Source organism: Halobacillus sp. B23F22_1 (assembly GCF_043497005.1).
GTDB lineage: Bacteria > Bacillota > Bacilli > Bacillales > Halobacillaceae > Halobacillus_A.
In genome coordinates, this window is sequence record NZ_JBIEKE010000003.1 from 686,275 (window position 1) to 743,945 (window position 57,671).

Below are 57,671 nucleotides of genomic sequence, written 5' to 3' on the forward strand. Positions count from 1 at the left end.
CCTGCGGAAGAACGAGTGAGCCGAGATCGCCGAGTGTGGGTTTCGTGAGGAAGCTCGGGCGCTCGGGAAGGGGCTTTCGCTCCTGGCGGCAAAAAAAGCTTGCGGAAAAAACAAAGGTTTCTCCACAAGCTGAATAGAAATCACCTCTTAAAAGAGGGGTTTCTTTCTGTATTGATTATTTCTGCCTTAACAATCTCATGCTATTTAGTATGACTAAAAGAGCTGCCCCGGTGTCACTTAAAACCGCCATCCATAACGTTAAAAACCCTGGGAATATTAAGAGCAGCGCGGCCAGTTTTGTAAGCAGAGAAAACCAAACATTCTGCTTAATGACGTTTATAGCTCTACGACTCAAACTAATCGTATGCGGGAGTTTTTCCAAATTATCGGCCATGAGTACAATATCAGCAGTCTCCATGGCAGTATCCGTTCCCGCACCCCCCATGGCAATTCCAAGATCAGCCGTCGCAAGGGCTGGAGCATCATTAATTCCATCCCCCACCATAGCCACTCGCTTTCCTTCATTCTGTAATTTCTTCACAGCGGTCACTTTGTCTTCTGGCAATAACTCAGCAAAGTAGCGGTCGACGCCTGTTTCGTCCGCAATTTTCTTCGCTGTTCCTTCATTATCACCTGTCAACATGACCATTTCATCCATTCCAACTAGCTTGAGCTTTTTAATGGATTGAACCGTAATGTCACGAATGGTATCCGCAACAGCGATGAGACCTAAAACCTCGTTTCGAGTACCTACGACTACAAGCGTATTTCCGTCTCTTTGCAATGGATCAATACGTTCTTCAACTTCATGAAGAGGAACTTCCATGTCTTTAAACAATTTAGGATTTCCTGCAAAGTATTCCGTACCATTAATTGTTGCTTGCGCACCTTTACCCGCTATGGCTTTGAAGCCTTCACCTTTCCTGACACCAATGTTTCGCTCGCCAGCATAAGAGGTGATGGCTTGAGCAATGGGGTGAGTGGAATGTTCCTCAATAGTTCGGGCAATTCCAATTAACTCTTCTGTATTGTTTTGAAGAGAGATAACTTCGGCAACTTTTGGTTTACCTTCTGTAAGGGTTCCTGTCTTATCAAAAGCAATTGCTTGAATGGCTCCAGCCTTCTCCAAGAAAGTTCCCCCTTTGATGAGGACGCCATTTTTAGCTGCATTTCCAATGGCTGACACAATCGCCACTGGTGTAGAAATGACCAATGCACAAGGGCAGGCAACAACTAATAATGCAAGGCCTTTATAGAGCCACTCTCCCCAGGTTCCGAACCCAAACACGGGCGGTACGACCATGACAAGAAGAGCAAGGATAAAAACAATAGGGGTGTAGACACTTGCAAAACGATCCACAAATGCCTGGGTCGGGGCTCTTTTCCCTTGAGCTTCTTCAACAAGATGAATGATTTTTGAAATGGTTGTATCTTCCACTAACCTCGTTACCTTAACTTCTAAGGATCCACTTTCATTCACTGTACCTGCATAAACCGTATCTCCCTGCTTTTTATCTACGGGCAAGGATTCTCCGGTAATGGGTGCCTGGTTAATGCTTGATGCCCCTGATAAAATTTCTCCATCAAGCGGCATCTTCTCACCAGGTTTAATAACAATAATATCATTGATTTCCACTTCTTCGACTGGTTTCCGAATCAGTTGATCCCCCGATTTAACGGTAGCTTCGGAAGGAGTCAGCTTCATCAAACTTCGAATGGATTCTCTAGTACGCTCAATCGAACTACTTTGTAATGTGTTCCCTAATGCGAAAAGCCATACGACCGTCGCCCCTTCAAACCATTCACCAATGAGGGCTGCGCCAATGGCTGCCGAGGCCATAAGCACATTCATGTCTAAGGACCCACTTTTAATGGCGTAAAATGCGCTTTTCGCTGGTTTAAATCCACCGATAAGGATTGATGCCGCATATAAGGCCGTTATTAACTCAGGAGTTACGGTTGTAAAAGAACCCATAAAACCAAGGGCAAGTAAGATCCCGGATATAGTGGTGGTTGAGATTCCTTTTTTCTTTTTATCAGAGGGTTTTTCTCCCCGGTTACTGATCGAATCTACGGAAGCATCAAAACCAGCTCTTTGAACCTCTTTTATAATTTCTTTTTGATTCGTCGTATGATCCACTTGCATTTTTCCTGTAGAAAAATTCACCTTAACCTCTTGAACATTCGGATTTTTACTTAAATGCTTTTCAATCGTCACCGCACAGGAGCCGCAATCCATTCCTTCAATTTTATACGTTTGTATCGTATTGTTTTTATTCAAAGGTTCAGCTTCAAAACCTAATTTACGAACCTGCTTAGGAATTTCATCGTATACAGACTGCCCATCGGCCCCTACAGACATTTTCCCGGTACCATAATTCACTTGAACCGACTGAATTCCTTTAGTCTTTTTCAGCCCTTTTTCAATGGTGGCCGCACAGGAAGGACAATCCATTCCATTAATTTTGTATTCAAAGGTTTTTTGCCCTTCTGGTTTATTATTCAATGGAGATGCTTGTTCGTTTCTACTATCTCCCGTACTACAACAGGATGAAGTGGTTCCTGTAGGTTCTTCATTCGAATTTGCATCACTTTTACAGCAAGAAGCAGCAGGTTCTTTCGCTCCTTCTTCAGAGCAGCAGGAACTTGTTTTTTCCGTGTCATCTCGTGCTGCCTCTTCATGATTAGAGCAGCAACTTGATTGTATTTCTTTTTCTATGCGATTCATCGATGTGCCTCCAATCTATTCCCATCAAGCCTCTCTTGAGTGTAATAAAGCTATTGAAACTAACTGATGCATATGTTCATCAGCTAATGAATAAAAAACAAGTTTTCCTTCTTTACGATATTTGGCTAACCTCATGTTACGCAGCAGCCTTAAATGATGCGAAGCCGTGGCCGTGGTTGAACCAATAATATTTGCCACATCGCATACACAAAGTTCTTTCTCAAGCGTTAAGGCATATGCAATTTTCATCCGTGTTGCATCCGATAAAGCTTTAAAGATCAACTCCACGCCTTCCACTTTCTTGATTTCCGGCTGTACTCGATTAACCATTTCCTCATCGTAACAAAATGTATCACACGTATCGGGTGAATTTTTCTTCAAAGAACCGCTCATATTCGCACCTCATTCAAATATTGATTTGATTATTTGTTTATAGTGTATGCTTCTATAACAAACATGTCAATATATATCCAAACAATCATTTGAATATTAAAGTGATATTAACCATCTAAATGCAGCGTAGTACCAGGACTTAGAATAAAGGCATAGACAAAAACGAATATGCGTATAAACGCTGATTTTCAGCGTACTCAAGATGCGAAGACTCCTGTGGGAACAGCACGATTCGAAGCTCCCGAAGGAAAGCGAATGATTTTGATGGAGCGGCCTCCATTCGATTTACCATAAATAACCCGAACGGATTTCAATAAAACCGTTCGGATTATTATATGCTTTATTCAGTTTTGTCCCAGCCTTGACCAAGGGGTCAAGACACCTTCTCCAATATCTCTTCCACTTTCTCATTTATTGGTTGGAAATCAGGATCTGGTGTCTTATCATCAGATAGCTGGTATTTTTCTTTCAAATGTATGATTCGTTCCACACTTTCGTTAATTCTTTCCTCACTTATTTCTCCACTATCTACAGCAGCTTTCAATTCTTCAAAAACAGTAACAACCAGAGCTGGATTATGAGCAACAAGCAATAAATCTCCGCCCGCTTTCACGGACTGGACAGCTGCATCAGCGACACTATAATGCTCGGTAATGGCACCCATCGTCAAGTCGTCAGTGATGATAACACCATCAAAATTATAGTCGTCCCGCAACATACCCGTGATTACCTCTTTCGACATAGAGGCAGGTGATTTTTTGTCAATTTGGGGAAGCAGAATATGGGCGATCATGCTCACGTCGGCTCCCTCTGAAATAGCTTTCTTAAATGGCACAAGTTCCAGTTCACTTAACTCCTCATAGCTTTTGTTGACCATCGGGAGTTCCAAGTGAGAATCGACGCCGGTATCCCCGTGGCCAGGAAAATGTTTAATAACGGAAATAACTCCCTTATTCTGAATCCCTTTCATTGTCTGGATGCCTAGAGGGGTGACAATCTCTGGGCTGCCGCCAAACGAACGGTCCCCGATAACGGGATTATTTGGATTGCTGTTCACATCAAGAACCGGCGCAAAGTCCAAATTAAACCCGAGTGCCTGCATCTGTTCACCAAGAATAGTGCCGGCTTGGAAGGCCACTTCCGGATCGTTCAATTCCCCAATCGAACGGCTCGTCGGCAGACTTTTCACCTCGTCAGGCATGCGTGTTACACTGCCGCCTTCTTCATCGACTCCCAGCAATAATGGGTAAGGGTTCTCAGCATTAGTTGTTTTCATCTCATTTAAAAAGTTGACAGTTTGCGCTGCACTTTCGATGTTATGCCCAAATAAAATAAGTCCCCCAACGTGATAATTCTTAATCATCTCCCTTGTGTCGGCGTTCATTCCCGTTCCTTCCACCCCGCCGAAAATCATTTGTCCGATCTTTTCATCAAGACTCATATCGGCAGTACTTATATCAGCAGAATTCTCCCCTCCACTTATTTTTTTAGATAATGAAATATGGTCCACCTTTGGGTTATCCGCATCATCGTCAGGTTTCGGCATCACCCATTTCAAAACATAATCATCAGAAAGGTCATAAACAAGAATGATGTGATCATAATCTTCGTCTTGATAGTATCGCGTGTCATCTGGCTTTTGATATGATTTAATCGCATCCAGATCGAACGATGTCATTGTTTCCTGTGACGAACGCAGCTCAGCTACAATACCCTCTTCAGTGCCAACATCGATTTCATGCGATGGATATTTCAAAAAAAGACCAGCATCCGTGTTTTCGTCCTTCTCCGGTGCTCCCCATTTTTCCTTGACCTCCTCAGCACTCGTTTCTCCGACCACAATAGTGCTGTCGGGAATTTCCCCTTGTTTAGCCAAGCTGAATATAGTGTCCAAAGATGGTTCGGACTCCCCACTCTCTTCATTTTCATTATCTTGTGAAGAGTTGTTTGATTGTTCACCTGCTTGATTTTCATTTCCATCCCGATCCGAAAAGTTAATAAATATGCAAGCCGCCAAAAGAGCAATGAATCCAACGATAATTATTATGGTTATACGCTTGAACATCGTAATTCCTCCGCATTTAAATTTCATTCTTATAGTTGAAAATATCTTTTCCAATATTTTGTATCACCGGCTATCTTTTAATATAGTATACATTCTTTAAATATCGGGGGTAAGTGATAGCAGCACTCTATATGAGGTCATGAAACAGAAAAACCCCGACTAATGACACTTTTTTAGCGTGTCCATTAGTCGGGGGATGGTTCAGATCAAAATATACCAGACGAGCTGTTACTTCTTGTCTTCATTAAAGTGAACTGTATCTTTCAAATCATTGTTTTCTTCTAGTGAGTTACTGCTGGTCATTTTTTTCACAAATTCCTTAACGGTCTTGACGCTTATACCGGACTCCCAGTATTCAGCGATTTCAGGAGTTACTTTGACGAGTACAACATTCGAATCATCCGCGGAAATATTCAGCAGTCTTCCAAGGATCTTGTTCCAATACTCTTTCTTCTTATCTTCATCTTGGACAAATTCAGCAGTTCCGCTGATCGATACATAAGATTTGCCTGCGTATGCCAGGTTAACGGCAGAATTACGGTTGATATCCCTAAATTTCTCTGTATCCTTTTCTGTAATGAACCAGATCGCTTCCCTATCCATTTCTACTTCTTGCGTATGCATAGGTCGTGACAGCAGTCTGCCCTCCGGGGATACAGTGGTCAACATTGCTACCTTCTCATCTTTAATCAAATCTTTAATTTTCTTAAGGGTTTCTTGATTTTCTGTTGATTGATCAGCCATTTGTGTTTCCCTCCTTCTGGTCCTCAGCAGTTGCTTGTCTTCTTTTCCAAAGGTTTAAGCAGACTACCTTAGAACAAATCTTCTATTTCCTTTTCCCAGAAAGACACAAAAGTACACTTTCACACCATCAGTCATTGGAAAGGTTTATATTTTTTGTGAATATGAGTGTAGACATATCTTTAACATTTCCTTTATTTCCTACTGTTTATGCGCTGCCCACCTTCCATATTCCCCTTGCACTTTTCAGTTAATACCATTAAAGTATATACTGGTTGAAATCTATCCTAACTGGATATAGATAAGAAACAGGCATATTTTACTTTTAAATTTTGGAACTACAGCGTTCCTTAAGGAAAGGTTCAGATATATTATGAAAGATAACTTTTGGCATGAGCTGCCGCGACCATTTTTTGTGCTGGCGCCTATGGAAGCAGTAACGGACGTCGTTTTTCGTCATGTCGTTAGTGAAGCAGCAAGACCTGACGTGTTTTTTACGGAATTTGCGAATACGGAGAGCTACTGCCATCCGCAAGGAAAAGACAGCCTCCGGGGACGTCTTACGTTTACGGAAGATGAACAACCGATCGTTGCGCACATATGGGGAGATAAGCCGGAATACTTTCGTCAAATGAGTATCGGTATTGCAGAAATGGGATATCGAGGCCTTGATATCAATATGGGGTGTCCTGCACCTAATGTCGCAACAAAAGGAAAAGGCTGCGGGCTTATCCGCCGTCCGGATGTTGCAGCCGAAATCATCCAGGCCTCCAAAGCGGGTGGACTGCCCGTCAGCGTGAAGACCCGTCTCGGTTATACGGAAGTAGATGAGTGGCGTGACTGGCTGAAGCATCTACTGGAACAAGATATCGTAAATCTTTCCATTCACCTTCGTACAAAAAAAGAAATGAGCAAAGTTCCTGCTCACTGGGAGCTGATTCCCGAGATCAAGAAACTGAGGGATGAAGTGGCCCCTCATACACTTCTTACAATTAACGGGGATATTCCTGACCGCCAAAAAGGACTTGAACTCGTGGAAAAATACGGCGTGGACGGCGTAATGATCGGCCGTGGTATCTTCCATAACCCGTTTGCTTTTGAAAAAGAGAAGAAAGAGCATACAAGCGAAGAACTCCTCGACCTTCTTCGTCTGCAGCTCGATCTTCATGATAAATATTCAGAAGAACTCGAGCCGCGTCTTTTCAAACCACTTCTCCGCTTTTTTAAGATATATGTACGCGGATTCCGAGGAGCAAGTGAGTTAAGGAATCAGCTGATGAGCACGAAATCAACTGATGAAGTGCGCGATCTTCTTGATGAGTTCAAGGAGGAGCATGGTGGAGTGACAGAAGAGAAAAGTTTTTCTGTCTCGAGGTAAATCTTTTATAGGAGCAGGACGGATCAAAACTGAATAAAGCATAAAATAATCCGAACGATTCTAAAGAAATCAGTTCGGATTATTTATGTGAATGAGAATTAACCCATCGCTCCCTCAAAATCTGTCTGTATTTTTATCGTTTTTGCACATCACTTCTTTTTCTTGACACCATTCTTAATAAAGGAAATAAGTAACATGGCCAGAGGGATGAACAGCATCAATGACGGATAAATTACATTTTGCACTGTGTTTTGTCCTTCTTCTATATGTTCTACAAAATTAGAGGCGATAATCATTGACAATAGGAGAAGAATAACCCCGGCAGGAAAAACAATTTGTCGGTGATTTTGTAGATTGAATAAATCAACCATTCCAATTACGGCACCATAAAAAAGAATAGATGTTTTGAAAAACGTATTGATAAGAAGAGTAAAAACTACAAAAGCATCAAGTCTTTGAATAAACTCCAAAATATTAACTCTGCCTATGGTTGTTAACAAAGGAAAATTAGACTTCTCCACTTCTTCAAGACCAAGAACAGCAATATTTAAACTGGTGGTATAACTTAAAACAAGCCCGCTTAAAATTATCGCAGTCAGCCAAACATTTTTCGCTGATTTGGGCCGATTTAGATAAGGAAGCAGCATACTGAAAACAATCATTTCCCCAAAAGGAAAGTTAGTAATTAAAGGAAATGAGGTTGTTAATATTGGTTTCCATCCATACTCAAGAACCGGACGCAGATGATCAATATCGACACGCCCTGTCAAATAAACAAAAAAACTCCCTGCAATTCCTATAAAGAGCAAAATAAAAAAAAACACTTCCGTTGTCCTCGCTAATACTTCAATACCCAGATAAAGAACATAGCAAATGGCAAGCACCATCAAGATATTCACTGCCAATAGTGGGGTTCTTGGCATAGTTGAGGTAATTAACAAATCACCGAAGTCTCGTAAATCACGAGCCGCAATGTATAAAAGGAATACAACGTATAATAGACCAATCCCCCATCCAAGATGTTTTCCAAATATCTTTCTCGCATACCCGGTAAGAGGCAGATTGGGGTATTGACGAAATAAAAAATAGTAAATGAAAAATAAAACTATCCCCCCGCTCATCCCTAATAGAATAGCAATCCAGGCATCTTTTTTGGCACTAATTCCATAGCTTACGACTAATGCAGTTCCCATGTTAAATATAAACATCATTGCAAATAGTTGAAGGACATTAATTTTTGCTTTTTCCATAGTATAAGGAACCCTCTTTTATCCATATATAATTACATACGTACGCTTGGTTATTGAGTCTACGTTTGAAAGTCTTATCTAGTTGCTCATTCTATCTTAATTTTGTACTTTTAAACGTTGACTATTTTTCCAAGACAGATGTATGAACAAAATAAAAACAAGGAATCCTAGTAATGTAAATAAAAGCTGGAGTGTATAACAATGAAAAGTGCCTGGAATCGATTAATAAAAAGAAAGAAAACAAAAAAGCACAATGGGCAGGAACAAACCTCCACATTGCCGGTGAAAAACCGCGGTATTTATACAAGTCTTGATGAGAACATCAAATACATAAAACAAGATTTCGGAAGCAGCAGTGATCTTGTGATACGCGAATTTACAATGGGCCGGCCCTTTGCAATAAAAGCTGCGTCTATTTATATTAAGGGGTTATCAGATACAAAATCCTTAAGCAGATTCATTATAGAAAAACTAATGAATGAAATGCATGCCGAAAGTAATCCAAACCCATGGAGCCCAAGTCAAATCGGAAATTATATAAAAGAAAACCTATTACCGATTTCGAATGTGGATGAAATTGAAGAGTGGAATCAACTTCTTTCCACTCTTTTAGCTGGACAAACCATTCTTTTAGTTGATGGCTGGGACCATGCCCTTGGCTGTGATTCCTCTGATAAAAAAGAGCGTTCTGTCTCAGAACCTACAACAGAGGTAACCATTCGCGGAGCAAAAGACAGTTTTACAGAGTCTTTAGATACTAATACAGCATTGGTTCGCAGTAGAATACAAAGCCCAAATCTATGGTTGGAAACAATGAAGATAGGCAGAATTAGTCAAACAGAAGTTTCTATTATGTATGTGAACGGAATTGTAAATAAAAAGCTCATTCGTGAGGTAAAAAATCGTCTGAAAAAAATTGAAGTCGACGAGTTACTTTCTTCCAATACGGTTGAAGAATGGATTTCTGATGAAGTTATGACGCCTTTTCCGACAGTTCTTGTTACAGAACGACCGGATGTAGTAGCAGGAAACTTAATGGAGGGCCGCATAACGATTTTTGTAAACGGAACCCCCTTTCCTCTCATTGTGCCTGCAACATGGAACCAATTTTTTCAATCCGCTGAAGATTATTATTTAAATTGGATCATCGTTAGTTTTTTAAGGTGTATACGAATTGTTTCTTTTTTCGTCACTTTGTTTGGTACCTCCCTTTTCATTGCATTTGTATCCTTTCATCCAGAACTTATACCAACACCGTTACTCATAAATATTGCCGCCCAGAGACAAACCACTCCATTTCCAATTATTTTTGAAGCTTTATTAATGGAAATTACTTTTGAAATATTACGAGAAGCAGGAATTCGGATGCCGCGTCAAGTTGGACAGGCGGTTTCAATTGTAGGCGCCATTGTTTTAGGAGAAGCAGCGGTCATGGCGGGGATTGTTTCGAGTTCTATGGTTATTGTAGTAGCTGCCACGGCCATTGCGAGTTTTACCATCTCCCATTCCTCTATGACCGATTCCATACGCTTACTCCGATTTGGCATGATGATTTCCGCCAGTTTATTTGGATTGTACGGCGTTGGATTGGGAGCTATTGTATTGGTTGCTCACTTAACCAGCTTACGATCATTTGGCATTCCTTATTTAACACCCTATGCTCCTTTTATCTTTGCTGATCAAAAAGATGCAATTCTGCGTTTACCAAAGCCATTCTTAAAAAAGCGGCCGCGTTTGATCAGTCAAAATAATACAAAAAGGACCGGGGACGACCTATCCCTTCAAGAGGGAGATTCAAAGGACTAATGAAGCAAAGCGGGGTGTCTATGATGCTAAAAATATGGTTTCTATTTATGTCATTTGTTACCCTGTTTTTTCTATCCGGGTGCTGGGATAGCGATGAATTGAAAGATATTGGCATTACTACTGCCATTGGCATTGATAAAGGCGGGAATAATGTGGAAGACAGATATCGTGTTACGGTCCAAGTAGTAAATCCATCCCAGATCTCCGGGGGACAACAAGGTGAAAAAGTTCAATCTTCTCCAGTTAGGAATTATTCCACTACTGGAAGTACATTAAGTGAAGCATTACAAAAAATGCGGAAAAAATCGGGAACACTTTTTCTGCCACACCTTCAGTTAATGGTCATCGGTGAAGAGATGGCCAAAGAGGGAATTGATGAATTATTCGATGTTACCGAACGAGATGCTGAACTTCGAGCACATTTTCCGGTGTTAATCATTTCTGGGAATACAGCAGAAGAGGCTCTTAAAATCACAACTTCGTTAGAAAGTATTCCATCTGAAAGTATCATTAAGAGCTTGAAATCTGTTGAAAAAGAATGGGGAGAGTACACCACTATTACCGCCCATGAGGTTATAAAACAATTAAACGAAGGTAATTTAGTAATCCCGGGTATTCAGATTATCGGAGACATCGAAAAAGGCAATCAATCCGAAAACATGCAGCAAATCTCCCCAAATGCAAGGGTTAATATAGAAGGAATGGCTCTTATTAAACGCGGAAAACTTACAACATGGATCGAAAAAGATGCTGCCCGCGGTGTAAATTGGATAGTAAACAAAATAAATCGAACCGTTACAAACCTTGATTGTAAAGAGAAAGAGAAAGCAATCTCCATTGAGGTCGTACGTGCTCAATCAAACATTGAAGTAAACGTGGAGAACCAGAAACCAATTATTCATGTGAATGTCCATGCTGAAGGAAATGTTATGGAAGCCCAATGCAACGTAGATTTAGAAAATTATGCGGCTATTGAAAGGTTACAAACAAAACTCAATGAAGAAATTAAAAATGAAATCCTGGCTGCCATAACCGTGGCTAATGAAGAACAAAGTGACTATTTTGGCTTTAATGAAAAAGTAAATATTGCAGATAAAAAATTGTGGAAAAAGATTAAAAACGAGTGGGACGAGGAAATCTTTCCCGAGACAGAGGTCAAAGTAAATGTAGAAGCTTTTATCCGTCGGACTGGAATGAGGACTAAACCATAAACAGCTTATTAAAAATTAACCACTACTCGAATATAAAATTAGTTCTTGTTTTTTTTAATATACAAAATTTGTTGACCTATCGTGATGAATAGGAAAAAAGCAAGCATCACATATTCTCCCGGCTCTATTACCCAGAAAGGGTTGAGCAGGCGATGCATTGCTTGAGAAAGTGTTAATCCTAACAGAATATCTATAACTAGATTAAAGGAAATGGCTACAAAAAGAAGAAATATAAATATCCCTAATACTTTCATGTTTTTTCTCCTTACTTCGGGAGGATCATTTTATCGTAGTATTCTCAACAAGCAGGTGTTTTCATTCTGAAAAGCCACAGAATTGACGTAAGCTACACCAAGATATGATCATTATTTGGGACACCACTAGTTACAATTGCTTTATGTATTGTAAAATCGAATAAAAGCTTTTACCTTAATTAAGGTAAAAGCTTTTATTCAATGTAATTTTATAGTCTATCCTATTAAAAATACAGTTTTGATAGTGGTGAAAAATTCTTTTGCTGCCTCTCCCTGCTCCCATGAATAAAAATAGCCGGCTCTAAATAATAGCCATTTGTATCATTTTGAACGGGAGGACCCTCATATATGAGTTCGGCACCTTCTATTGTGTCTCTTAAAATTAAACAGATATATTTTTCCACTTTTTTTGAATTGAAGATTGTTCCACTGCTTCCATCACTCTTTGATTGATAACTCCATCATAAAAATTTGGAACCGGGACTTCGTTCTTAGATATCGCTTCCATAAACGCATGCATTAAATTAATAAATGTGTGTTCATAGCCAATAATGTGTCCCGGCGGCCAGTAGGCTCCAGCATAAGGATGTTCCTCTTCTGTGCAGTTAATTGTGCGAAATCCTTGCAATCCAGGTGGTGAATCCGCAAAGTAAACATCTAAATTATTCATATTTTCCATATCCCAGCGTACAGAACCTTTTGATCCGTTAATTTCAAATTTGTTTTTGTTCCGGTTGCCTCCTGCGAAACGAGTGGCTTCAAAGGTGCCCATTGCTCCATTTTCAAAACGAGCTAGAAAGGCGGCAGCATCATCGACCGTCACTTCACCATATTCGCTGTTTTCAGATTGAGCTGTCAGTCCTTCTTCTGCGTCCGGGAGAGGTCTTTCTTTTATAAACGTTTCCATCATACCGCTTACTTCTGTTATTTCCCCTACTAAAAACCTTGCTAAATCTAAACTGTGCGCTCCAATATCTCCTAAGGTTCCTGATCCCGATACCTCTTTCTTTAAGCGCCAGATAAGAGGAAAGGATGGGTCCATTATGAAATCCTGAAGATAATTTGCCCGAAGATGATAGATCTTCCCTAACTTTCCTTCTTTAATTAGCTTTTTAGCATATTGCACAGCAGGAGCGAAACGGTAATTGTGACAGATCATATGAATGACTTGATTCTTTTGCACGGCTTCGTACATTTGCTCTGCTTCCTCCACGGTTAACGCCAGCGGCTTTTCAGAAATAATGTGTTTTCCTGCTTCCGCAGCTGCAATCGCTATTTCAGCATGGGTATGATTAGGGGTTACTATATCAATTACATCAATATCTTTACGGTCAATTAAACGCCGCCAGTCTGTTTCGTAACTTTCCCACCCCATAATTTCCGCTGCCTGTTTAACCGCTTCTTCATCTCGTCCTGAAATTGCTTTAAGTGAAGGTTTTAAAGCTGGGTCAAAAAAGAAAGGCAAGTCCCGATAAGCATGACTGTGCATTTTCCCCATAAATTGGTACCCAATCATTCCAATATTAATTTCTTTTTTTCCTTCTGCAGACACTTTTCCTCCACCCTTTCCATTTAATTTGCAGCGGTTAACAGCTGTTCAAAGTTTTTTTCATCGATACCTCCTGGAAAAGCTTCAGGCTGTTCGCATACGGTAGACATTTCATAATGCCGCTGCTGATCAGAGGCCTCGTGAATGCCTTGCATTATTTCCAGTACATGAAAAGCTAGTTCCCCGTCTGCTCTAGGATGACGCCCGTTCAAAATTGCATGAGCAAATTCTGCTATTCCTATCCCCCTTTTATTACTTGTAAAACCATGGGATAAAGGCTGTTCAGTCCACTGCTTTTCATCGAAGCGTCTCATATATACAGGTCCGCTGAATTCATTAGGATCAGGTACAGAGAGGCTTCCCTCAGTTCCGTAAATCTCAATATGGGGGAGTCGATGGTGCCAAGTATCAAAGCTCGTTATGATTGATGCCACTGCCCCATTTTTAAAGTCGAGAACTCCATTGATTTGAGTAGGGGTAGCGACTTTAATTTTTTGCCCGAATTTGGGTTTACTGGATATCGTGCGCACTGGATAAGTTATCTTCGTCGATCCTGTCACACGCTCCACTGGACCCATTAACGCTACAAGTGCTGTTAAATAGTACGGGCCCATATCAAACATCGGTCCTCCTCCTTTTTGATAATAAAATTCTGGGCTTGGATGCCAGTTTTCATGACCGGGAATCATCATAAAGGCCGTGGCTGATACAGGTTTTCCAATCATTCCGTCATCAATTAACTTTCGGCAGGTTTGCAGTCCTCCTCCTAAAAAAGTATCGGGGGCGTTACCAACCATCAATCCTTTGCTCTTCGCTGTATCGAGAATGATCCCTGCCTCCTCTCTTGAAATCGCCAAAGGTTTTTCACCATACACATGCTTTCCCGCATGTAACGCTTCCAATGCTACTTCAGCATGAGATGAAGGAGGGGTCAAATTCAAGATGAGATCAATTGATTCGTCCTTCATAATTGCGTCTTTCCCGCATACTTTAGGAATATTGTATTGAGCAGCCTTTTGTTGAGCCGAATCGATATTTAAATCGGTACATGCGACAATATCAAACGTGTTAAAGCAAGCTGAATTTTTTATGTAAATATCACTGATGTTCCCACAGCCAACTAAGCCCGCTTTTAATTTATTCATCAGCTCAACCTACCCCCTTTTCATTTTCTTTTCTAGCTGCCCAAGTAAAACCTTTTCTCATTAGCGAAACGACCTCCGGCATACGGACAATTTCTGCCACGTGTCCTAATGAACAGTAATACACCCTTCCTTTTCCCCATTTCTTACTCCATACTACTGGCATATCCACTTCCCCATTAGACTGGTGAGGACCATCAGCTATCGGAAATCTGGTAGTAGCATGTACATAAACTGCGGGGTCAACGTGCATGTAGTATTGCTCTGATTTCACTTGAAAATCTGCTAATCCTTTGGTTAACGGATGATCTTGATCTTTAATTTTTACAGTATAGGTCACATCATTATCACCTGGATGAGCAACCCACTGGCCTCCTGCCATAAACTGATATTCTGTAGCCATTCTGAACGAGTCCCCTAGCCCGCCATGTAAACCGGCCAACCCTGTACCAGCAGACACGGCTTTCAATAAGGGCTCTAACTGTTCGTCAGTTATTGTCCCTTGCGTCCAATTGGGAACAATTAAATCATAAGCTGTTAAGTCTTCTTTTTCTAACGTTTCCAGTGTGTCGGTCACGTTCACTATAAAATTCTCTTCTTTTAATATACCTGCTAAAATGTCGGCTACTTTTTCTGGCTCATGGCCTACCCAGCCACCTTGAAAAATTAGAGCATTTTTGATAATTTACAACTCCTTTCTAGAATTTAAAGTTTTTTATAGGAAAAATATTTGAAATCTGCGTATTTGAGCTGCCCGCTTAAGTCTTGCACAGTCATTCCAACAAATGTACCGGTGAAGCGAATTAAATCTGCATCATCATCCGATAAATGAGTATAATCAATTTCACTTACCACTGTTTCCCACTGCTCCCCGTCCAGTGAATAATAGAACGTGAGCCGCTCCTCTTCTATACTGGCCCTTAAATAATAGTAATTCTGTATCGGGAGTGATATGTCCTGCTTTAGCAGTTCATCGTACTGTCCGTGTTTCGATTGAATGATTCCTAAAACGCTCCCGTTGTTTTCATCATGGGTTATTCTTAAATAAACGTAATCAGTCGTATCATAATAAATGATCAAACCAGCCATCTGCTGAAAGTTATCAGGCCGAAAGTCCAAACATGTTTCCAGTTCTACATGTATGCTTTCAAGGCGTCTAGCGACCATGCTTTGTTTATGAAGAGAACTCATTGATTCCTGTCCCTTTAAACGAAGGTGGCCGGGCCTCTCATGTAAAGACATCCATTCCTCGCTAAAAGGTCTTCGGAGAGAATTCCAATAGTGTTTCAATGAAGTGGTTGAGAAGTCATCCTGCTCCCCTTGTTCAGGCACCGGTGCCGGCTTTAAATCCGGAGCTTTAATTTTCACTTGAGGACTAGGTCCATTTTCTACACGTATCCAGTCATCATCCGTCCAGTAACATTTTTGCAGGGCCGTTTCTCTTCCAAGGACACATTTTTTCTCTTTAACAGGTCGCCCGCATAAATGGGCCATGTACCATTCTCCCTCCTGCGTTTCAACAAGACTGGCGTGACCAGCTTTTTGCAGTTCATCATCATCATTCGATGTAAGAATTGGATTAGTTGGATCAACTTCATAGGGACCAGCCAGATTTCTGGAACGGGCGATAGTTACGGCATGATTATAGCCTGTACCTCCTTCAGCAGTAACCAAGTAATAGTAACCACGCTGTTTATAAATGTGAGGAGCTTCAGTCAATCCTAATTTTGTCCCTTTAAAGATATTTTTGATGGGACCTACTAATTGATTATCTTTCACCGAAAACTCCTGCAGTGCAATACCTGCAAAAGAATTTGTACCTTTGCGGTGATCCCAAATCATATTTAACAGCCACTTCGATCCATCTTCTTCATGGAAAAGTGATGGATCAAAACCACTGCTGTTTAAATAAACAGGATCAGACCATGGTCCATTGATGTCCTCGGCTGTTACGAGGTAATTATGTGTGTCCTTAAACGCACCTCTCCTACTTTTCACATCAGTATAGATTAAATAAAACTTACCTTCTGAGTAACTTAAACAAGGTGCCCAAACACCGCCTGAATCAATGTTTCCTACCATATCTAGTTGAGAGGTTTCCGTAAGCGGGTATCCTAACAGTTCCCAGTTTCTTAAATCCTTAGATTGATAGATTTGTACTCCTGGAAACCATTCGAATGTAGAAACAGCTATATAATAATTATCCTCTACTCTTAGAATGGACGGATCTGGATGATAACCGGGCAACACAGGATTCTCAATGCTATTCATACAGACTATTTTCCTCCTTTATTTGAGTTTTAACCTTTAACTGAACCTGCCGCGATCCCTTTAACTATTTTCTCCTGGGCGATAAAGTAAATTAATAGCAGCGGAAGACTGGCAAGAGTTAAGGCTGCCATAATTCCTGGCACATTTACAGAAAACTGGCCATAAAATTCCCTTAAGCCCAGCGGCAGCGTAGCGTTTGCTTCCGAATTCGTTAACACAAGCGCGAAAATGAATTCGTTCCAAATTTGTATAAAGTTATAAATGGCTACTGTAGCAACGGCAGGTGTTAGTAGAGGGAATAGAATTTTCCAAAATAATCGAAACTGCCCGCATCCATCCATTTTAGCTGACTCCTCCAATTCTTTCGGCAGTTCCTTAAGAAACTGCGTAAAAATTATAATTGAGACGGGAAGAGCAAACGCAATGTATGGTCCCGGGAGCGCCCAAATCGAATCATATAATCCTAGATTTCTTGTTAATAAGAAGATGGGTATCAATGTCGTATGAATGGGGATCATCATTCCTACTAAAAACAAAATAAACAACGGTTTGTTTAACTTAAAACGCATTCTCGCAAGTGGATAGCTCGCCATAGCTGCCAGGATGATTACAGCAACTACTGAAATCACTGATACGACGACGCTATTGAAAAAGAAACGAAAAAATTCGGATTCAAACAGAAGTCTGTAATTTTCAAATGAAAAACTTTCGGGCAAGGACCAGGGAGAATTCATAAACTCAAACTGAGTTTTAAAAGAGGTGTTAACCATTATGAAAAAAGGAACACCTGTAAACAAAAACAGTAGAATCGCCACCACATAAAGAGGCAGTTGTTTTAATTTTTTAATCATTTAATTCTCCCCTTTCCTTCTTTGTTCTAAAGTGATGATAATAATGGTAACGATTAGAGCAATAACGAACATTGTAAATGAAATACTGCTCCCATATCCCATATTAAAATTAGTAAAAGTCTGTTCATACATATATGTCGCCATCAACTCTGTAGAATTATTCGGACCGCCATCTGTCATAACATAAATCAAGTCAAAATACTTTAAAGCCCCGATGATCGAGAGGATGGAAGAAGTAACTATAGTGGGTATTAATAAAGGAAGCGTAATACTGATAAATTTCCTTCTGGGGTTCGCCCCATCAATCTCAGCAGCTTCATATAATTCCTCAGGAATCCCTACAATCGCCGCTCTAAATAAGATCATGTAAAATGGAGCAAACTGCCAGCAAACTGTGGCAATAACAGCCCAAATTGCTGTTTCTTCATTTCCAAGCCAGCCCCTCTGCCAGGATTCTAACCCTATTTGTCCAAGGAATTGATTAATAATGCCAAAATTTCCATCGTAAATATAAATAAACAGGATACCAATGGCCACAGTGGACATTAGGAACGGCATAAAGTAAACAGAACGAAAAAACCTCATTCCTAAAATTGGACTGAATAGAAGAAGAGCCATAATTAATCCTAAAGGTAATTGAGTCAATAAAGAAGCTGCGACTAACAAGAAGTTATTTTGTAAAGAAGTCCAAAATACCCCATCGCTGAACAGGGTGATGTAATTCTGAAAACCTGTAAATAACATGTTGTCATCTATTCCTGACCATTCAAATAAACTATAATAAAAAGTCATCACAATTGAGTAAATAACATATATTCCATAGATCAGCAGGGCAGGGGCCATAAAACCAATAATCACCCAGAGATCTTCCTGTTTTTTTGACTTCTTTGGTTTTTCAACACGTACAGGCCTTGGTGGATGATAAACGTTATCGTTTATTTCTCCTTGTTCGTTTTCATTAATTTTATCAGCATGATTACGCAAGCTTTTTCACCTCGCTATGATAAGAAAACTACACCAAAGTATGAATATACATTGATGTAGTTTTCAATTTATTATTCCAGTACTTCTTTTGCTTTTTCTTCCACTTCAGTTGCCGCTTCTTCAGGGGTGATTGATTCTCCAAAAAGTGCCTGCGTAGTATCTAAGTGCACTTCAGCTAATTCAGGTGGAAGGGTTTGATCGTAGAAAGTCTGCATATATTCTGCCCCTTCTAAAACGTCGCTGATTTCCTGAACATACTCATCTTCATACTCAACGTCTTGGACTGCTGAAATGGCTCCATCCTTGTTGGCCAGCTGCTGGGCTGTTTCTTTACTAGTCAGTTCATTAACAAGTTCCGTTGCAAGATCAGGGTTTTCACTTTTTTCAGAAACGGAGAAAACAGGGCTGACCCCGCCTACAATATCTTTATTTGATCCCTGGCCACCTTCTATTGAAGGAAATAAGAAGAACCCTAGTTTTTCTTCAAATTCAGGCATATCATCTCTCGTAGTTCCAAGCATCCAGTTCCCCTGAATGATCATGCCTGCCTGCTCTGCATATATAAGCTGGCGTGATTGTCCTGTATCAAAGTTCATGCCATTAAACCCATCTGGGAAGGCATCCATGGCTACAAGTTCTTGCAGCTTTTCCCCTGCTTCTACATAAGCTTCATCATCAAACCCACGCCCTTCACGATTGTATGCTTCGTTAAATAGCTCAGGGCCTCCTATTCTTTCAGCTAAATACATGTAATAGAAAGAACCCGGCCATTTCGATTGATTGGCAATAGAGAAAGGAGTAATGTCGTTTGATTTAAGGGTCTCAATAATTGTAAGTAAGTCTTCATAAGTTTCCGGCTCTTCCAGCCCGTACTCCTCAAACATCTCGGTATTGTACCAAACCGGGACGATGTCCATTGCTAAAGGTGCACCATAATTTTTATCTTCAAAAGTAGCTGGAGTGAGCGCTGCAGGTAAAAATTGATCAGGGTCGATATCTTCAGAGATATCTTTAACTTGCCCTGCATTCACAAATTCTTCAAGCCAGCCCCCTCCCCATGAATGAAACACATCAGGTGGAGTGCCCCCGCCCATTGCTACGCTTAACTTAGTTTTATATGGATCGTTCTCTTGTCTTACGACGTCCACGGTGACGCCTTCATGGGACTCTTCAAAACGTTCTACCGCATCTTGTAAAGCTTTTTCTGATTCACCTGTTTCAATGTGCCAAAGAGTAATTGTATCTGAATCACCTGAACCTCCAGACTCCCCATTGGTCGAACTGTTTCCACCACCCTGACAGCCTGCTGCAAATATCAACACGAAGATGGCTGTAAGAAACATTTTTCTTTTTAACATAGATACCTCTCCTTTTTTGTTAACGCTTTCACAGTGAAGTAAAAATAAAAGCAAATATTATTCATATGTGCTCCTCCTTAACTCACCTCCCTAACCAAAACTAAGTTCGTTCATCGAATTAACTAATTAATGTCATATTAACCCATCGTTTTTAGAATAGCAAGTCAATTTTTAGATTTTTAAATCATTTTATAGTATAAAACTATATTTCACTTAGTACATGGCGTGGCAGTGTCTATGATGTAGATCGAATCATTAACGTCTTGAAGAACGGAGAGAAGGCATTACAGCTAAAAACTTATAAATTCAGCTTCTACTTAATGATAGAATCCGAACAATTTTATAGAAATCAGTTCGGATTATTGTATGTTGAATCGAATATACACGATCGCTTCGTCAACATACTCTGCTTTCCACAGGCACAAACCTCATCTTATTAGAAAGCAAAGAGCGCTTTTCTGCAGTGTTTTCGGCTCAACCCTACTTACGTAAATTCTAAAATCTGTTTCACATCACCGAAGAGGCTGCCTAATATAAGGCAGCCCCTCACTATTTTCGATAATGCGCTAGTTGTTCGTTTAGACTCGCAGTTTGTGTATATACCTGTTGGTAAATTTTGAACAATTGGATGTATTCTTCTACCTTTTCTTTCTCAGGTTCAAATGTTCGGTCCACCTTAATGAATGCTTCTGCACAACTTTGAAGAGAGGCAAACCAGCCGCATCCATATGCCGCTAACATTGCTGCTCCGATCCCAGGTCCTTGCTCACTCGATAACTTAACAATATTCGCATTAAAGACATTAGCCTGCATTTGCAGCCAATATTCATTTTTTGCGCCTCCCCCGGTGGAAATGATGGTATCGATTTGCTTGCCGTTGTTACGAAAGATCTCAATCGATTCATTTAATGAAAAAGTAATTCCTTCCATTACGGCGTGTACGAATTCTATTCTACTATGCATACGGTCCATACCTATAAAACTTCCACGGATTCCGGCATCAGCGTGAGGGGTTCTTTCACCGGCTACATAAGGGGTGAATAATAACCCGTTCGACCCCGCCGGGACATTTTCAACACCGTAAGCAAACTGTTCAAATGATTCATTACTTGCGAAAACATCTTTGAACCAATTTAAACTATAGCCTGCTGCTAACGTGACGCCCATTGTATAATACGCCTCTGGAGCTGCATGATTGAAATAATGCACCCTGCCGCCAAAGTCTTTATGATTACTGGATTCATAGGATAGAACGACTCCTGAAGTCCCTACACTGCATAACGTTTTTCCATCTTCTAATATACCGGAACCGACGGCACCACATGCGTTATCAGCGCCACCCGCAAAAACCTTAGTATGTGGAGATAGCCCACTTAAGTCAGCTGCTTCCTGAAGCAATGTACCCGTTTGATCCGTTGAAGCGACTAAAGGCGGGCATATTGATGCGTCGATATCTAGAATCTGGCACAGTTCTCGGCTCCATTCTCCTGCATTCATATCCAGCAAAAGCGTACCTGCTGCATCAGAATATTCCATCGCTAACTCGCCGGTTAACCGATATCTTACATAGTCTTTTGGCAATACGAACGATTTTGCTTGTTTGAAAAGATGAGGTTCATTCTGCTTTACCCACAGTAACTTAGGGAGAGTGAACCCCTCAAGAGCAGGGTTTTTCGTAATGCCCAGCAGTCGTTGTTCGCCAACTTTTTCATAAATTTCATTACATTGTGCCGTTGTACGCGTGTCATTCCATAAAATCGCATGTCGTAACGGATTGTTTTTTTCATCCAGTAATACGAGTCCATGCATCTGACCGGAAAAGCTGATACCCTCAATCTCATTGTCTAAAGCTGGACCTTGCTTTACTAGTTCTTTTAAGCCGGAAAGTGTCTCTTTCACCCACTCTTCGGGATTCTGCTCACTATACCCATTTTTCTCTTGAATAAGTGGGTAAGATTTTGAGACTTCGTACTGTATACTTCCTAATTCATCCACGAGTAATAGTTTGACAGCACTCGTTCCGAGATCAACTCCGATTACATATTTCATGTCTATCATTTCCCAGCATAAGCTTTTAATAGATATTGATTAAGTGTAGATTTGATTCTCTCTAATTGGCCGGACTGCTGTTTAATATCATTCAGCTGGAGCGCATGGTTTTCTAACTTATGGAAATTAGTTTTTCCTTCTATGATTTCTTTTCCAATGCCCTCGCTGAAACTGCTGTATCTTTCTTCAATGATACTTTCTAACGCTCTGTCTTCAAGGAGATTATGTGCCACTTTTAAACCGACTGCAAAGCTGTCCATTCCAGCAATATGGGCGTGGAACAAATCTTCTGGAGCAAATGATCCACGGCGTACTTTCGCATCAAAGTTCAACCCGCCTCGGCCCAGGCCTCCATTTTTTAAGATTTCATACATAGCAAGTGTTGTTGTATAAAGATCTGTAGGAAATTCATCGGTATCCCATCCCAACAAAGGATGCCCCTGGTTCGCATCCACAGAACCTAACAATCCATTTACACGGGCGTAATGCAGTTCATGCTCAAACGTATGGCCCGCAAGCGTAGCATGGTTGGCTTCGATATTGAATTTGAACTTATCGGCAAGATCATACTTTTGTAAAAATGCATATCCTGAAGCGACATCGAAATCGTATTGGTGTGATGTTGGCTCTTTTGGTTTTGGTTCAATTAAGAACTGAGCATCAAAATTGATTTCCGAAGCATAATTTACCGCCATTTTGAAAAATCTTCCAAGGTTATCTAGTTCAAGCCCCATATCCGTATTTAGAAGAGTTTCATAGCCTTCGCGGCCACCCCAGAATACATAGTTTTCCGATCCTAATTCCTTACCTATTTCCAACCCTTTTTTCACTTTAGCAGCAGCGTAGGCAAATACATCTGCATTGTTAGAAGAGGCTGCACCATGAACGAATCTAGGGTGTGTGAAATTATTAACCGTGTTCCACAACAGTTTTGTTTTACTATCTTTCATGTAATCTTTAATCATCGAGACTATTTCATCTAAATTCTGATTAGATTCTCTAAGAGAATTCCCTTCCGGAGCGATATCCACATCGTGAAAACAAAAATAGGGAACACCAAGCTTCTCAAAGAACTCGAATGCCGCTTCCACTCTGGCTTTGGCCAAGTCCATACCATCATAATGATTCCAAGGACGTACAGCAGTACCTGTACCGAACGGATCGGATAAATCCTCCGTAAATGTATGCCAGTAAGCTACCCCGAAGCGCAGGTATTCTTCCATTGTCTTTCCACCGACGATTTCTTCCGGGTTATAAAATTTAAATGCAAAAGGATTTGTAGAATCTGATCCCTCGAATTTAATCTTCTCAATCTCGTTAAAGTAAGCCATGTATAATTCCTCCTAAACAAGTTTTGGTGTAACCGCTTTCTTTGTTATGTAATCTCCTTTCTAAAGTTTTTTGATGTACTAAAAGATTATCAAACAAAACTTTGTTTGTCTAGTGGATAAACAAAGTTATATATGCTATACTTTAAAAAAATTGAAAGTGAAGGACCTCGAATGACTAAAAACAGTGGATGGAACCAAAACACGATTAAGCACGGAAATAAATCCCTCATATTAGAAACAATTTTAAATTACGGCCCCATTTCGAGAGCTGAAATTGCTAATAAGATTCGTCTCAACAAAGGGACTGTTTCCTCGCAAGTTGCCGAACTTTTACATGAAGAACTAATCTACGAAAAAGGACCTGGAAAATCAAATGGAGGAAGAAGACCCCTCATGCTGTTGTTTAATCAAAAGGCAGGTTATTCGATAGGCATTGATATAGGAGTTAACTACATACTAGGTATCCGAACTGATTTGCAGGGTACGATTTGTGAGGAAGTTTCTGTTCGATTTCAAAATCTATCCTTAGACCATATGATGAATACGCTATATGAAGTTATTGATAATCTAATTGCCTCCTCTCCCTACAGTAAATATCATATTGTTGGAATCGGAATCGGCGTACCTGGAGCTGTGAATAAAGAGGGTAAAATACTTCTCGCCCCCAACTTAGGGTGGCAGAATGTTCATTTAAAACAGCTTGTAGAAGAGAAATATAATTTTCCTGTCCTTATTGAAAATGAAGCCAATGCTGGAGCTTATGGGGAAAAAACTTTCAGTCACAATCAGGAGAAAGATATAATCTATGTCAGCGCCGGTGTCGGTATTGGAGTTGGTCTCATTTTAAATGGGGAGTTGTACCGGGGGGCCAATGGTTTTTCAGGGGAATTCGGACATATGACTATCGAAGGTAACGGCAAAAACTGCAGATGCGGAAACAAAGGCTGTTGGGAAGTTTATGCTTCTGAGCAAGCTCTTGTACCATCCTCCGACTTCTTGCAGAATAATACGGACACTTTAAAAGATATGATTACCAAAGCACGAGCCGGAAACAAAGAAGCGATCCAAACTTTCCATTCAATTGGACATTATTTAGGTATAGGAATCACAAACATCATCAACTCCTTTAATCCCACAAGAGTCATCATAGGGAACCGATTAACAGAAGCTAAAGAATGGATTGAACAACCCTTACTCCAATCCACTGCAAACCGCGCCTTGTGGTTTCAACGAAATAATTTAGAAGTCAGCTTCTCAGAATTAAACACCTATTCTACCGCATTAGGAATGACCGCTTTTTCTTATGAGTCATTTTTAAAAGGAAATCAAGACTATCAAAAGCTGATGGTAAATGAAACAAATAATTTATTGAGGTGATGAGAGATGACAATTATTAAAAACCCAATTCTTACCGGCTTTAACCCTGACCCCAGTATTTGTCGTGCCGGCGAAGATTATTATATTGCTGTATCTACATTTGAATGGTTTCCGGGCGTAGGCGTTTATCATTCTAAAGACCTTAAAAACTGGCGCTTAGTTTCCCGGCCGTTAAACCGGATTAGTCAATTAGACATGAAAGGAAACCCTGATTCAGGAGGAGTGTGGGCTCCTGCACTATCCTATCAAGATGGACAATTCTGGCTTATTTACACTGATGTAAAGGTGGTTGATGGTCAGTGGAAAGACTCTCACAACTACCTTGTCACCTCCGATACCATTGACGGCACGTGGTCGGACCCTATTTATTTGAACAGTTCTGGATTTGATCCTTCCTTATTTCATGATGACGACGGTAAAAAATACTTAGTAAACATGGTCTGGGATCACCGGCCAAGTAACCATAGCTTTTACGGAATCGTTCTACAAGAATATAGTGCTGAAGACGAAAAACTTGTAGGGAAACCAGAGATAATTTTCAAAGGGACAAATGCTAAACTAACAGAAGCCCCCCACCTTTATAAAATAGAAGGACACTATTATCTCCTTACAGCAGAAGGGGGAACTAAATTTGAACATCAGGCAACATTGGCTCGATCAAAAAATTTACGCGGTCCTTATGAAGTACACCCGGAAAATCCACTCATTTCAACTTTGAACCATCCAGAAAATCCGCTTCAAAAAGCTGGTCACGCTTCCATTGTGAAAACGCATACAGAAGAGTGGTTTCTCGTCCACCTTACCGGGCGAACTTTACCAAAAGAATCGAACACTAATCAGGAACCCAGAGGGTACTGCCCTCTAGGAAGGGAAACGGCCATCCAGCGTTTAGAATGGAAAGATGACTGGCCGTATGTAGTGGGGGGAAATCAACCATCTCTAGAGATTGAAGGGCCGGCGATGGCCGAAGTCAGATGGGAACCTAAGGCATTGAAAGATGATTTTGATTCAACGCGTCTTAGCCTTAATTTCCAAACATTACGTGTTCCTTTAGAAGATCAAGTCATCTCTTTAAAAGATCATCCAGGTCACTTAAGAATTTATGGCCGCGAATCGTTATCATCTTTATTCACTCAAGGTTTTGCAGCCCGTAGATGGCAGGATTTCAATTTTCAGGCTGAAACGAAAGTGAAATTTGAACCAAATAATTTCCAGCAGTCAGCTGGTATTGTAAACTACTACAATACAAAAAACTGGACAGCTCTCCAAGTCACTTGGGATGAACATTTAGGTAGAATACTAGATATCACTACTTGTGATAATTTTCAGTTTGAACAGCCTCTAAGTAAGAAGCTCTCTATTCCAGCTCACGTAGAATACATCTATTTGCAAGTGAACGTAGAAACTTCAACCTACAGTTATTCTTACTCATTTGATGGGGAAACCTGGAACAGAATTCCTCTCACGTTTAAATCGTATAAACTATCCGATGATTATGTAGAAGGCGGAGGCTTTTTCACAGGAGCGTTTGTCGGTATGCAGTGCCAGGATACATCAGGACAAAACTTGCATGCAGACTTTGATTATTTTATATATAAGCCTCGAGTTAATAATCACGAATGAATAAAATGCTTGAAACCGTGGGCATCGAAATAAAAGAATCTCCCTCTTAAGAAGGGAGATTCTTTTACTTCAATAAGATATAACAATCCGAATAATAAACAGGTTTATGGTACAATTAAACGAACAAAAATGCTCTAGATATAGTTTGGAGGACTCTTTCATGTCAGGGTATCAGCAAACCATTAAGTCGCAAAACAAATATCAAGTATTACAGACAATTATTGATCACGCTCCCTTATCACGTACAACTGTAGCCAAGCAACTCGGCTTGACAAAAGGAACTGTTTCATCCTTAGCAGCTGAATTAATTAATGAAGAAATTATTATTGAATATGGACCCGGTACTTCGAGCGGTGGGAGAAGGCCTGTTATGCTGCTTTTTAATGAAAAAGCGGGTTATTCGATAGGCATAGACGTAGGCGTTAATTATATTTTAGGAATACTCACAGACCTTAAAGGCGAAATAGTGGCAAAACAAAAACAAACGATTCATGCATATGATTTTAATAAAATGTTTCCGAATATCGTAAAAACCATTCAAAAATTAATAGACGATTCCCCTGCTTCCCCCTATGGAGTCGTAGGGATTGGTGTAGGAGTACCGGGTATAATCAATCATAAAGGAACTATTCTTTTTGCACCTAACCTTGAATGGGAAAACATAGACTTGAAAGAGAAATTACAGAAAACTTTTAATGTCCCTGTAACGATTGAAAATGAAGCTAATGCCGGAGCCTATGGAGAAAAAGTATCAAACTCCTTCACTCCTCCTCTAGTCAATAATATTACCTATATAAGTGCAGCAATTGGAATTGGTGTTGGATTAATTATTAATGGTGAAGTGTATCGAGGAGAAGAAGGATTCTCTGGAGAATTCGGCCATATGATGATTGATATTGACGGCAGAGAATGTTCTTGCGGCAGCAAGGGATGCTGGGAAATGTATGCATCAGAAAAAGCAATTCTTCTAGAAGCAGAACGTCTGTTAGATATTGATAGTAAATTAACCTTAGAATTTCTCATAAAAGAAGCCGAAAAAAATTCTAAGGTAGAGGAACTATTTGAAAGAATAGGGTATTATCTAGGTTGTGGAATCAGCAATATCGTAAACTCTTTTAATCCTCAAAAAGTAGTGATTGGCAATCGCCTCGCACTTGCTGAACACTTGTTAAAAGACTCCGTATGGAAGGCCATCAGTCACCATACTCTTAATTTTCATAAAGAGAAGTTAGAAGTAACCTTTTCTTCTTTAACCCCGTATTCGACTTCCATAGGAGCGGCCCATTTTATGAATGAAAAGTTTTTAACTAAAATTCAATAAAACACTCCCAGCCTGAACGAAGAAACGCGTAAAATCAAGATTTTAACTCTGATTTCACGCGTTTTTTTCATCCCATACTGATTATTTAACGGAATATTTATTAAAGTGCTCCTCCTTAGCATTTCTTTTTAATCTCATTTCCAGTTGTTCAAGCGACTTACCTTTTGTTTCAGGTACAAACTTCCACACAAACAATGCGGAAAGAATGCTCATAACTCCATAAAAAGTATATGTGAGCCCCCCACTATATTCCATCATCATCGGATACGTTGAAGAGATAAAATAATTAGCTGCCCACTGAGCTGCTACAGCGAGTGCAACTGCTTGTCCTCTAATTTTATTAGGGAAAATTTCCGAAATCAGCACCCATACAATCGGACCCCAGGACATCATGAAGGAAGCCGTATAAATAATAATAAAGATGAGTGTACCGATACCTATTACATTAGCGTAAGCCATGCCAGCCACACCGAACATTCCAACAGTCATCCCGATCGAACCAATAATTAATAAAGGTTTCCTGCCGAATTTATCAACCGTAGCAATGGCAATTACCGTAAAAATTACATTAACTAACCCCATAATAATCGTTTGGAACATAGAAGCGTCCCGTGCTGCACCCATACTTTCAAATATACGAGGAGCGTAATACAGTGCAACGTTTATGCCTACAAATTGCTGAAAGACAGATAGAAGAATTCCTACAGCAATGACAGTAACTCCAAATGAGAATAATTTTCCTTTTTTCGAATCAAAAGACTGGTTTATTTCATATAGAGTAGCTTTAGCCATCGTTTTATCATAAATTTTCATAAGAATAGCTAGAGCTTCCTCGTTCCTATTTTTAGATGCTAGGTACCTTGGTGTTTCTGGAACTGTAAATAACAGAACAAGAAACAAGAATGCTGGTATCGCTTCAGAAGCGAACATATATCTCCATCCTATGTCATCTATCCATGTTACAGTCTGCCCCCTAGCAATTCCCCAATTAACAAAGTATACGACTAACATTCCAAAAATAATCGCAAACTGATTCAAGGAAACTAAACGTCCCCTTAAATGAGAAGGAGCAATTTCTCCAATATACATGGGGGAGACAGCAGACGCTAAACCTACCCCAATTCCACCAATAATCCTATAAATATTAAATATTACAAGTAACCCATATGTAGGTTCCCCGGCAGTGAAAAACAAAAATTCCGGATAAGCAGAGCCTAAAGCCGATAATAAAAACAAAGAAGCTGCTAATATCAGCGTATATTTACGCCCAATTCTTGTAGAAAAATAACCCGATAATAACCCGCCGATTATACAACCAATTAATGCACTGGATACTGTTAATCCATGAGTAAGAGAGCTTATATCCATCCCTGCAGAGAAATACCTTTGTAAAGAACCTTCCGCACCTGAAATAACAGCCGTATCGTACCCGAATAAAAGCCCACCTAATGTAGCAACTAGCGTAATTAATACAATATAAATACTTTTAAAGTTTTTCATGGTTGAACGAGTAGATAGCAAACTACTCTTCCTCCTCCCCTTCTAAAAGAAATCGCTTTCAGTATTTAGAATTGTACCAATTAATTGTTAGTTTGTACAGCGAACGAACAAACTTTTTTTAATTATCGTTATTTCTTTTATTATAATTAAGATTTTATGGTGGGGTTTTAAGGTTGGCAGCTCCTGCACGATCCGTTTGTAAATAATATTTTCTTTTAAGGAATCAATGAGTAACATTTATGTACAATCCATTGCCTTGAAAAATGGTTTCTTTAACCCTTTCAATCAATTCAAAATCCCGCCAATTGTTCCATCTAAATCCAGTAAAAAAGCTTCCTTCTGATTATATTTGATATAGATCTCCTTCCCATCACCAAGGTCTTCTTGAACTGCTGGAGAGCTCTCACATTTTTCTTTTTTAATTTGCGCTAGAAATGACGGGTGAACAGGATAGGCAATTTCTTTCTGCTTACAGTTGATCAAATCAAATAAAGGCCCGTACAACGCTCTTTTAATTGAAATGCTTCAGTACATCTACTTGAAGGAGTTTCTACGGAATGTGTTTCTTCAACTAACTTCATCATATCCTTATATCCTTTGAAAATTTCATAGAGACCTCTCCATTGTTTAAGTATCCATAGACATAACAACTACAGACATCGGCGGCAAATTGATAGAAATCTTATCTTCTTCCTGTTCAAAGTTTGTAAACTCTCTTGGGACTACGTGATCGGGATGCTCAAATGTATTCATTTCGTTTCTGCTATTTGTTTTAAGAATTCTTCCCTCAACGGAAGATGGAACGGTTCCTCTTATTTCTGTAAGGAGGTGGATACCTGCCTTGTAATCAAGATTGCAATAACTAATATGAACCTTGCCATTCACTGATTTAGAAGCCGATACACTGACTTGATCATAACCGATCCCGCTTTCTCCAATCTTCGGAGAATCCAGATGAAAAGCAAGCTTCTCAGCATCTTGATGAACTTTGTACATTTCATACACGTGATACGTGGGTGTGGTTATCATGTGTGTTCCTTCTGTTAATATCACAGCTTGAAGAACATTGATGGTCTGAGCAATATTAGCCATTTGAACGCGATCGCAGTGATTGTTAAAGATATTGAGTGTGGCACCGGCTACCAGTGCATCTCGTATTGTATTTTGCTGAAAAAGAAACCCAGGATTTGTACCAGGCTCCACATCGAACCATGTGCCCCATTCATCAATGATCATGCCGACCCGCTTTTCGGGGTCATATCGATCCATGATCTTTCCGTGATTTATAATTAATTGTTCAATATGTAATGCCTTCTTCATCGTAAGATGCCACTCTTGATCACTAAAGTCTACAGCCGAACCCTTGCCTTTATGGAAATCTCCCGGAATAGTGTAATAATGCAGGCTTAATCCATCCATTAGAGAAGCTGCTTCTCTCATTAAAACTTCAGTCCAATTATAATCGTCATCGTGTGCACCGCCGGCAATTTTATAAAGTCCTTTACCCCCATAATCTCGGACATACGTTTGGTACTGGCGGTATAGGTCAGCATAATAATCCGGACGCATGTTTCCGCCGCATCCCCAGTTTTCATTACCTACTCCGAAATATTTGAGCTTCCATGCCTGTTCCCGTCCATTTTGCTGACGCTTTGCCGTCATTGGAGATTCACCATTGAAGGTCATATATTCTATCCATTCTGACATTTCTTGAACTGAACCGCTCCCTACGTTTCCACAAATATACGGCTCTGCACCTAATAATTCACATACACGTAAGAACTCATGGGTGCCGAAGTGGTTGTTCTCAACGACTCCGCCCCAGTGAGTATTTACCATTTTTTTTCGTACTTCTCTTGGACCCACCCCATCCTTCCAATGATACTCATCTGCAAAGCATCCTCCGGGCCAGCGCAGAACTGGAATATTTAACTTATTAAGACTTCCTATAACATCATTTCTGATGCCCTCTGTGTTAGGTATCGATGAATTTTCCCCGACCCAGATTCCTTCATATATCCCCCGCCCTAAATGTTCAGCGAAATGGCCATAGATATTCTTATTAATTGTCCCTTCAGTAACATCTGCTTGTATGATTAGTTGGCTTTCCATAAGCTTAATCCTTCCTTTCTTATCGTTCTAGAAAAACTCAAGAAGCGTATACTTCTTTCTCTTCTTTTACAGGAATTTGCCTAAACACTTTCATTGTCAGCCACATCCAACCGAGCACACTCACACTTATATAGAAGAATAAAAGAAGAACAGGAAGACCTAACGAGTGGTACGTAATTGTGAAAAGAAATACGAGAACGGCGGCGGAGATATGAAGTTTAGTCAAGCCGACGACTACTGAATTTTTTACGTATTGAAACGTTTTTGCTTGATAAGAAATCAGCATAGGGAAACTCCATAAGACTACAAGACTGTAAAAGAAAACAATGGTATAAAAAGAGAAAGGAACAATAAAAGATAATTGCCCCGGTGCATTTACAATTAATTGGTAGTTGACATACAGCACGGCTCCTATAAATGTTAAAAGCCAACCCAATTTATTCGCTGCCATGAACTCTCTTTTATATAACCTCTTAAACACTTCACCAATTCTCCGATCTCTTTCTCCTTGAATCCATTTTTTTGCGACTCCAAGTGCTGCAGCTGTGGAAGGAAAAACACCCGCTACAATCAACCCTCTGATCGAGTAATAAAACCAAAGCAAGTTTAATAATGTTAATCTCGTAATCCAGAAGAGGATGCCATCTAAGCTTTTAACTATTTTTTCACTGTTCATATCTTGTGCCCCCTTTGTATTATTCCGGCGTCAAGCAAGGTGCGGAAAACTTATAACTCCCAGGTGCGGTCAGCCTTTTACTCCGCCCATCGTTAAACCAGATACAAAGTAGCGCTGAAAAAAAATAAACAAAATGATAATAGGGATAATAGTCATGACAGAGCCTGCTATCAGGACATCATAGTTATTTCCATAAGGTGTTAATAAAGTAGCCAATCCAATGGGTAAGGTGAACATATCATTGGAGCGCAGAACAAGCAGCGGCCACAAAAAGTTATTCCAGCTCCCTAATCCCTGTAAAATTGCCATTGCGGCCATTGAAGGGCCCATTAAAGGCAGCATTATTTTAAAGAAAATTCCATACTCTGTAGCTCCATCAATACGCGCAGCATCCATCAGCTCTTTAGGTAAACCAATAGCGTACTGTCTAAAGAAAAAGACGGCAATTGGAGCTACAACCATAGGGAGGATGACTGCTAAATAACTATTAATCAATTGAGCGCTGATCATCATTTGATATAAAGGCAGCATTAATATCTCAAATGGGACCATTAAGATAAACAAAACAAGTACAAAGAAGAAATTTCTTCCTTTAAAATCATATAATGCTAAAGCATATCCAACCATTGATGAGAAAAAGAGAGATAATACAATGGTCAAAGCGGAAATAATTAAACTGTTTCCATACCAGCTCCAATAATCTCCAGCCTGTGTAAAGATATATTCATAGTTGGACAAGTTTACTTGATTCCAATCGATAGCTAGAGTGATACCCTTTCTCATCAGTTCAGAGGAAGGAACGAAAGAAGAAAGCACAAGACTAATGATTGGAAACAGGGCAACAAAGGAAACAATTGCAATACTTACATTTGCTAACCATGAGAGCCAAGAGTTTTTCTTTTTCGCTTTCATTACGCATCCCCTTTCTTAAACGTTCCTGTAAATATTAAATAAATGATACTTACAATAAAGATAATCAGCATGAGAACAACTCCGACAGCAGCGCCAAATCCCATATCGTTCTGCTGGATCCCCTGCTGATAAATGTAACCGACCATAGTTAATCCAATGTTCCCCGGCGAGCCTGATTCCCAGAATACAAAGCTTTCTTCAAACATTCTAAATCCATTGATAATCGTGATTGTACTAACAAAGATGATGATAGGTTTCAGCTGCGGGATCGTTATAAATATAAACTTCTGAAACTTTGTGGCACCGTCTATATCAGCAGCTTCATAAAGTTCTTCAGGTACGGTCTGCAAGGCGGCCAAAAAGTATAAAATATTAACCCCCATCCAGCGCCAGGATGACAAAGTAACCATAAGCAGCATCCCAGACCAGGCAGAGTATCGCCAGTTTACCGAGTCAAAACCTAACAAATTAACGACTTGGTTAGCCATCGCACTGTCCTGTTCACCGAACATTAACCGAAAAATCATTCCCCCGACAATGGTAGAAGTTAATGCTGGAATGAATAACGATGCTCGAAAAAACGTTTTAAATCTAACCATTTTTGAATTGAGCATGACTGCTAGAATCATAGGAACAATAGTAAGGATGAGAACAGTAAACACGACATAGACCGTGGTATTGCCCAAAGCTTTATAGAAAGTCGCGTTAGGGATCCGAAGATAGTTTTCAAGACCTATAAACTGAACCTGTCCTGGTAATACGCTTTGGAAACTCATAATAATCCCATGTATAGCTGGATATAGTGTTAATACTAAGAATGATAGTAAAAAGGGAGAGACAAAAATATATGGAACAACTTTTTTAGAATTTAATATTTTCATTAACTTGCTTGGCTCTTTTCGCTCCTTCTCCCGATACTTCGTACTACTATTTAAAAACGTATTCACCTGATACCCTCCTACCCCCTCCGACGAGGAAGGGGGGAATTTAGTTAGCAGTTGTTCCAAAACCTATTTCTTTAAACGAATAACATTCCAGGACGTCTTCTTTAATACAGCTTCTAATTTTCCATCAGTCAGGGCTGCTTCCCCGCGATTATGCGGCTGAACCGCCTGATGTCCAGCTGTATTAACAGCTTTTAGATCTTCATGTTCAAGTACACTGTGTTCCACGACTGAATATCCTTCGAAGCTTCTCACATCCGCCTGGAGTGGGATATCTTCGCTTAAATGTTTATTAACGAGGAAAATTGTAACTGCTTCAGATTCTTCATCATATACAGCTGCACTATCAATATAAGGAACATCTGTAAACTCTTTACTATCGTATTTCGGCGAAGATAGAACAGGTTTAAGTGAAATTCCTCTTCCATAGAGTGAAGCGTGCATGTAGGGATAAAAAATTGTCTGTTTCCACGATCGGCCGTCATTCTCAGTCATGATCGGTGCAATAACATTGACAAGCTGAGCCATGCAGGCCATTTTCACACGGTCCGCATGCTTTAGAAGCGTGATCAGCATACTGCCTACCAGCAAAGCATCTTCAAAATTATAAACGTCTTCTAGTTGGGGAGGAGCAATGGACCATGGCTCAATTGCTTTATCCTGATCATTAGAGTGATACCAGACGTTCCATTCGTCAAAACTTAAATGCATGGTTTTCTTGCTGCGATGCTTCGCCTTTATGTAGTCACAAGTGGAAGTTACGGTATTAATAAAATGATCCATTTCCATATTCTTTGCTAAATAGTTCGCCGGATCATTTGCCTTATTTCCGTAATATTGATGCAAAGAAATATAATCTACTTCCTCATAGGCGATATCCAGAGTCGTCGCGTCATACTCAGGGAATGTAGGCATCCCTGCATGGGAGCTCCCGCAAGCTACAAGTTCAATGCCCGGGTCGACAAGTTTCATTGCCTTTCCTGTTTCTTTAGCTATCTTTCCATATTCGGCGGCCGTTTTTTGACCAACCTGCCATGGCCCATCCATTTCGTTCCCTAAACACCATGTTTTAATATTGTGGGGTTGTTCATAACCATGCGACCGACGTAAATCACTCCAATACGTACCTTTCGTGTGGTTCGTATATTCGATTAAGTTTCTGGCAGCGTCGATTCCTCTTGTCCCTAAATTTACTGCCATCATGACTTCAGCATTCACTTTCTTTGCCCAGTCCACAAATTCATTTGTTCCCACTTCATTTGTTTCAATTGTTCTCCAGGCCAATTCAAGGCGTCGTGGTCGCTCTTCTTTCGGACCTACACCATCCTCCCAGTTGTAAGCAGATACCATATTCCCCCCAGGGTAACGGACTACAGGGACGTTCAATTCTTTCACAAGCTCTATGACATCCTTTCGAAATCCTTGTTCATCTGCTTCAGGATGCCCTGGTTCATAAAACCCTCCATAAACCGCCCTCCCTAAATGCTCAATGAAAGAACCATATATCCGTTCATCCACTTTACTAATTTCATAGCTTTTATCCAAGATCATCTTAGCCTTTAACTGTTCAGCCATCCAGATACACCCCTCTGTTTTTGTATGCGTTTTCAAAATACAAAAAAACAACTACTTCATCTACTATTGATGTTCGTATCACATCCGAACATATGCGATATCATCATGCTCGAATTCTTAACTGGTACGTATAAGTATATGTGTCAAGTATAGTCAAAACCTGACTTAATTTCAACTGTTTTTTAAAAATAGACAAATTTCAGAAAAAAGAGAGCAAGTATTAATTACTCGCTCTCTCTTCGTCCTATTGCATGTCTCTAATCTTGTCGGCCGCTTCCTTCAGGGATTCTTCCGGTGTTTGGTTTTGTTCCCTGATGACATTTTGAAAAACGTTAGTTGAGAATTCATTTTGAACATCTGGTGTGTGTTCAGTAATGTTCAATGTGTTTATATCATCGCGAATATCCAGGAGGGTATCAAAAATACCATCCCCAAAATACTGATAATACTGATTATCCTCTCGAACCTCTTCGCTTTCCCAAACTTCCCATCTCGGAGGATCAAATCCTAGAACTTTCCAAAGATTTATACTCCCCTCTTCTGATAGTTTTGTAAAAGCTAAAAATTCCTTGGCCAGCTCAGGTTCCTCTGAGTGGTTTGTCACAACAGTTCCTGTACCGCCCATACCAGCCGAGCGCTTTCCGCCTTCCTCCCAAGCTGGAAGAGGACGAATGGCCATTTTGCCTTCCAAATCCGGCATATTTTCAATAAATCTACCCATATACCAAACAGGCATAAGAAGGGAGGCTGCATTTCCATCATTCATATAACCGTAAAATTCTTCTGCGTGCGGCTCTCCCCCAGGAGTGATTTCGGCAATTTCGTGTTCATAAATAGCATCATGCATGAACTGCAGAGTATTTATATTTGTTTCATTATCTATTGTTACTTCCCCATTTTCATCAAAAAAATCTGAGTCCTGCTGGGAAATCATCGGCCAGTAATCAATATAATCTCCTGTATTTACGTTCCACATTACAGAGTCCGTTTTATCCACCACTTCTTTACCTGCCTCTACGAAATCATCCCAGGTTTCAATGGAGTCAATATCTACCCCGGCTTCATCCATGATTTCTGTATTGTAATACATCACCGTCGCACCAACATGAGTAGGAAGGCCATAATAAGTATCATCTTTGGCATAAATCTCAAATCGCTCTTTTACGGAATCCTCAAGAACAGGCTCAACATATTCATTCATAGACTCAAGCTGCGGCTCACCTTGCATATAGTTTGGAAATTTCGATATTTCAATATCAGCTATATCAGGTGCTCCTTCGCCTGATTGTAAACTCAGTAACAAGTTATTGTGCATTTGGTCGTATGGATACGTTTCTGCCACTAATTTAATAGGTCTGTCCGGATTTTCTTCATTCCATCTTTCGGCGGAATCTCTAAATAAGTCAACGTGTTGGCCCGCAAACGTCCAAAAAGTTAATTCCGTCGCATCTTCTACATCTTCCCCTATAACTTCCACATCATCAGCATCACCTGAAGCTCCCTCATCTCCTCCGCCGCCTCCACACGCAGCTAATACGAGCATTGCCATTATGCCAAATAAAAAAAGCAGTAAACTTTTTTTCAATTCTATCAGCCCCCTATTTTTTTCACTCCAATATACTTTATACCCACCAGCCTCAATCTACCCTCCCTCTTAATTTTTATCGCTTTTACCATCTAAGCACCCCTAATGATAGCGCATACATTTTATGAGATGCTCATGAAGATCAATAAGTAGTTGAATAAATCTTATCACTCAGATTCATACCAGTCAATAAATTTTGAATATTAATTGTTTTATCTTATACGTACATTACGATGAAAATATCTTTATGTACTTAAATCTTATAATAAGTTTAAGAGTTATCCTCATTAAAGTCCCTCCACAATAATGATTTAAAACTTCATAAATTATTTGAAATATTTCATCTGTACCCTACAACTTATATGTAATTAAATAAAGAAGGTTTGCTCTTAGTGGCAAACCTTCTTTATTGCTTTACTTTGCTTTCTCCAAATCTCTTCCTTTTACAGGAACCTCACGTGTGGAACTTCTTACAATTAATTCAGTAGGGTACTTTACACTCTTAATCTCTTGTTTCAATTCTTTATGGTTATGCTGCTGCTTAATCATATCGAGAATTAGTTTAGCTGCCGTTTGTCCAAGCTCTGCTTTTGGATGCTGTACGGAAGTTAACTTAACTTCGGAAAGTTCGGTTAAAAAGGAATTATCAAATCCGACAATCGAGATATCCTGAGGGACTTTCATATTCTTTTCCCTTAGAACGTTGATCAGCCTGATTGCCAGTTCATCATTATAACAAACAATTGCCGTTGGCCTTGCTTCAATATGAGTCAGAAGCTGGGTTAGTTCTTCAACTGGCTTCGTCTCTTTTTCATCTGTTTGATACGTATTAAGCAGTTTTGGGTTAATAGGGACTTTGTGCATCCTGTGTGCTTTTAAGTAACCTTTCATTCTTAAGTTTCCCTGCATATCATCCGTCTTAAAAAATCCCAGGATATCCCTATGTCCTTGTTTAATTAAATGCTCTGTCTGTAAAAAGGCACCTCTCTCATCATCAACTAACACACTAATCGGTTCTAAAGCGTCATAATAGGCATTAATCATTAAGTAAGGGATATTGAGCCTTTCAAGGTTAAGGTAATAATTAATATTAGGATTTGAATAAGCACTTTTGGTTGGTTCTATAATCGCTCCATCAAAACCTTGCGTAATAATCTTCTCCAGATATTCTCTTTCTTTCTCATGGTTGTTGTTCGTATTAAATAAACTGACATTATACCCCGACTCGCTTAAATAAGCTTCAGCCCCACGGATAATGGAGGGGAAAATATAATCAGAAATGTACGTAGTTATAATGGCAATATTCTTTCTGGGCAGGCTGTTGCTTTGAGCATCTCGTCTCGTCCGGTCCGCACAGAAAGTTCCTGCTCCTTGTTCCCTGTATAACCATCCCTCACTGACCAGTTCTCCAATCGCCAGCCGGACCGTATGACGGCTGACATTGAATTGCTTCATCATTTCGCTTTCCGATTGGATTTTATGGTGTGGTTCGTATGTTCCATCCAGTATTTTAGATTTTATCGCTTTTTTCACAGTTCCGTACTTTGTTTGCATGCTTTTCACTCCAAGTCCACTAACATATTCGTATAAGTTAGCATACCACACATTATTAACTTATAGTTAGTTTTAGATACTTTAATTAAAAAGAAAAAGCCAGCTTGTACAGCCAGCCTTTACCTCCATATTACTGTGTTCCACTGCATTTTTTTCAAGGATTTCAAAGTCGTATTTTCATCGATTGTTACACACTCGATACCTGTCATTTCAGCAAAGTCTTCTAGCTGCTCTGCCGACAAAGCAAACAAAAGGGCTGTATGAGGCGTACCATCAGCATAATCCCAGGCTGCTTTTTATTAATGTCCATACGAAAGATTCCGCCTAATTCAGTGATTGATACATTTACTGCATCCCCCACCACGCTAAAGGGATAAACTTGTACGGAAGGCTTTATCGCTGTGATATTGGACAAATCTCCACATGTGTAACCCTGGCACCCTCTCATTCCCTTCTTCTAAATGATATATGTGTAACCCTCCATAAATTTATCTTAAAAACGAAAGACAGCATGTGAACGTCCCTACTATCTATTTCTTTATATTCTGGTGGAGAGTCCATAGGCATTTCTTCATATCAAACCCCGATTTGTGGTATTCTTGAAGTACAAATGTATACTTTTTGTCACGGAAAAGGAAGGAATCCAAAGGGGCTGACGAAGTATGGAAAACCTCTACTCTGCGCTTGAGAATTTGGAAAGAACATTCATGCCGCACACCTCCGAATATCAGCGCTATATCGATTTTCACACGATGAGAGACATGAAGCAGGTCATTAAAGGGAAACACCCTGTTCACTTCGATCTGGATATAAAAGAACTGGCAGAGATGAACATGAGGTATATTTTGGATGGATTTTGGAAGGGTGTCTTTTTCACTGCAGTTATTCCAACTTCTAATACGTTCAAAGCTACCATCGAGATGTACGGGAAGCCGCCGCAAATGCTGCTTGGCCGGTTTGAAATGGGAAAAGAAGAAACATCATTTTCCCCTACGTTTTTAAAGGAAGAGTTTACAAGGAGAAAAGGGCTTGGAGACACATTGCGTGATTTTTCCAAAATTTTATACGCGTATGTGAATTCCTACGTGAAGCGCAGGGAAACGTCAGGGGAGGAAAACACTTCGGACTATCTAGAAGAAGCAATCCTCGAAGGCTGGAACTTCCCATTTCTTGAAAACCACCCTGATCTTCACAAGGAATGGAAATCTCTAAAAAAACGTACAGTGCAACAACTTAGACGCATAGAAGAACTCGAGATCGAAGAACAATACGCTCTTGAGACGATGAAGAACAAAGACGTCCCTAAATTTATCCAATCATTTCAGCGGCTGTCAGAAGTCAATATGAAAAACCGGAAAGATGAATTGTTGGAGACGATATACGATTTGCGTAAGTTCATCGAAACCCTTGAACATAAAGAAGAAGAAAGTTATGCGCATAATTTTGCCAGAAGCAAGGGAATTATTGCTTCCAAGTATAATAAGGATGACGAAAGCTACTTCCTCCAAAAGGAAAAAGATGTTTAGCAGCCGTCCGTTATATTCTTATCGAAACCAACTAACTTCAGATTGGAGATATGGACATGAGTAAAAATTCTTTCCTGAGAGACAAAGAAGCTGAAATGAACCACCAGGACCTGAGAGAAGCGATGACTCTTATTGAAAAAGAAGATATCGATCGTCTGAATGAAGAGGCCGAAGCCTACGCGGAAAGGTTCAAATCTTCCAGAGACGACTCCCTTTCAGAAGTGATGAGAGAACTCGGGGACCTCGGAGAAAAGGAACAGCGCGTCGCCGGGGAGACGATGGAAACGTTAAAGCGCCCGGTAAACGACCTCATGACCAAAGGCAATAACGAGATCCCCGAAACATTAAATGAACTCGAGACGATCGTGTCCGACCTTGATCCGAAGCGCACCGAAGGCAACGGCCTTCAGAGGTTCTTCTATAAAATTAGCAAAAAGCAGCCCATTGACCGTTACATGAAGAAGTATGAAACGGTCGACTCAAAGATTGATACAGTAGTTCGCAGTCTGCTTGCGGGAAAAGACCGCCTGGAGGAAGACAGCGTTGAATTGCAGCTTATCAAAGAAAACGCCCAGAAGCGTATTTATGATTTGGACAAGCAAATCTATCTTGGGAAGAAGCTGTTTGAGCTCTTGAAAGAAAAAGAAGCTGCAGGCGACTACGATCTGGCGCTGCTTACGGAAGGAAAAGAGAAAATCATTACGAGGACGAGAAACATGACCCAGATGAAGAGTGTGCTGCATCAGAGTATCTCTTCTGTGGATATTATTAAGAAAAACAATGAAAAGCTGAAGGAATCGATTCGTAATGCGGTGACACTGACGAAAAATATTATTACTGTTTCCGCTTCGATTCAGCTTGCGTTGAATAATCAGCGGAAAGTGATCGATACGGTGAACGGTGTCAATAAAGCGACCGAGCAGATGCTAGTCTCGAACTCCAGGAATCTAAAGGAAAATGCGGAAGAGACAACACAGATGATGGAGAATCCGGCAATCAGTATGGAAGCTCTTCAAGAGTCTTTCGATAACGTATTTGAGGCACTGAAAACGACAGAACAGTCGTCCGAGCGAATCATAGCTTCGAGTGAACAGTTCATCGATGAGATGGATGCTTTAAACGAAAACGTCCGGAAGAAATTATCCCAGACCGGCAGTCATACCCAAAGAGCGCTTCATGACTGAAGCGCTCTTTTATATGTGAAGCGGGAACAATAGTGTCTCACCAACACATGAGTGATTTTTTACGTACAAGAAAATTTTGCTGATATCATAGTAATGTTCTTTTAAAGAGCTCAACAAACCAATCAAACCTAATACTGCTTCAATCACATTAAAAAGCTGTATCCCTCTGCTTTTCAAGTGCCAGAAAAAAGGGTATGGATTATAAACTAAAAAGGAGTTTGAAGATCAACTATGGCTTACATTTTATTAGTGGTCGGCTTCGGTTTATTAATTAAAGGAGCGGATTTATTCGTTGATGGTTCTTCCAATATTGCCAGGCTTCTCCGTGTCCCGCCTATTTTGATAGGGTTAACGATTGTAGCTATTGGGACAAGCTCCCCTGAGGCAACAGTCAGCATCATTGCCGCCTTACAAGGGAATGCTGAAGTTTCACTGGGGAATGTAGTGGGGAGTAATATCTTTAATGTTACTTTAGTGGTAGGTATTGCAGCCTTCCTTTATCCATTAATGGTAGAAAGTGAAACCACCAAAAAAGAAATCCCATTCGTATTGCTTGCTAGTGGAGCTCTACTTGTACTTATCAGTGATACAAAATTACAGAGATTAAGTGAAAACTTGCTAACACGCGGGGATGGCATTATCTTTTTATTGTTTTTGTCTATTTTTATGTACTACGTGATTGAAGTCGGCATGAAAAGTCGAAAAGAATCGATGGATGGCGCCATTCCTTCAAACATAAAGTGGGGGAAAAACACTGGTTTAACATTAGCAGGGTTGGTAGCTATTATTTTTGGCGGCGATCTAGTGGTAGATAGCGGAACGTCAATTGCCTATGATCTTGGGATGAGTAATACATTAGTAGGGTTAACCATCATTGCAATTGGTACATCGCTCCCTGAACTGGTGACCTCCATATCCGCTGCATTGAAGAAAGAAAGTGGAATTGCACTGGGGAATGTGGTGGGGAGCAATATTTTTAATATTTTATTTGTGCTTGGGGCGTCAGCTTTTATTTCTCCTTTACCTGTGAATGGTAAAATATTTATCGATGTGATGATCATGATTGCCTTGAGCTTGTTATTATTCTTATTTTCAAGGACCCATTATAAAATTGGAAAAACAGAGGGTTTCATCCTTCTGGCTATGTATATCATTTATCTTATTTATATTATTTTGAGAAACTAAAGTTTTAATTTGTTATTAAACAGAAACATAGGAACTAAAGCAACAACGAATAGCTTATAGATATTAATCTAATACTAGTGTCTTTACTGAAAGTGCCTGCCCCCACTGCGTTAGTGCTAGCAGGATGGGGCAGCACTAAATTTAAAACTATTCCTCTAACCCTGCTACCCCGAAGCCCCCGGCCCCAGAATGAGTCGAAATCATACCGCCCGCCTGGATCCATCTTATGTTTTGGAATCCGTTCTCTTTGGCCACCTCATCCATCCGCTGCTTGATTTTTTCGTCGAGTCCGATGGAGTAGATAAAATAAAGCTGTTCTCTATCGATGTTGTATTCATTCAAGTAATCATTCATGAGTTTTTCAATAGCTCCACTCATTTTCCCGCGATACTTCTTTGTAGACATCAGCTTTCCATCCTTCAACTCTATGCATGGCTTTATTTTCAACAGCGTTCCAATCAGAGAAGCCATATTGCTTACCCGTCCTCCCGCTTTAAGAAACTCCAGACTGCCGGGGATGAAAGTCAGCCTTGCTTTAGGCACGACTGCCTCTATTTTTTCAACTAAACGTTCCGGTTCAATGCCAGGTTCGTTTTCTAAAACTTTAGCGGCATACAATACAATCGCAGCTAGTCCTCCAGTAACGTTCAAAGCATCAATGAGAAAAATGTCTTCAAATTCTTCCGCAGCAATAACAGCATTTTGAAAAGAAGAAGACGCTTTTGATGTATAACCCATATGGATAATGATGCAATCTGGGAAGTTCTCTCTTATCGTTGCAAAAAACTCTTGATACTCATGAGTATTTGTCGCAGTAGTGGAGGGTATTTTCTTTGTACGTTCATAGTAGTCATAGATATCCTGGACCGGCAAAGAACCGTCTAAATAATCTTTTCCATCCATAATGATGTGCATAGGAACGACATGAACATCGTACTTTTCAGCTAAATCCCCCGGTACGTCAGCGCCGCTTTCTGTCGATAAGATGATCTTTCGCATGCTATCTCCTCCTTGGCTATATTCAAGTTCGAGTCACTCTTCCTGTATTATGCTTTAACTATACACGAGAAAACTGTAATAGCATTGTCATATTAATAATTGCCGTACTTTTAGTGTATATTTAAGGGATTTGATTAATATTGCAGGTGTGAGGCTCTGTGAATAACCTACTCCTCTTAAAAAGTGAAAGTACCTGACCCCCACTTAGCAGGAAGGGGGACAGACACCATATTTATCTTTAGCAACGTACCTTTCCCGGAAACAAATTTCACGTAAGAGCTGCCTTGGAGTGTTTGGATATCTTTATCGCTAAATAATTTTTTACTCATTTTCCCATCTCCGGACGAATTGAATTTGCCCCATTATACAAAGTTGTACCCTATAGAATAGGCTTTTTTAAATTGTCTATTCTATAGGGTACATTTTAAAAGTCTGGGCAGCTTTTTTTATAATATTTAAACTTTATTTGTGGTGAAGACACTTAATTAAATGAGACAAAGGAAAAAATCAGCCCTTGAGCCGTATCCAAACTTAACGACTTATTGGAGGTGCTTTTTTATTTGATGAAAAAAAAACTAAGCCAAGCAGGAAAATCGCTTAATCATGTAGTAAATAATAAATACAAAGGTTTTTTCAAGATTTTTTCCATTGCCATTCCCCGTAAACCTAGTTACTTTAAGAACTTACGTAAAAAATTAATGGTAAGAAACTAAACAATCATAGGAGGCATGCACATGCGAGAAATATCTTCGATGCAGGAAGCCGTTGAGAAGTTACGTCAGAAGGGGCTATCCAATAGAGAGATCCTAAGTAACGTAGATAACAGCCATTTTCCGTTTAATGATGAAGAAGTCGTAATGGCCTTTATTGATTTACAAATTGAATGTTCCTCTGATAACGATTTTGAAAACTTAGTGGCGTATTTATATTTTGAGGGCAACGACAGATCCAAAGAGCAGTAAGTTGAAATGGGGCAATGTTTGTTTGGCAGATGTTTTACGAAACTTAAACTAACCTAACTAGACGGATCGATAGTGTACATTTGATTCAATATAAATAATCCGAACTGATTTCAATAGAATCGTTCGGATTATTTTACGCTTTTTATTCAGTTTTTTTGAGCTCTGCTTTTTTTACGAAACAGTGGGTGCAGTGCTCCCTCATTCTTTCAGCGCTCATACTTCTAGATGAATAATATTTCCCGAAGGATCAGAAGTAATAATACCCCCACCCTCCTCTTTGACATATGCACCAATCCTCTCCAGTCGAGTTACCACATTTTTTCGATATTCCTCATCAGGTAAAATAATTGTATACGATTCTAGACCACTGCTCTCTAATGAAGGTGCAGGAGCTCCAGCCCCAGCCCACATATTTAAACCAATATGGTGATGATAGTTACCTGTTGAAATAAAAAGCGCCTGATCGCCAAATCGGTTAACGACTTCAAATCCAAGACCTTTTGTGTAAAATTCCTCCGCTTTTTCTAATTGTGAAACATGTAAGTGGATATGCCCCATAACTGTACCTTCAGGAAGGCCATCCCATGGTTCTTCTGAATCCGCTGTTTTGAGCAGGTCTGTGAAATCTAACGGATCAACGGTCATGGCGACTTCGTTGTTCTTCCACTCCCACTCTGAAGGGTCACGGTCCACATAAATTTCAATCCCATTCCCATCCGGATCGTTTAAATAGAGAGCTTCACTGACGAGGTGGTCAGAAGATCCTATTCGAATTCCTTTTTCTATAAAATGATTTACAACGTTAGCCAAATCTGAACGACGAGGTACAAGAAGTGCAAAGTGGTATAAGCCGGTCGTCCCTCTCTGCTTAGGTTTCGCATTTTCCGGCTGCTCTATTGATAGGATACAAGTTTTCCCATCAGCAGTTAACTCCGCACTTTTTGCGGATTGTTCTAAAATCTTCAATCCTATAACCTCTTGATAATATTGTAGAGAGCGTTCTAAATTTTGCACTTTAATATTCACGTCTTTTACAAACGTTACGGGTTTTTCATGAAATGACATTAAAATTCCTCCTTATCTCTCACTCGATTTCCCCTATTTAATAATTGCCTAATACCCAGTTGCAGATATTTGAATCGATTTATGCTGCCCATGCTTTGCGAGCTTATAGTTACTTTAACTAAAGCCCAAAGATAATGGCTAATTTAACGTTTGACATCGTATTACTTTCCTTTTTTCTTGACCAAATATTTTTTGAGTATACCCATTCATTCCTCACCTTCACCTTTTCTTTTTTACGAAACTTTTAATAACTTATCCTGATTTTTTGAAAAAATTGAGTTATCCAGTGAGGGACCCGTGCTGTTGGAAAGTACTATATGGATTGACATGCCTAATAAAGCCAGATCGAATTCATATCCACCGAGAAAACCTGCAGAAAGTTTAACTGTTAATAAAGCTCCCAATAGAATAATGGCAAATAAATAGGCAACAATGTTTGTTCCAAATCCTATCACCATTGCTATTCCACCTACAAGCTCAATTGTTGCTACAATATAAGCAAAAAAACCAGGGATCCCAATGCTGTCGAAGAATCCAACAGTATTTCCAATACCTGCTTGGAATTTATCCAGTCCATGAACGAAAAATATAACACCTAATATTACCCTCAGGATAAAAGCACCTATTTCCTGTCTACTCATTCTTAACCACTCCTTTGCTCTACTTTATTTAAGCTTTAATTATTTAATATTAAGTTACTTTTCGTAAGTAAGTATAACTAAGTAAATAAATTATGTCAATTACATAAGTTATAAATAGTAATTTTGTTACTTTATGTTTACTTGTGGTAAAATAAATGATAAGGAGTGGTAATTATGAATACATCTCAACTCTGTCCTAAATTTGAAAAAGCAATGAGCATTTTAAGTCAGCGCTGGACGGGCTTGGTAATCTACCAGCTGCATACAGGTCCACAACGTTTTTGCACCATTGAATCATCTATTGGAATTAGCGGGAGACTCTTATCTGATCGATTAAAACATTTAGAGAATGAAGCAATTGTAAAACGGGAAGTGTTCCCGGAAACCCCGATTCGTATTGAATATTCATTGACAGAAAAAGGTGAAGAATTGAGGCCTCTTATGAAAGAGTTAGAAAAATGGTCTCAAAAGTGGATAGACAGTGAAGAGACCCTGCAAAATTAAGGGAATCCATATAACTAAAAGAACCAGGTGAAGATACAAAGTCCTTATGAGATTTAATAGAACACCGCCACATGTAAAAACTTTATTTTACATGTGGCGGTGTTTTTCAAATTTAAAAGAGAATTTATTCGTTTAAAAAAGGAAGGTTATCCCTTTAATTAAGAGTTGATTGATCAATTGCGGGGTTTAAGAAAAAGAGGCATTATCACAAGCATGTTCTGAGGAGGACACTGCTTTGATAATGCCGTCATTATCGATAAGAATCAAGGGGGCTCATCAATTCTATAGTAAGAGATCAAGTAAAACCAAACATGTATTAATATAATTATTGGTCTTTTACAAAAATTAATATCTCCTTTTAACTTCAACGTTTATTCGTACAACCAAATTGATACGTGAGTATTTAAATTACAGACTGGCCATAATTACTTTTTGTGTATACTGTCCCTTCCATTAAGAGACGAGCGGTTCTACCGACTTTAATAGACAACGGAAACTCATTATATATAGTTTCCATAACCCCCGCTGGGTGACCTATAGAAATGGTGCTGCTGTTCTTATCGATAATTTCAGACAGAATAGTTCCTTCAATCTTACTGGCTGCTGTGATACAAACCGCTCCAGTAATAGCCAGTGCTTTATGCGGGCGCTGCATAGACATCATTCTCACTAGTACGTTAAAATCTTCTTCCCTGTGAAATTCACCCGCAGTATCTTGATAATCAAAAGGCTTTGAAACAACTGTTAATTTAGGTGTTGCCGGGGAAAGTCTTGTAGCTTCAGATTTGGATGCAAACCCGCACTCCTCTGCTGCTGCTGCGCGTAATTCTTCTAAAAGGTCTATCTGCTCTTTTGAGTATTCCTCTGGTAATTCATCTCCTCGAAGGCCTATATCCTGCGCGCGAACAAAAACCAGAGGATTAGCTATATCCACTATAGATGCTCTGACCTCACCTAAAGAACAAGATAGTATATCTACCGGTCTGCCTGTAGGAAGAACTTTGCCTGTTACAGCCCCTTCAGGATTTTCAAACGATAAGAATATAGGCGAAGCACTCCCTGGCACACCAGGTATCGAATAATCTCCCTCTGTTTTTACCCTACCATTTTCCACTTCTACTTCAGCTGTAATAATTTTTTTAGTATTTGTATTGAATATTCTTACCTTCGTAATAGGTTCTTTTATGGAAACGAGTCCCTTAGCTATAGCATAAGGGCCGACTGCTGAAGAGATATTCCCACAATTCCCTTTAAAATCTACCAATTGATCATATAAGCTTACTTGAGCAAAAGTATATTCAATGTCATATGAAGAGTTGCTGCTCTTATCAATAATAGCCACCTTGCTAGTAAGAGAATTAGCTCCACCCAATCCATCTATTTGGTTAGGATCTGGACTGCCCATAATATCCAGCAGAAATTCTTCCCTTTCCTGGTCAGTTGCAGGTAAATCTTTCTTTTGCAAAAATACCCCTTTACTGGTTCCTCCACGCATTAAAGTAATAGGTACTTTATTCACTTTAAATGCCCTCCTTATAGAAAAATGAATGTTGTCCAGACGGTAGCCATAGCGTACAATGGATCTAATTATAAGAAAAATCAAAATTCTATATCGAAGTGTATAAATATATTTTATAAGTAAGGGAGTTTTATCTCATGGACCAAAAAGATTGGCAGATTTTAAATGCAATTGCCGAAGAAAAAAGCTTAACAAAAGCAGCTGAAAAGTTATTTATTACTCAGCCTGCTCTCAGTTACCGATTAAAGCAGCTGGAAGAGTCTTTTCAGACCAAGCTTTTCTTCCGTACAAAAAAAGGAATTGAGTTTACGTCTGAAGGCGAATTTCTCGTAGATTATGCTAAGGATCGAATTAAGGAATATCTCACGTTAAAAGATGAAATCTTTAACATTGGTAATGAAGTGAGAGGCACTCTTAGGATCGGGGTTTCAAGTAATTTTGCCCAATATAAGCTACCTGCATTGTTGAAGAAATTCTCAATATCTTATCCCAATATTCAATTTAAGGTACAGACTGGATGGAGTACCGAAATCATGAACTTATTGAATCAATCTCAAATTCATTTAGGAATCCTAAGGGGAGATTATGATTGGGAAGGAGAAAAATTACTTTTAACGAAAGAGCAATTGTATATTATATCTAAAAATGAAATTTCCCTAGAAGAACTCCCTCAGCTTCCCTTTATTTATTACAAAACCGATAATTCACTTAAACGACTGATCAGCAGATGGTGGAATGATCATTTTTCTCAATCTCCTTTAACTGCAATGGAAGTGGATAGACAGGAAACGAGTAAAGAGATGGTAAAGAATGATTTAGGTTTTTCTGTTGTGCCCGAAATCTGCTTAAGACCTTCCGATGATCTGTATACAGAAGGATTAACCTATAAAAATGGAGAGCCTGTCTTGCGAGATACGTGGTTAATGTACCGGACAGACTTTATCCAGCTTAATATTGTAAAAGCTTTTATTGATTTCCTAATCAAGCAGCAGACTGTAAAAATATAAAAAATTTTTATAGATGACGATAATATTTACCTATTTTACTTATGACATTGATTTTTATAACCTTATGACAACACAAAAAAAGAAGGAGGATAAGGCAGTGAGAAAAATGTATGCGCTTACTTTATTACTGATTCTTAACCTTTTTATAGCAGGTTGCCAGCCCTTATCGTATGTTAGTTCTACTGTAACGAGCGGGGAAGATGAACAAGGTTATAACGAAGATCTTCTAACAATGGTTGTTCCCTACGATTCAGGAGGAGGAACCGATGTATTTGCCAGATTTATGACGAAGCCGCTGTCCAGTCATATTGAGAACCAGCCAAGTATTCAAGTTGAGAACGTTCCTGGCGGTGGAAGTATTACAGGAACAAATGCATATGTAAATTCTTATGATAAGGATGGGACAAATCTAGTAACAACAAGCGCTTCCACTCATATTCCTTATTTACTGGACCAATCATCTGTACAGTATAATTTTGACGAACTGACTCCCCTGGTTGGGGCTCCTACGGGAGGTGTTGTTTATGGTTCTGCAGATTTAAACATTAAAGATGGCTTTGATCTCGGCCAAGTAAAAGAAAAGCTTTTTTATGCAGGTATGTCTCCCACTGGTTTAGATTTAACGACCTTAATCTCTTTTGAAGTACTAGAGATAGATACTAAAGCAGTACTGGGTTACGAAGGAAGAGGTCCAGCAAGAGTAGCTTTTGAACAAGGGGAAAGTAATATTGATTTTCAAACGACGACAGCCTATAAGCAGAACATAGAGCCTAAGGTAGAAGATGGAAAAGCTGTTCCACTCTACAGTTTAGGACAAATTGATGAAAACGGTGAAGTTGTGAGGGATCCACAATTCCCTGAGCTGCCAACTGTAAAAGAAGTTTATAAAGAACTTCACGGTGATGAACCTAAGGGACAAGCATGGGAAACTTATAAACATTTTCTAAACGCTACCTATACTCTTCAAAAGGTGATATGGGTTCATGAGAGTGCTCCTGAAAGTGCAAAAGAAGAATTGAAGAAAGCAGCTAACAGATTAGTTAAAGATGAAAAATTCAATCAAGAGTCTTCCGTTATTCTAGAAGATTATGAAATTTACTCCCAAGCAGAGTTAGAAAATAGGATCGATAACTTAGAGAAAAATATGAATGAGGAAACAATCAATTGGGTTTATGAATTTCTTTTAAATGAACACGGAGTTGATGGCAGAAAACTATAGATAGCGGGGGGATATTATGATTGAAAGTGCAATGGAAGCCTTAAGCATTGTTTTAGATCCATCAAGAATTTTATTCATGTGCCTTGGGATCGGGCTGGGCATCGTAGTCGGCCTGCTTCCAGGTTTAGGCGGGACAGTAGGCATGTCACTTTTACTGCCGTTTGTATTTGGGATGGATCCGTTTGTCGGCATGGCCCTGTTAATCGGTATGGTAGCCGTTGTTCATACGGGAGATACCTTTCCTTCTGTATTGCTTGGAATCCCAGGCTCTTCCGGATCACAGGCAACCATAATGGACGGATTTCCTTTAGCTAAGAAAGGCGAAGCATCCAGGGCTATGGGAGCTGCTTTATTTTGTTCTATGATAGGTGGAGTTATAGGCGGCGTTGCTCTCTATCTGGCAATTCCAATCGCTGCTCCGCTTATCACTAGTTTCAATTCACCGGTTTTATTTATGTTAACGATGCTTGGACTGAGTATGGCCGGCCTTTTAGCAGGAGATTCACCTGCTAAAGGAGCCTTGTCAGGTTTAATGGGTTTAATGATCGGATCTGTTGGAAGTGCTCCGGCTATTACGGAGTACCGGTATACCTTTGATTTTCTTTACCTTTCTAATGGTCTTTCCCTGCCAGTTGTCGCTTTGGCTATCTTTGCCTTTCCAATTCTCATTACTATGCTGACCCATAAGGGGAGTGTTGCGGAAGCGAACCGCTTAAAAGGCGGGGTCTTAAAAGGAGTGGGTGATGCCCTTAAGAACAAGTTTTTAATCATGAGAAGCGCTGTTTTAGGAAGTCTGGTCGGCTTCATTCCGGGTTTGGGAGGAAGCGTCGTCGACTGGCTTGCTTATGGAGCAGGTAAAAAGACGGTAAGAAATAACCAGTTTGGCGAGGGAGACATTCGCGGAGTCATCGCTCCTGAAAGTGCAAACAACGCGAAAGAAGGCGGATCTCTCATCCCAACCCTGCTATTTGGCATTCCCGGCAGTGGGACAACCGCAATCTTACTTGGTGGACTAATTTTAATGGGACTAGAAGCAGGACCAAGAATGTTGACAACCGAATTGCCTCTTACCTTATCTATCGTTTGGACACTTGTTATTGCAAACATAATTGGAGCTATTCTATGTATGACTTTAGTCAAGCCGATTTCCAAACTAAGCTTAATTCCCGGAGAGAAACTTGTTCCCTTCCTCACCATCCTCTTGTTAATTGGGGCATATCAAAGTAATTTTGCCTGGGGGGACATTATTGCCTTTATTGCCATCGGTTTATTAGGATATATCATGACAATTCTTGATTGGCCAAGACCCCCATTACTTATCGGCTTTGTATTAGCCATATCAGCAGAAAGGTACTATTGGATCTCCATTGAAAGGTACGGCTGGGAATGGCTCAGCAATCCTATTGTCATTACGATCGGTGTATTAATTGTCATCCTTCTTACAGGAGGATCCATAATGAAAAAAATCAGTAACAACTTACAAAGGGAAGGTGTGTAAAATGAATAAACAAACACTAAATGTGATTTTCACTTTTTGTATATTTATTGTTTTCATCTGGGGCGCTTTTACCGCACTTACTTTTTCCCGTTTAGCCCAATTCTTCCCTTTATATGTTTCTATCGCAGGTAGTATAGTATCCGGTATTTATCTAGTAAAGGAAGTTATAAAAATAAGGAAACAAAAAGACCAAGGTTCTCATCCGAAAGTATTAATTATTAAACCCATTATATATACAGGATGGATTGTGGGATACGTCATCACTATTTCTTTAGTGGGGTTGTTTGTTGCTTCCACTATTTACCTCATTTCCTTTTTACTGATAGAATCTAAGTTCACTTTCTTTAAGGCTCTCTACTCCACCGGCATTGCATTAGTTCTCATTACAGTTTTAAGCAACTTACTAAATATTGCATGGCCGCAGAGTGTATTATTAGGGATTTGAAGTGAAAGTGTTTAATTGACAAATGTGAGCGCATACCAGAGAAGTATCGATTTTAAAGATATAAAGATTTTTACAAAAAAGCTCATTTTTTCACTCCTTTGTTAACTAATTCCTTATTAAAACCGCTCAATTGATTAAGCTAAGTGTGATTATTTTCTTATAAAGTAAATTTATGAAACAAAAATATATAATAACCAATAAAAAAGACTACCTCCTTGGTTAGGAAGTAGTCTTACTTTTACTAACTATTCATACATTAAACAACTTCATAGAAAGCTCGGGAATAATGCAGGATTTACTCCTATATCATGCCGCCCATACCCTTTTTGATTAAAATAGTAATAATAGAAATTGAAATCCTTTATATATATAATCGTTCTCATCAAAACTAGGTGATTTTTGTAAAAAAGCGAGTCGATTCTTCCTGCAGTTCCTCTCCATACTGAGATAGGTAATAACATACTTTCTCATAAAACAATATTAGAACAAAAACTGCCAGAGATCAGGAAAACAAAAAAAGTCCGGTAGACATTAATGTAATTATAAATAATTATGTGTTATTTGTTCGTTAAGCACAGTTAGGATATTCTCAAAGCTTTGAGTGGTCCATGCAGCTCTACCAATAAACAGTCCATTTACATGAGGGCTATGAATATAATCTAAAAAATTGCTTTGATTGACACTACCTCCAAATAATAGAGGGATATTAAAACTACTTTCTTCAAACATTTCTTCTAGTACTTCGCGGATAAAGTGATGGATGTATGAAACATAGGCTGGATCAGCAGGAACACCTTTCTCTCCAATAGCCCAAACAGGTTCATAAGCTACCAACACTTTCTCAGCTTGATCTTTGGATATACCTTTTAAACAAGTTTTTAATTGCATAGCTAGCGTTTCTCGTGAAATAGCAAAATTCTTTTGTTCAATATTCTCTCCTATACAAACCAGAGGTGAAAATCCAGAATTTAAGGCTGCGTGTACCTTTTTGTTGATATCCTGATCATTTTCGTTATAGTACTGTCTACGTTCTGAATGACCAAGTTCTACTATATCAATACCTATTTCCTGAAGCATTTTAGGCGAAATTTCGCCTGTGTACGCTCCCTCATTTTCCCAGTGCATATTTTGTGCTCCAAGATGGATTCGAGTTTGAGCAAGGGAGTCTTGCAAAGGGATTAAAGAAGTGAAAGAAGGAATGACAAACAACTCAATGCGCGAAGAGAGTTGTTCAGATATTGGGATCAGGTTTTCTATATAGGTTAACCCCTCTTCTGTACTCTTTGTCATTTTCCAGTTGGTTCCAATCCAAATTTTATTCATTTTTTGTTTCATCCTTCACCCATTCTTTCATTGACTTAAAGATAATGAAGACAGATGTAGCACCAGCATCCTGATAACCAACAGCTCGTTCTCCTAATGATTTTGCTCGCCCAAATTTCGCAACATACTCCTTAGTATCTTCCACACCTTTCTCTGCTTGAGATTCTGCATATTCTAAAGCATCTACTAAAAGGCCGGATTTACCAGCACTTTCCTTCAGCGCTTCTACGGCGGGCTCCAGAGCATCAATTAAAGTTTTATCACCCAGGCTAGCTTTGCCTCTTACTTTAATCGCTTCTAATGATTTCTCGAAGATTTCAGCTAATGTATCCGCATTCATTTCCTTGTAAGCGTCCAGGTCTTTAACCCCGCCCATGAACATAGTGCCAAATATTACTCCAGAAGCTCCTCCCATGGACTGAACCATCGACATACCGATTGTCTTAAATACATCATTGATCGTTGAACATTCTTTTTTGTTCAAATTTTCCGCGGCAGCTTTGAATCCAATAGACATTCCTGTGCCGTGATCGCCGTCACCAATTGCGCTATCGATCTTCGTTAAATATGACTTGTTTTCTCTTATTTTTTCTCCAACGTACAAGAACATATCTTTAACCTGAGTAACATTTAATATTTTTGTTTGCTCTTCAGTCCTCAATTTCATACCTCCACTTAAAAATTATTTTTTGTAATAAGGTGAATGCGCTGGTGCATCATGCAATTCCCTTAGTTCATCGTCTAACTTTAATAGACTAATAGAAAAGCCTCCCATTTCTTGTGTAGTACAATAACTGTTGGCATCCATGTCGTGAATTTTAATGTTTCTTTCATTTAAAATTTGGGCAACTTTACGATTCACAATAAATAGTTCTAACAGAGTTGTTGAGCCAAGCCCATTAATTAGCACACTAACTTCATCATTTTCTTTTATACTACTTTCGAATAACAACTTCTCCATAAGCTTTTCGGTTAATTCGTCAGCAGAAACTAGTTTTGTCCGCTCCATTCCCGGTTCTCCATGGATCCCCATACCTAACTCGATTTCATCGTCTGCAAGCGTAAACGTTGGTTCCCCTGTATCCGGATTAGTTCCCGGTGATAAAGCGACCCCCATAGAAAATAATTGATCACTCGCTTTTTGCGTAACTCGAGACACTTCGTCTAATGAGAGACCTTTATCGGCTGCAGCTCCAGCGATTTTTAAAACGAAAACATCTCCTGCAATTCCTCTCCGGTCTTCTTTTCTTTCGGAGGGTGCGGAGGCTACATCATCTGTAATCTTTACAGTGCGAGTTTCAATCCCTTCCATTTCTAAAAATTCTGCTGCCATATCAAAATTCAGTACGTCTCCCTCATAATTACCATAGACGAAAACCACACCTTTTCCTGAACTGACGGATTTTGAAACTTCCTGAACCGTGTTAGGACTAGGGGCAGCGAAAACGCTTCCAATTGCGACTCCATCAGCTAAACCCTCTCCTGCAAAACCGAGAAACAATGGTTCATGTCCACTTCCACCACCTGTAACGATAGCTACTTTATCCTTTTGTTCTTTCAGTATGATTCCGTTTACATTTTCAAGTTTTTCAAATTTGCCCTTATTTGCAAACATAAATCCTTCTATCATTTCCTGGACAACGTTTTCAGGATCGTTGACTACTTTTTTCAAATTTAATACCTCCATTACATTTTACAAGTGTTTGCTTTTAAATGCTTTTAATTACTTTCATTTCAAATAATTATAACCTTTAACCTAATTTGCGTCAATTATTAGTCTATTTCGCTTTAAAAGCCCTGAAACAGATTTACTAACACGTAAATATATAGCTTTACACCTCGAATACGTGACAATATCCTAGTAGAAAACACCGTAAATTAAATAGAGAGAAAATCTTGAACAATGATTTTAAATCTAATACGATAACAATCGAAAATAACCGATAATTCTATGTACATTTAAATGATAATAATATAAAATTAAATGAAGACAAATTTCAATTTGGAGGGAATCAGGAATGAAAGTTGGTTTTATTGGTTTAGGGATTATGGGAAAACCCATGGCGAGTCATTTAATTAATAAGGGCTTCCAAACCTATTTATTTGATTTAAATACGGAGGCAGTTGATGAGTTAAGTAATATGGGAGGACATCCATGTAAATCAAATCAAGAAGTAGCCGAAAACAGTGATGTAATTATAACCATGCTTCCAGCTGCAAAACATGTTTATCAAGTGTTATTTTCTGAAGAGGGTGTTGCGAAGAAAAGCAAACCAGGGAATACTATTATTGACATGAGTTCAGTTTCTCCTGAAGATTCCAGGGAGTTTGCAAAAGAATTAAAAAAGAATAATCTTTCCTTTATTGACGCACCTGTAAGTGGAGGAGAACCTATGGCCATTGAAGGTAGATTAGCAATTATGGCTGGGGGAGAAGAAGTAATTTTTAATAGGGTACTTCCATTATTTGAAGCTATGGGGGAAAAGGTTGTGCACACAGGGGAAAGCGGAACCGGTTCAGCCGCTAAACTTGCTAACCAAATTATTGTTAGTGCCAACTTAGCTGCACTATCAGAAGCAAGTGTCTATGCTAGTAAAGCTGGCCTGGATTTAAATAAACTCTTTGAAGCCATTCGCGATGGGTTAGCTGGGAGCGCAGTTATGGATGCTAAAATGCCTATGATAATTGAAAGAAATTTCGAACCAGGAGGACGGATTGAAACTAATTATAAAGATTTAGGGAATATCCAGTCATCCGCAAATGCTCTAGGTGTACCACTTCCCGTCACAAATTTAGTGAAAGAAATTTTCAGTTCTGAAATCGCCAATGGAAACGGCAAAATGGATCATTCTCATGTACTTAACTTCTTTGAAAGAATGGCTAATCATAGAACGTCCGATAATGAGTAGGTTTAGGATTTAAGTAGTGTCCTTACTTTCAACCATTAGCGACACTCTCAATAAATTTAGTTCATCTTCTAACTAAACCGCTACGTTAAAGTCTAATGTTGATTTAAAAAACTTGTTAAAGATAAGGGCGGAGACTCGAATTCGAGATAAATGGGGATCCGTTACTCGAATGGAGAGAAGGGTTGGTGGGGAAATAACTCGCTTTCCTATGGGGGAACGGTGAGCTTCCTCGCTCGTTTCACTCCCTGCGGGATCTCACCTAGTTCCTTCTCCCATGGGAGTCTCGCTATTTCCCCACAAACCCAACATGATTAAGAAAAACGAACCCTTCTAGAAGAGAAAAGGTTCTCCTTCTAATTAGGTCCTAAATGCTTCTATGACAAGCTTTTCCACATCGTGCTAGCATGAAAATAAACGCTTTATCCTATGCTTTTTTCTCACCAAGCAACCAGTGTGTTAAGTGGTTTCGGCTAGGGCCGAAGGGGGACGATGTAGACTGCTGCAGGATAAACATGATCGGGAAGGCGAAGCCTGAGGAGGCTCAGCACATGCCCGAGGAAAGCGAGATCGTCCCCCGGAGGACATTACGCATAACCAATATCACGAAACTGAGTCTTCCACAAATGGGAACATTACTTTTACATCAACACGGAACTTTAACAGAGCCAAATAAATAAACTTGTTCTTCCATAAACAAACACACTTGGTACGTAACCAAGCGTGTTTGTTTATTTTTATATGGATGAAGTATAAAACAAATCATCCTTGCGCTTTACGTAAAGCTGCAACAGGTTTATCAGAGGCGAGTGGAAATAAATATCCTCCCTTTAAAATTGGCTAATTTTAAAGGGAGGATAGAGTCATCGCTCTGAACTTTTTTTAATAGGTATTACCAAAAGTAGACAGAATAAAATAAACAGAGGTGGCCCCGGGATCTTGAACTCCAACAGAACGTTCACCTAAGCGGCTGGAACGGCCAATATTTGAAGCCAAATCAACTGTAGATTTCATCCCTTTTTCACCTGCTTCCAATGCCTCCGTAAATACTGCCTGGAAATCACTACTTTGCGAATCACTTAACACCTTTTCAAAGGGAGCAAGCGTATCGATCATGGTTTTATCACCGACTTTTGCCTGACTCCTAT

General features: G+C 39.5%; 47 protein-coding genes (1 of these 47 running past the window's edge). 16 read left to right on the forward strand and 31 right to left on the reverse strand.

Going from position 1 to position 57,671, the window contains the following annotated elements; genetic code table 11:
- Window positions 1-175 precede the first annotated feature (175 nt).
- From ACGTNH_RS18265 to ACGTNH_RS18280, 4 genes are all read right to left on the reverse strand, one after another.
- Entirely contained in the window at window positions 176-2,728 is a 2,553-nt protein-coding gene (locus tag ACGTNH_RS18265; RefSeq protein WP_394588364.1) for a heavy metal translocating P-type ATPase, read from the reverse strand.
- 24 nt (window positions 2,729-2,752) lie between these two features.
- Complete coding sequence (locus ACGTNH_RS18270) at window positions 2,753-3,121, reverse strand: ArsR/SmtB family transcription factor (RefSeq protein ID WP_394588365.1); 369 nt, start codon at window positions 3,119-3,121, stop codon at window positions 2,753-2,755.
- Between the two features lie 373 nt (window positions 3,122-3,494).
- Window positions 3,495-5,186, reverse strand: a complete 1,692-nt coding sequence (gene nagZ / locus ACGTNH_RS18275) for a beta-N-acetylhexosaminidase (RefSeq protein ID WP_394588366.1) — start codon at window positions 5,184-5,186, stop codon at window positions 3,495-3,497.
- A 228-nt stretch (window positions 5,187-5,414) separates the two neighbouring features.
- The gene (locus ACGTNH_RS18280; protein WP_394588367.1) at window positions 5,415-5,930 is read right to left on the reverse strand and encodes a pyridoxamine 5'-phosphate oxidase family protein; all 516 of its coding nucleotides are present in this window, start codon (window positions 5,928-5,930) and stop codon (window positions 5,415-5,417) included.
- Between the two features lie 370 nt (window positions 5,931-6,300).
- Between ACGTNH_RS18280 and ACGTNH_RS18285 the strand changes: the two genes are divergently transcribed.
- Complete coding sequence (locus ACGTNH_RS18285; RefSeq protein WP_394588368.1) at window positions 6,301-7,305, forward strand: tRNA dihydrouridine synthase; 1,005 nt, start codon at window positions 6,301-6,303, stop codon at window positions 7,303-7,305.
- 149 nt (window positions 7,306-7,454) lie between these two features.
- Here ACGTNH_RS18285 and ACGTNH_RS18290 read toward each other — a convergent pair whose 3' ends face one another.
- Window positions 7,455-8,555 (reverse strand): GerAB/ArcD/ProY family transporter, encoded by a 1,101-nt coding sequence (locus ACGTNH_RS18290; RefSeq protein WP_394588369.1) that lies wholly within the window; start codon window positions 8,553-8,555, stop codon window positions 7,455-7,457.
- A 201-nt stretch (window positions 8,556-8,756) separates the two neighbouring features.
- Here ACGTNH_RS18290 and ACGTNH_RS18295 point away from each other — a divergent pair, with 201 nt between their 5' ends.
- A complete protein-coding gene (locus tag ACGTNH_RS18295; RefSeq protein ID WP_394588370.1) occupies window positions 8,757-10,361 on the forward strand; it encodes a spore germination protein in 1,605 nt (534 codons plus the stop codon).
- Window positions 10,362-10,381: 20 nt separating this feature from the next.
- Entirely contained in the window at window positions 10,382-11,572 is a 1,191-nt protein-coding gene (locus ACGTNH_RS18300; RefSeq protein WP_394588372.1) for a Ger(x)C family spore germination protein, read from the forward strand.
- Between the two features lie 38 nt (window positions 11,573-11,610).
- Here the strand turns inward: ACGTNH_RS18300 and ACGTNH_RS18305 are convergent, their stop codons facing one another.
- The 10 genes from ACGTNH_RS18305 to xylA all read right to left on the reverse strand — a co-directional run bounded on the left by ACGTNH_RS18305 (window position 11,611) and on the right by xylA (window position 23,361).
- Window positions 11,611-11,826, reverse strand: a complete 216-nt coding sequence (locus tag ACGTNH_RS18305) for a YczF family membrane protein (RefSeq protein WP_394588373.1) — start codon at window positions 11,824-11,826, stop codon at window positions 11,611-11,613.
- 382 nt (window positions 11,827-12,208) lie between these two features.
- Complete coding sequence (locus ACGTNH_RS18310; protein ID WP_394588544.1) at window positions 12,209-13,342, reverse strand: Gfo/Idh/MocA family protein; 1,134 nt, start codon at window positions 13,340-13,342, stop codon at window positions 12,209-12,211.
- Window positions 13,343-13,398: 56 nt separating this feature from the next.
- Complete coding sequence (locus tag ACGTNH_RS18315) at window positions 13,399-14,520, reverse strand: Gfo/Idh/MocA family protein (protein ID WP_394588374.1); 1,122 nt, start codon at window positions 14,518-14,520, stop codon at window positions 13,399-13,401.
- A 4-nt stretch (window positions 14,521-14,524) separates the two neighbouring features.
- Window positions 14,525-15,202, reverse strand: coding sequence for a ThuA domain-containing protein (locus ACGTNH_RS18320; protein WP_394588545.1), 678 nt, complete (start codon window positions 15,200-15,202; stop codon window positions 14,525-14,527).
- A 20-nt stretch (window positions 15,203-15,222) separates the two neighbouring features.
- Entirely contained in the window at window positions 15,223-16,788 is a 1,566-nt protein-coding gene (locus ACGTNH_RS18325) for a glycoside hydrolase family 43 protein (RefSeq protein WP_394588375.1), read from the reverse strand.
- 29 nt (window positions 16,789-16,817) lie between these two features.
- Window positions 16,818-17,639, reverse strand: coding sequence for a carbohydrate ABC transporter permease (locus ACGTNH_RS18330; RefSeq protein ID WP_394588377.1), 822 nt, complete (start codon window positions 17,637-17,639; stop codon window positions 16,818-16,820).
- On the reverse strand, window positions 17,640-18,623 hold the full coding sequence (locus ACGTNH_RS18335) for a carbohydrate ABC transporter permease (protein WP_394588378.1): 984 nt from the start codon (window positions 18,621-18,623) through the stop codon (window positions 17,640-17,642).
- Between the two features lie 71 nt (window positions 18,624-18,694).
- Complete coding sequence (locus ACGTNH_RS18340; protein ID WP_394588379.1) at window positions 18,695-19,981, reverse strand: extracellular solute-binding protein; 1,287 nt, start codon at window positions 19,979-19,981, stop codon at window positions 18,695-18,697.
- Window positions 19,982-20,530: 549 nt separating this feature from the next.
- Window positions 20,531-22,030: a xylulokinase gene (gene xylB / locus ACGTNH_RS18345; protein ID WP_394588380.1), complete on the reverse strand. Its 1,500-nt coding sequence runs from the start codon at window positions 22,028-22,030 to the stop codon at window positions 20,531-20,533.
- A 5-nt stretch (window positions 22,031-22,035) separates the two neighbouring features.
- On the reverse strand, window positions 22,036-23,361 hold the full coding sequence (xylA, locus tag ACGTNH_RS18350; protein WP_394588381.1) for a xylose isomerase: 1,326 nt from the start codon (window positions 23,359-23,361) through the stop codon (window positions 22,036-22,038).
- A gap of 171 nt (window positions 23,362-23,532) precedes the next feature.
- Between xylA and ACGTNH_RS18355 the strand changes: the two genes are divergently transcribed.
- From ACGTNH_RS18355 to ACGTNH_RS18365, 3 genes are all read left to right on the forward strand, one after another.
- Window positions 23,533-24,738 (forward strand): ROK family transcriptional regulator, encoded by a 1,206-nt coding sequence (locus ACGTNH_RS18355; RefSeq protein WP_394588382.1) that lies wholly within the window; start codon window positions 23,533-23,535, stop codon window positions 24,736-24,738.
- Between the two features lie 6 nt (window positions 24,739-24,744).
- Window positions 24,745-26,361 carry a glycoside hydrolase family 43 protein gene (locus tag ACGTNH_RS18360; RefSeq protein ID WP_394588383.1) on the forward strand — a complete coding sequence of 539 codons (1,617 nt, stop codon included), beginning with the start codon at window positions 24,745-24,747 and terminating at the stop codon, window positions 26,359-26,361.
- Between the two features lie 160 nt (window positions 26,362-26,521).
- Window positions 26,522-27,682, forward strand: a complete 1,161-nt coding sequence (locus ACGTNH_RS18365; RefSeq protein ID WP_394588385.1) for an ROK family protein — start codon at window positions 26,522-26,524, stop codon at window positions 27,680-27,682.
- Window positions 27,683-27,763: 81 nt separating this feature from the next.
- On the opposite strand, the gene xylE is transcribed toward ACGTNH_RS18365, so the two are convergent.
- From xylE to ACGTNH_RS18405, 8 genes are all read right to left on the reverse strand, one after another.
- Window positions 27,764-29,182 (reverse strand): D-xylose transporter XylE, encoded by a 1,419-nt coding sequence (xylE, locus tag ACGTNH_RS18370; protein WP_394588546.1) that lies wholly within the window; start codon window positions 29,180-29,182, stop codon window positions 27,764-27,766.
- Window positions 29,183-29,809: 627 nt separating this feature from the next.
- Window positions 29,810-31,294, reverse strand: coding sequence for an alpha-N-arabinofuranosidase (locus tag ACGTNH_RS18375; protein ID WP_394588386.1), 1,485 nt, complete (start codon window positions 31,292-31,294; stop codon window positions 29,810-29,812).
- 37 nt (window positions 31,295-31,331) lie between these two features.
- Window positions 31,332-31,970 (reverse strand): YesL family protein, encoded by a 639-nt coding sequence (locus tag ACGTNH_RS18380; protein WP_394588387.1) that lies wholly within the window; start codon window positions 31,968-31,970, stop codon window positions 31,332-31,334.
- Between the two features lie 69 nt (window positions 31,971-32,039).
- Window positions 32,040-32,882, reverse strand: coding sequence for a carbohydrate ABC transporter permease (locus tag ACGTNH_RS18385; protein WP_394588388.1), 843 nt, complete (start codon window positions 32,880-32,882; stop codon window positions 32,040-32,042).
- Entirely contained in the window at window positions 32,882-33,763 is an 882-nt protein-coding gene (locus tag ACGTNH_RS18390; RefSeq protein WP_394588547.1) for a carbohydrate ABC transporter permease, read from the reverse strand. The genes ACGTNH_RS18385 and ACGTNH_RS18390 overlap by 1 nt, the downstream gene beginning before the upstream one ends.
- Before the next feature lie 129 nt (window positions 33,764-33,892).
- A complete protein-coding gene (gene arfA, locus ACGTNH_RS18395) occupies window positions 33,893-35,401 on the reverse strand; it encodes an arabinosylfuranosidase ArfA (RefSeq protein WP_394588389.1) in 1,509 nt (502 codons plus the stop codon).
- Window positions 35,402-35,645: 244 nt separating this feature from the next.
- Entirely contained in the window at window positions 35,646-36,986 is a 1,341-nt protein-coding gene (locus ACGTNH_RS18400) for an ABC transporter substrate-binding protein (protein WP_394588390.1), read from the reverse strand.
- Between the two features lie 414 nt (window positions 36,987-37,400).
- Window positions 37,401-38,540 carry a GntR family transcriptional regulator gene (locus ACGTNH_RS18405; RefSeq protein WP_394588391.1) on the reverse strand — a complete coding sequence of 380 codons (1,140 nt, stop codon included), beginning with the start codon at window positions 38,538-38,540 and terminating at the stop codon, window positions 37,401-37,403.
- 662 nt (window positions 38,541-39,202) lie between these two features.
- On the opposite strand from ACGTNH_RS18405, the gene ACGTNH_RS18415 reads away from it, so the two are divergent.
- The 3 genes from ACGTNH_RS18415 to ACGTNH_RS18425 all read left to right on the forward strand — a co-directional run bounded on the left by ACGTNH_RS18415 (window position 39,203) and on the right by ACGTNH_RS18425 (window position 42,435).
- On the forward strand, window positions 39,203-40,066 hold the full coding sequence (locus ACGTNH_RS18415; RefSeq protein ID WP_394588392.1) for a hypothetical protein: 864 nt from the start codon (window positions 39,203-39,205) through the stop codon (window positions 40,064-40,066).
- Between the two features lie 56 nt (window positions 40,067-40,122).
- Window positions 40,123-41,250: a toxic anion resistance protein gene (locus ACGTNH_RS18420; RefSeq protein WP_394588393.1), complete on the forward strand. Its 1,128-nt coding sequence runs from the start codon at window positions 40,123-40,125 to the stop codon at window positions 41,248-41,250.
- A 231-nt stretch (window positions 41,251-41,481) separates the two neighbouring features.
- A complete protein-coding gene (locus tag ACGTNH_RS18425) occupies window positions 41,482-42,435 on the forward strand; it encodes a calcium/sodium antiporter (RefSeq protein WP_394588395.1) in 954 nt (317 codons plus the stop codon).
- 147 nt (window positions 42,436-42,582) lie between these two features.
- Here ACGTNH_RS18425 and ACGTNH_RS18430 read toward each other — a convergent pair whose 3' ends face one another.
- On the reverse strand, window positions 42,583-43,434 hold the full coding sequence (locus tag ACGTNH_RS18430; RefSeq protein ID WP_394588397.1) for a DegV family protein: 852 nt from the start codon (window positions 43,432-43,434) through the stop codon (window positions 42,583-42,585).
- A 734-nt stretch (window positions 43,435-44,168) separates the two neighbouring features.
- Between ACGTNH_RS18430 and ACGTNH_RS18435 the strand changes: the two genes are divergently transcribed.
- A complete protein-coding gene (locus tag ACGTNH_RS18435; RefSeq protein ID WP_394588398.1) occupies window positions 44,169-44,396 on the forward strand; it encodes a hypothetical protein in 228 nt (75 codons plus the stop codon).
- Between the two features lie 213 nt (window positions 44,397-44,609).
- Here the strand turns inward: ACGTNH_RS18435 and ACGTNH_RS18440 are convergent, their stop codons facing one another.
- Window positions 44,610-45,461 (reverse strand): VOC family protein, encoded by an 852-nt coding sequence (locus ACGTNH_RS18440; protein WP_394588399.1) that lies wholly within the window; start codon window positions 45,459-45,461, stop codon window positions 44,610-44,612.
- Window positions 45,462-45,694: 233 nt separating this feature from the next.
- Window positions 45,695-46,102: a DoxX family protein gene (locus ACGTNH_RS18445; protein WP_394588400.1), complete on the reverse strand. Its 408-nt coding sequence runs from the start codon at window positions 46,100-46,102 to the stop codon at window positions 45,695-45,697.
- Window positions 46,103-46,276: 174 nt separating this feature from the next.
- Between ACGTNH_RS18445 and ACGTNH_RS18450 the strand changes: the two genes are divergently transcribed.
- Window positions 46,277-46,606, forward strand: a complete 330-nt coding sequence (locus ACGTNH_RS18450; protein WP_394588401.1) for a winged helix-turn-helix transcriptional regulator — start codon at window positions 46,277-46,279, stop codon at window positions 46,604-46,606.
- Window positions 46,607-47,009: 403 nt separating this feature from the next.
- Here ACGTNH_RS18450 and ACGTNH_RS18455 read toward each other — a convergent pair whose 3' ends face one another.
- Window positions 47,010-48,125 carry a 2-methylaconitate cis-trans isomerase PrpF family protein gene (locus ACGTNH_RS18455; protein WP_394588402.1) on the reverse strand — a complete coding sequence of 372 codons (1,116 nt, stop codon included), beginning with the start codon at window positions 48,123-48,125 and terminating at the stop codon, window positions 47,010-47,012.
- A gap of 137 nt (window positions 48,126-48,262) precedes the next feature.
- Here ACGTNH_RS18455 and ACGTNH_RS18460 point away from each other — a divergent pair, with 137 nt between their 5' ends.
- From ACGTNH_RS18460 to ACGTNH_RS18475, 4 genes are all read left to right on the forward strand, one after another.
- A complete protein-coding gene (locus ACGTNH_RS18460; RefSeq protein WP_394588403.1) occupies window positions 48,263-49,132 on the forward strand; it encodes a LysR family transcriptional regulator in 870 nt (289 codons plus the stop codon).
- A 106-nt stretch (window positions 49,133-49,238) separates the two neighbouring features.
- The gene (locus ACGTNH_RS18465; RefSeq protein ID WP_394588548.1) at window positions 49,239-50,351 is read left to right on the forward strand and encodes a hypothetical protein; all 1,113 of its coding nucleotides are present in this window, start codon (window positions 49,239-49,241) and stop codon (window positions 50,349-50,351) included.
- Window positions 50,352-50,367: 16 nt separating this feature from the next.
- A complete protein-coding gene (locus tag ACGTNH_RS18470; protein WP_394588404.1) occupies window positions 50,368-51,849 on the forward strand; it encodes a tripartite tricarboxylate transporter permease in 1,482 nt (493 codons plus the stop codon).
- A gap of 1 nt (window position 51,850) precedes the next feature.
- Window positions 51,851-52,294: a tripartite tricarboxylate transporter TctB family protein gene (locus tag ACGTNH_RS18475; RefSeq protein WP_394588405.1), complete on the forward strand. Its 444-nt coding sequence runs from the start codon at window positions 51,851-51,853 to the stop codon at window positions 52,292-52,294.
- Between the two features lie 540 nt (window positions 52,295-52,834).
- On the opposite strand, the gene ACGTNH_RS18480 is transcribed toward ACGTNH_RS18475, so the two are convergent.
- The 3 genes from ACGTNH_RS18480 to ACGTNH_RS18490 are packed head-to-tail and all read right to left on the reverse strand — an operon-like array spanning window position 52,835 to window position 55,289.
- Window positions 52,835-53,617, reverse strand: a complete 783-nt coding sequence (locus ACGTNH_RS18480) for a triose-phosphate isomerase (protein WP_394588406.1) — start codon at window positions 53,615-53,617, stop codon at window positions 52,835-52,837.
- Window positions 53,610-54,278, reverse strand: coding sequence for a dihydroxyacetone kinase subunit DhaL (gene dhaL, locus ACGTNH_RS18485; RefSeq protein ID WP_394588407.1), 669 nt, complete (start codon window positions 54,276-54,278; stop codon window positions 53,610-53,612). The genes ACGTNH_RS18480 and dhaL (ACGTNH_RS18485) overlap by 8 nt, the downstream gene beginning before the upstream one ends.
- A 21-nt stretch (window positions 54,279-54,299) precedes the next feature.
- Window positions 54,300-55,289, reverse strand: a complete 990-nt coding sequence (locus tag ACGTNH_RS18490) for a dihydroxyacetone kinase subunit DhaK (protein WP_394588409.1) — start codon at window positions 55,287-55,289, stop codon at window positions 54,300-54,302.
- A gap of 346 nt (window positions 55,290-55,635) precedes the next feature.
- On the opposite strand from ACGTNH_RS18490, the gene ACGTNH_RS18495 reads away from it, so the two are divergent.
- Window positions 55,636-56,526 carry a 2-hydroxy-3-oxopropionate reductase gene (locus ACGTNH_RS18495; protein WP_394588410.1) on the forward strand — a complete coding sequence of 297 codons (891 nt, stop codon included), beginning with the start codon at window positions 55,636-55,638 and terminating at the stop codon, window positions 56,524-56,526.
- 879 nt (window positions 56,527-57,405) lie between these two features.
- On the opposite strand, the gene dhaL (ACGTNH_RS18500) is transcribed toward ACGTNH_RS18495, so the two are convergent.
- Window positions 57,406-57,671 carry the final stretch of a dihydroxyacetone kinase subunit DhaL gene (gene dhaL / locus ACGTNH_RS18500; protein WP_394588411.1) on the reverse strand. Its footprint extends 361 nt past the window's final position, so 266 of the gene's 627 nt are visible here — the last part of the coding sequence; its start codon lies beyond the right edge, outside the window; the stop codon is at window positions 57,406-57,408.

What these genes read in the sequence shown, in the direction of transcription:
- ACGTNH_RS18360 (WP_394588383.1), top strand. Translation starts at nt 24,745, where the DNA reads ATGACAATTATTAAAAACCCAATTCTTACCGGCTTTAACCCTGACCCC.
- ACGTNH_RS18365 (WP_394588385.1), top strand. Translation starts at nt 26,522, where the DNA reads ATGTCAGGGTATCAGCAAACCATTAAGTCGCAAAACAAATATCAAGTA.
- ACGTNH_RS18330 (WP_394588377.1), bottom strand. Translation starts at nt 17,639, where the DNA reads ATGATTAAAAAATTAAAACAACTGCCTCTTTATGTGGTGGCGATTCTA.
- ACGTNH_RS18290 (WP_394588369.1), bottom strand. Translation starts at nt 8,555, where the DNA reads ATGGAAAAAGCAAAAATTAATGTCCTTCAACTATTTGCAATGATGTTT.
- ACGTNH_RS18280 (WP_394588367.1), bottom strand. Translation starts at nt 5,930, where the DNA reads ATGGCTGATCAATCAACAGAAAATCAAGAAACCCTTAAGAAAATTAAA.
- ACGTNH_RS18430 (WP_394588397.1), bottom strand. Translation starts at nt 43,434, where the DNA reads ATGCGAAAGATCATCTTATCGACAGAAAGCGGCGCTGACGTACCGGGG.
- ACGTNH_RS18390 (WP_394588547.1), bottom strand. Translation starts at nt 33,763, where the DNA reads ATGAAAATATTAAATTCTAAAAAAGTTGTTCCATATATTTTTGTCTCT.
- ACGTNH_RS18325 (WP_394588375.1), bottom strand. Translation starts at nt 16,788, where the DNA reads ATGAATAGCATTGAGAATCCTGTGTTGCCCGGTTATCATCCAGATCCG.
- xylB (WP_394588380.1), bottom strand. Translation starts at nt 22,030, where the DNA reads ATGAAATATGTAATCGGAGTTGATCTCGGAACGAGTGCTGTCAAACTA.
- ACGTNH_RS18435 (WP_394588398.1), top strand. Translation starts at nt 44,169, where the DNA reads ATGCGAGAAATATCTTCGATGCAGGAAGCCGTTGAGAAGTTACGTCAG.
- ACGTNH_RS18270 (WP_394588365.1), bottom strand. Translation starts at nt 3,121, where the DNA reads ATGAGCGGTTCTTTGAAGAAAAATTCACCCGATACGTGTGATACATTT.
- ACGTNH_RS18380 (WP_394588387.1), bottom strand. Translation starts at nt 31,970, where the DNA reads ATGAACAGTGAAAAAATAGTTAAAAGCTTAGATGGCATCCTCTTCTGG.
- ACGTNH_RS18310 (WP_394588544.1), bottom strand. Translation starts at nt 13,342, where the DNA reads ATGATTGGGTACCAATTTATGGGGAAAATGCACAGTCATGCTTATCGG.
- ACGTNH_RS18425 (WP_394588395.1), top strand. Translation starts at nt 41,482, where the DNA reads ATGGCTTACATTTTATTAGTGGTCGGCTTCGGTTTATTAATTAAAGGA.
- ACGTNH_RS18385 (WP_394588388.1), bottom strand. Translation starts at nt 32,882, where the DNA reads ATGAAAGCGAAAAAGAAAAACTCTTGGCTCTCATGGTTAGCAAATGTA.
- ACGTNH_RS18415 (WP_394588392.1), top strand. Translation starts at nt 39,203, where the DNA reads ATGGAAAACCTCTACTCTGCGCTTGAGAATTTGGAAAGAACATTCATG.
- ACGTNH_RS18315 (WP_394588374.1), bottom strand. Translation starts at nt 14,520, where the DNA reads ATGAATAAATTAAAAGCGGGCTTAGTTGGCTGTGGGAACATCAGTGAT.
- ACGTNH_RS18460 (WP_394588403.1), top strand. Translation starts at nt 48,263, where the DNA reads ATGGACCAAAAAGATTGGCAGATTTTAAATGCAATTGCCGAAGAAAAA.
- ACGTNH_RS18265 (WP_394588364.1), bottom strand. Translation starts at nt 2,728, where the DNA reads ATGAATCGCATAGAAAAAGAAATACAATCAAGTTGCTGCTCTAATCAT.
- xylA (WP_394588381.1), bottom strand. Translation starts at nt 23,361, where the DNA reads ATGGCTTACTTTAACGAGATTGAGAAGATTAAATTCGAGGGATCAGAT.
- ACGTNH_RS18470 (WP_394588404.1), top strand. Translation starts at nt 50,368, where the DNA reads ATGATTGAAAGTGCAATGGAAGCCTTAAGCATTGTTTTAGATCCATCA.
- ACGTNH_RS18295 (WP_394588370.1), top strand. Translation starts at nt 8,757, where the DNA reads ATGAAAAGTGCCTGGAATCGATTAATAAAAAGAAAGAAAACAAAAAAG.
- ACGTNH_RS18405 (WP_394588391.1), bottom strand. Translation starts at nt 38,540, where the DNA reads ATGCAAACAAAGTACGGAACTGTGAAAAAAGCGATAAAATCTAAAATA.
- ACGTNH_RS18355 (WP_394588382.1), top strand. Translation starts at nt 23,533, where the DNA reads ATGACTAAAAACAGTGGATGGAACCAAAACACGATTAAGCACGGAAAT.
- ACGTNH_RS18420 (WP_394588393.1), top strand. Translation starts at nt 40,123, where the DNA reads ATGAGTAAAAATTCTTTCCTGAGAGACAAAGAAGCTGAAATGAACCAC.
- xylE (WP_394588546.1), bottom strand. Translation starts at nt 29,182, where the DNA reads ATGAAAAACTTTAAAAGTATTTATATTGTATTAATTACGCTAGTTGCT.
- nagZ (WP_394588366.1), bottom strand. Translation starts at nt 5,186, where the DNA reads ATGTTCAAGCGTATAACCATAATAATTATCGTTGGATTCATTGCTCTT.
- ACGTNH_RS18375 (WP_394588386.1), bottom strand. Translation starts at nt 31,294, where the DNA reads ATGGAAAGCCAACTAATCATACAAGCAGATGTTACTGAAGGGACAATT.
- ACGTNH_RS18285 (WP_394588368.1), top strand. Translation starts at nt 6,301, where the DNA reads ATGAAAGATAACTTTTGGCATGAGCTGCCGCGACCATTTTTTGTGCTG.
- ACGTNH_RS18340 (WP_394588379.1), bottom strand. Translation starts at nt 19,981, where the DNA reads ATGTTAAAAAGAAAAATGTTTCTTACAGCCATCTTCGTGTTGATATTT.
- ACGTNH_RS18300 (WP_394588372.1), top strand. Translation starts at nt 10,382, where the DNA reads ATGATGCTAAAAATATGGTTTCTATTTATGTCATTTGTTACCCTGTTT.
- arfA (WP_394588389.1), bottom strand. Translation starts at nt 35,401, where the DNA reads ATGGCTGAACAGTTAAAGGCTAAGATGATCTTGGATAAAAGCTATGAA.
- ACGTNH_RS18495 (WP_394588410.1), top strand. Translation starts at nt 55,636, where the DNA reads ATGAAAGTTGGTTTTATTGGTTTAGGGATTATGGGAAAACCCATGGCG.
- ACGTNH_RS18475 (WP_394588405.1), top strand. Translation starts at nt 51,851, where the DNA reads ATGAATAAACAAACACTAAATGTGATTTTCACTTTTTGTATATTTATT.
- ACGTNH_RS18450 (WP_394588401.1), top strand. Translation starts at nt 46,277, where the DNA reads ATGAATACATCTCAACTCTGTCCTAAATTTGAAAAAGCAATGAGCATT.
- ACGTNH_RS18440 (WP_394588399.1), bottom strand. Translation starts at nt 45,461, where the DNA reads ATGTCATTTCATGAAAAACCCGTAACGTTTGTAAAAGACGTGAATATT.
- ACGTNH_RS18305 (WP_394588373.1), bottom strand. Translation starts at nt 11,826, where the DNA reads ATGAAAGTATTAGGGATATTTATATTTCTTCTTTTTGTAGCCATTTCC.
- ACGTNH_RS18445 (WP_394588400.1), bottom strand. Translation starts at nt 46,102, where the DNA reads ATGAGTAGACAGGAAATAGGTGCTTTTATCCTGAGGGTAATATTAGGT.
- ACGTNH_RS18480 (WP_394588406.1), bottom strand. Translation starts at nt 53,617, where the DNA reads ATGAATAAAATTTGGATTGGAACCAACTGGAAAATGACAAAGAGTACA.
- ACGTNH_RS18465 (WP_394588548.1), top strand. Translation starts at nt 49,239, where the DNA reads ATGTATGCGCTTACTTTATTACTGATTCTTAACCTTTTTATAGCAGGT.